General features: G+C 64.8%; 56 protein-coding genes (1 of these 56 only partly in view). 33 read left to right on the forward strand and 23 right to left on the reverse strand.

Features of this window, described 5'->3' with window-relative positions:
- Window positions 1–232: 232 nt before the first annotated feature.
- On the reverse strand, window positions 233–2,062 hold the full coding sequence (gene glmS / locus U5798_RS12590) for a glutamine--fructose-6-phosphate transaminase (isomerizing) (RefSeq protein WP_322082198.1): 1,830 nt from the start codon (window positions 2,060–2,062) through the stop codon (window positions 233–235).
- 156 nt (window positions 2,063–2,218) lie between these two features.
- Between glmS and U5798_RS12595 the strand changes: the two genes are divergently transcribed.
- A complete protein-coding gene (locus U5798_RS12595; RefSeq protein WP_124451575.1) occupies window positions 2,219–2,710 on the forward strand; it encodes an Lrp/AsnC family transcriptional regulator in 492 nt (163 codons plus the stop codon).
- 24 nt (window positions 2,711–2,734) lie between these two features.
- On the opposite strand, the gene panB is transcribed toward U5798_RS12595, so the two are convergent.
- The gene (panB, locus tag U5798_RS12600) at window positions 2,735–3,589 is read right to left on the reverse strand and encodes a 3-methyl-2-oxobutanoate hydroxymethyltransferase (RefSeq protein WP_322082199.1); all 855 of its coding nucleotides are present in this window, start codon (window positions 3,587–3,589) and stop codon (window positions 2,735–2,737) included.
- A 77-nt stretch (window positions 3,590–3,666) separates the two neighbouring features.
- Here panB and U5798_RS12605 point away from each other — a divergent pair, with 77 nt between their 5' ends.
- Window positions 3,667–4,485 (forward strand): helix-turn-helix transcriptional regulator, encoded by an 819-nt coding sequence (locus tag U5798_RS12605; RefSeq protein WP_322082200.1) that lies wholly within the window; start codon window positions 3,667–3,669, stop codon window positions 4,483–4,485.
- A 13-nt stretch (window positions 4,486–4,498) separates the two neighbouring features.
- Here U5798_RS12605 and U5798_RS12610 read toward each other — a convergent pair whose 3' ends face one another.
- Complete coding sequence (locus tag U5798_RS12610) at window positions 4,499–5,032, reverse strand: methylated-DNA--[protein]-cysteine S-methyltransferase (RefSeq protein ID WP_322082201.1); 534 nt, start codon at window positions 5,030–5,032, stop codon at window positions 4,499–4,501.
- Window positions 5,029–6,498: a bifunctional transcriptional activator/DNA repair enzyme AdaA gene (locus tag U5798_RS12615; protein ID WP_322082202.1), complete on the reverse strand. Its 1,470-nt coding sequence runs from the start codon at window positions 6,496–6,498 to the stop codon at window positions 5,029–5,031. The genes U5798_RS12610 and U5798_RS12615 overlap by 4 nt, the downstream gene beginning before the upstream one ends.
- A 318-nt stretch (window positions 6,499–6,816) precedes the next feature.
- Here U5798_RS12615 and U5798_RS12620 point away from each other — a divergent pair, with 318 nt between their 5' ends.
- Entirely contained in the window at window positions 6,817–8,109 is a 1,293-nt protein-coding gene (locus U5798_RS12620; protein WP_124451565.1) for an MFS transporter, read from the forward strand.
- Between the two features lie 72 nt (window positions 8,110–8,181).
- Here U5798_RS12620 and U5798_RS12625 read toward each other — a convergent pair whose 3' ends face one another.
- A complete protein-coding gene (locus U5798_RS12625) occupies window positions 8,182–9,285 on the reverse strand; it encodes a LacI family DNA-binding transcriptional regulator (RefSeq protein ID WP_322082203.1) in 1,104 nt (367 codons plus the stop codon).
- Between the two features lie 71 nt (window positions 9,286–9,356).
- On the opposite strand from U5798_RS12625, the gene U5798_RS12630 reads away from it, so the two are divergent.
- Window positions 9,357–10,193, forward strand: coding sequence for an NAD-dependent epimerase/dehydratase family protein (locus tag U5798_RS12630; RefSeq protein WP_124451563.1), 837 nt, complete (start codon window positions 9,357–9,359; stop codon window positions 10,191–10,193).
- 29 nt (window positions 10,194–10,222) lie between these two features.
- On the opposite strand, the gene U5798_RS12635 is transcribed toward U5798_RS12630, so the two are convergent.
- From U5798_RS12635 to U5798_RS12645, 3 genes are all read right to left on the reverse strand, one after another.
- Window positions 10,223–10,543 carry a DUF1330 domain-containing protein gene (locus U5798_RS12635; RefSeq protein WP_322082204.1) on the reverse strand — a complete coding sequence of 107 codons (321 nt, stop codon included), beginning with the start codon at window positions 10,541–10,543 and terminating at the stop codon, window positions 10,223–10,225.
- A gap of 118 nt (window positions 10,544–10,661) precedes the next feature.
- Complete coding sequence (locus U5798_RS12640) at window positions 10,662–11,357, reverse strand: hypothetical protein (protein ID WP_322082205.1); 696 nt, start codon at window positions 11,355–11,357, stop codon at window positions 10,662–10,664.
- A gap of 100 nt (window positions 11,358–11,457) precedes the next feature.
- A complete protein-coding gene (locus U5798_RS12645; RefSeq protein ID WP_124451557.1) occupies window positions 11,458–11,916 on the reverse strand; it encodes a MerR family transcriptional regulator in 459 nt (152 codons plus the stop codon).
- A gap of 78 nt (window positions 11,917–11,994) precedes the next feature.
- Between U5798_RS12645 and U5798_RS12650 the strand changes: the two genes are divergently transcribed.
- Window positions 11,995–13,239, forward strand: coding sequence for an NADH:flavin oxidoreductase/NADH oxidase family protein (locus U5798_RS12650; RefSeq protein ID WP_322082206.1), 1,245 nt, complete (start codon window positions 11,995–11,997; stop codon window positions 13,237–13,239).
- Window positions 13,240–13,305: 66 nt separating this feature from the next.
- On the opposite strand, the gene U5798_RS12655 is transcribed toward U5798_RS12650, so the two are convergent.
- The 4 genes from U5798_RS12655 to U5798_RS12670 all read right to left on the reverse strand — a co-directional run bounded on the left by U5798_RS12655 (window position 13,306) and on the right by U5798_RS12670 (window position 18,063).
- Window positions 13,306–15,423, reverse strand: coding sequence for a TonB-dependent receptor (locus tag U5798_RS12655; RefSeq protein ID WP_322082207.1), 2,118 nt, complete (start codon window positions 15,421–15,423; stop codon window positions 13,306–13,308).
- A gap of 40 nt (window positions 15,424–15,463) precedes the next feature.
- Window positions 15,464–16,933 (reverse strand): PepSY domain-containing protein, encoded by a 1,470-nt coding sequence (locus U5798_RS12660; protein ID WP_322082208.1) that lies wholly within the window; start codon window positions 16,931–16,933, stop codon window positions 15,464–15,466.
- 241 nt (window positions 16,934–17,174) lie between these two features.
- Window positions 17,175–17,660: a hypothetical protein gene (locus U5798_RS12665; RefSeq protein ID WP_322082209.1), complete on the reverse strand. Its 486-nt coding sequence runs from the start codon at window positions 17,658–17,660 to the stop codon at window positions 17,175–17,177.
- A 79-nt stretch (window positions 17,661–17,739) separates the two neighbouring features.
- Complete coding sequence (locus U5798_RS12670) at window positions 17,740–18,063, reverse strand: DNA-binding protein (protein ID WP_124451547.1); 324 nt, start codon at window positions 18,061–18,063, stop codon at window positions 17,740–17,742.
- A gap of 591 nt (window positions 18,064–18,654) precedes the next feature.
- Between U5798_RS12670 and U5798_RS12675 the strand changes: the two genes are divergently transcribed.
- Window positions 18,655–19,287, forward strand: coding sequence for a LysE family translocator (locus U5798_RS12675; protein WP_322082210.1), 633 nt, complete (start codon window positions 18,655–18,657; stop codon window positions 19,285–19,287).
- 67 nt (window positions 19,288–19,354) lie between these two features.
- On the opposite strand, the gene U5798_RS12680 is transcribed toward U5798_RS12675, so the two are convergent.
- Both U5798_RS12680 and U5798_RS12685 read right to left on the reverse strand, forming a co-directional pair.
- The gene (locus U5798_RS12680) at window positions 19,355–20,983 is read right to left on the reverse strand and encodes an NADP-dependent glyceraldehyde-3-phosphate dehydrogenase (RefSeq protein ID WP_322082211.1); all 1,629 of its coding nucleotides are present in this window, start codon (window positions 20,981–20,983) and stop codon (window positions 19,355–19,357) included.
- Between the two features lie 267 nt (window positions 20,984–21,250).
- Window positions 21,251–21,478 carry a hypothetical protein gene (locus U5798_RS12685; protein WP_124451541.1) on the reverse strand — a complete coding sequence of 76 codons (228 nt, stop codon included), beginning with the start codon at window positions 21,476–21,478 and terminating at the stop codon, window positions 21,251–21,253.
- Window positions 21,479–21,916: 438 nt separating this feature from the next.
- Between U5798_RS12685 and U5798_RS12690 the strand changes: the two genes are divergently transcribed.
- On the forward strand, window positions 21,917–24,046 hold the full coding sequence (locus tag U5798_RS12690) for a TonB-dependent siderophore receptor (RefSeq protein ID WP_322082212.1): 2,130 nt from the start codon (window positions 21,917–21,919) through the stop codon (window positions 24,044–24,046).
- A 27-nt stretch (window positions 24,047–24,073) separates the two neighbouring features.
- Window positions 24,074–24,607, forward strand: a complete 534-nt coding sequence (locus U5798_RS12695) for a hypothetical protein (protein ID WP_322082213.1) — start codon at window positions 24,074–24,076, stop codon at window positions 24,605–24,607.
- Between the two features lie 17 nt (window positions 24,608–24,624).
- On the opposite strand, the gene U5798_RS12700 is transcribed toward U5798_RS12695, so the two are convergent.
- Complete coding sequence (locus tag U5798_RS12700) at window positions 24,625–25,572, reverse strand: LysR family transcriptional regulator (RefSeq protein WP_322082214.1); 948 nt, start codon at window positions 25,570–25,572, stop codon at window positions 24,625–24,627.
- A gap of 226 nt (window positions 25,573–25,798) precedes the next feature.
- On the opposite strand from U5798_RS12700, the gene U5798_RS12705 reads away from it, so the two are divergent.
- Window positions 25,799–26,827 carry a DUF1338 domain-containing protein gene (locus tag U5798_RS12705; protein WP_124451535.1) on the forward strand — a complete coding sequence of 343 codons (1,029 nt, stop codon included), beginning with the start codon at window positions 25,799–25,801 and terminating at the stop codon, window positions 26,825–26,827.
- 361 nt (window positions 26,828–27,188) lie between these two features.
- Here the strand turns inward: U5798_RS12705 and U5798_RS12710 are convergent, their stop codons facing one another.
- From U5798_RS12710 to U5798_RS12720, 3 genes are all read right to left on the reverse strand, one after another.
- Window positions 27,189–27,386: a CsbD family protein gene (locus tag U5798_RS12710; protein ID WP_096475163.1), complete on the reverse strand. Its 198-nt coding sequence runs from the start codon at window positions 27,384–27,386 to the stop codon at window positions 27,189–27,191.
- 53 nt (window positions 27,387–27,439) lie between these two features.
- On the reverse strand, window positions 27,440–27,790 hold the full coding sequence (locus U5798_RS12715; RefSeq protein WP_322082215.1) for a BON domain-containing protein: 351 nt from the start codon (window positions 27,788–27,790) through the stop codon (window positions 27,440–27,442).
- A 61-nt stretch (window positions 27,791–27,851) separates the two neighbouring features.
- Entirely contained in the window at window positions 27,852–28,016 is a 165-nt protein-coding gene (locus tag U5798_RS12720) for a hypothetical protein (protein WP_185658161.1), read from the reverse strand.
- Between the two features lie 383 nt (window positions 28,017–28,399).
- On the opposite strand from U5798_RS12720, the gene U5798_RS12725 reads away from it, so the two are divergent.
- From U5798_RS12725 to U5798_RS12740, 4 genes are all read left to right on the forward strand, one after another.
- A complete protein-coding gene (locus U5798_RS12725; protein ID WP_124451531.1) occupies window positions 28,400–29,956 on the forward strand; it encodes a PAS domain S-box protein in 1,557 nt (518 codons plus the stop codon).
- Between the two features lie 140 nt (window positions 29,957–30,096).
- Window positions 30,097–30,288, forward strand: a complete 192-nt coding sequence (locus tag U5798_RS12730; protein ID WP_124451529.1) for a CsbD family protein — start codon at window positions 30,097–30,099, stop codon at window positions 30,286–30,288.
- A gap of 425 nt (window positions 30,289–30,713) precedes the next feature.
- The gene (locus U5798_RS12735; protein ID WP_322082216.1) at window positions 30,714–31,865 is read left to right on the forward strand and encodes a branched-chain amino acid ABC transporter substrate-binding protein; all 1,152 of its coding nucleotides are present in this window, start codon (window positions 30,714–30,716) and stop codon (window positions 31,863–31,865) included.
- A 164-nt stretch (window positions 31,866–32,029) separates the two neighbouring features.
- Window positions 32,030–33,202 (forward strand): FAD-binding oxidoreductase, encoded by a 1,173-nt coding sequence (locus U5798_RS12740; protein ID WP_322082217.1) that lies wholly within the window; start codon window positions 32,030–32,032, stop codon window positions 33,200–33,202.
- A 96-nt stretch (window positions 33,203–33,298) separates the two neighbouring features.
- Here the strand turns inward: U5798_RS12740 and U5798_RS12745 are convergent, their stop codons facing one another.
- Window positions 33,299–34,480, reverse strand: coding sequence for a serine hydrolase domain-containing protein (locus U5798_RS12745; protein ID WP_322082218.1), 1,182 nt, complete (start codon window positions 34,478–34,480; stop codon window positions 33,299–33,301).
- A gap of 276 nt (window positions 34,481–34,756) precedes the next feature.
- Here U5798_RS12745 and U5798_RS12750 point away from each other — a divergent pair, with 276 nt between their 5' ends.
- Window positions 34,757–35,884, forward strand: a complete 1,128-nt coding sequence (locus tag U5798_RS12750; RefSeq protein ID WP_322082219.1) for an aminotransferase class V-fold PLP-dependent enzyme — start codon at window positions 34,757–34,759, stop codon at window positions 35,882–35,884.
- A 271-nt stretch (window positions 35,885–36,155) separates the two neighbouring features.
- On the opposite strand, the gene U5798_RS12755 is transcribed toward U5798_RS12750, so the two are convergent.
- Window positions 36,156–36,614, reverse strand: coding sequence for a GNAT family N-acetyltransferase (locus U5798_RS12755; RefSeq protein ID WP_322082220.1), 459 nt, complete (start codon window positions 36,612–36,614; stop codon window positions 36,156–36,158).
- Between the two features lie 252 nt (window positions 36,615–36,866).
- On the opposite strand from U5798_RS12755, the gene U5798_RS12760 reads away from it, so the two are divergent.
- Together U5798_RS12760 and U5798_RS12765 are read left to right on the forward strand one after the other, a co-directional pair.
- Window positions 36,867–37,733: a helix-turn-helix transcriptional regulator gene (locus tag U5798_RS12760; protein ID WP_322082221.1), complete on the forward strand. Its 867-nt coding sequence runs from the start codon at window positions 36,867–36,869 to the stop codon at window positions 37,731–37,733.
- Between the two features lie 87 nt (window positions 37,734–37,820).
- Window positions 37,821–38,735 (forward strand): alpha/beta hydrolase, encoded by a 915-nt coding sequence (locus U5798_RS12765; RefSeq protein ID WP_322082222.1) that lies wholly within the window; start codon window positions 37,821–37,823, stop codon window positions 38,733–38,735.
- Window positions 38,736–38,774: 39 nt separating this feature from the next.
- Here the strand turns inward: U5798_RS12765 and U5798_RS12770 are convergent, their stop codons facing one another.
- Window positions 38,775–39,203 carry a VOC family protein gene (locus tag U5798_RS12770; protein WP_175901115.1) on the reverse strand — a complete coding sequence of 143 codons (429 nt, stop codon included), beginning with the start codon at window positions 39,201–39,203 and terminating at the stop codon, window positions 38,775–38,777.
- 539 nt (window positions 39,204–39,742) lie between these two features.
- Here U5798_RS12770 and U5798_RS12775 point away from each other — a divergent pair.
- From U5798_RS12775 to U5798_RS12800, 6 genes are all read left to right on the forward strand, one after another.
- The gene (locus U5798_RS12775) at window positions 39,743–40,117 is read left to right on the forward strand and encodes a VOC family protein (RefSeq protein WP_322082223.1); all 375 of its coding nucleotides are present in this window, start codon (window positions 39,743–39,745) and stop codon (window positions 40,115–40,117) included.
- A 30-nt stretch (window positions 40,118–40,147) separates the two neighbouring features.
- The gene (locus U5798_RS12780) at window positions 40,148–40,354 is read left to right on the forward strand and encodes a hypothetical protein (protein WP_124451510.1); all 207 of its coding nucleotides are present in this window, start codon (window positions 40,148–40,150) and stop codon (window positions 40,352–40,354) included.
- Between the two features lie 83 nt (window positions 40,355–40,437).
- Window positions 40,438–40,947 carry a hypothetical protein gene (locus U5798_RS12785; RefSeq protein WP_124451508.1) on the forward strand — a complete coding sequence of 170 codons (510 nt, stop codon included), beginning with the start codon at window positions 40,438–40,440 and terminating at the stop codon, window positions 40,945–40,947.
- A gap of 166 nt (window positions 40,948–41,113) precedes the next feature.
- Complete coding sequence (locus U5798_RS12790; protein ID WP_124451506.1) at window positions 41,114–41,563, forward strand: hypothetical protein; 450 nt, start codon at window positions 41,114–41,116, stop codon at window positions 41,561–41,563.
- Between the two features lie 87 nt (window positions 41,564–41,650).
- Window positions 41,651–42,199 carry a GNAT family N-acetyltransferase gene (locus U5798_RS12795; protein ID WP_124451504.1) on the forward strand — a complete coding sequence of 183 codons (549 nt, stop codon included), beginning with the start codon at window positions 41,651–41,653 and terminating at the stop codon, window positions 42,197–42,199.
- An 80-nt stretch (window positions 42,200–42,279) separates the two neighbouring features.
- A complete protein-coding gene (locus U5798_RS12800; RefSeq protein WP_124451502.1) occupies window positions 42,280–42,957 on the forward strand; it encodes a hypothetical protein in 678 nt (225 codons plus the stop codon).
- A gap of 4 nt (window positions 42,958–42,961) precedes the next feature.
- Here U5798_RS12800 and U5798_RS12805 read toward each other — a convergent pair whose 3' ends face one another.
- Window positions 42,962–43,933, reverse strand: coding sequence for a LysR substrate-binding domain-containing protein (locus U5798_RS12805; RefSeq protein ID WP_124451500.1), 972 nt, complete (start codon window positions 43,931–43,933; stop codon window positions 42,962–42,964).
- A 135-nt stretch (window positions 43,934–44,068) separates the two neighbouring features.
- Between U5798_RS12805 and U5798_RS12810 the strand changes: the two genes are divergently transcribed.
- The 3 genes from U5798_RS12810 to U5798_RS12820 all read left to right on the forward strand — a co-directional run bounded on the left by U5798_RS12810 (window position 44,069) and on the right by U5798_RS12820 (window position 47,662).
- The gene (locus tag U5798_RS12810; protein WP_124451498.1) at window positions 44,069–46,369 is read left to right on the forward strand and encodes an NADP-dependent malic enzyme; all 2,301 of its coding nucleotides are present in this window, start codon (window positions 44,069–44,071) and stop codon (window positions 46,367–46,369) included.
- Between the two features lie 129 nt (window positions 46,370–46,498).
- Entirely contained in the window at window positions 46,499–47,068 is a 570-nt protein-coding gene (locus U5798_RS12815; protein ID WP_124451496.1) for a GNAT family N-acetyltransferase, read from the forward strand.
- A gap of 102 nt (window positions 47,069–47,170) precedes the next feature.
- Window positions 47,171–47,662, forward strand: coding sequence for an SRPBCC family protein (locus U5798_RS12820; protein WP_322082224.1), 492 nt, complete (start codon window positions 47,171–47,173; stop codon window positions 47,660–47,662).
- A 17-nt stretch (window positions 47,663–47,679) separates the two neighbouring features.
- Here U5798_RS12820 and U5798_RS12825 read toward each other — a convergent pair whose 3' ends face one another.
- Window positions 47,680–48,090, reverse strand: a complete 411-nt coding sequence (locus U5798_RS12825; RefSeq protein ID WP_124451492.1) for a GNAT family N-acetyltransferase — start codon at window positions 48,088–48,090, stop codon at window positions 47,680–47,682.
- Between the two features lie 326 nt (window positions 48,091–48,416).
- Here U5798_RS12825 and U5798_RS12830 point away from each other — a divergent pair, with 326 nt between their 5' ends.
- From U5798_RS12830 to U5798_RS12865, 8 genes are all read left to right on the forward strand, one after another.
- Entirely contained in the window at window positions 48,417–49,679 is a 1,263-nt protein-coding gene (locus U5798_RS12830) for a DUF6402 family protein (RefSeq protein WP_322082225.1), read from the forward strand.
- An 8-nt stretch (window positions 49,680–49,687) separates the two neighbouring features.
- Window positions 49,688–50,332: a hypothetical protein gene (locus tag U5798_RS12835; RefSeq protein WP_322082226.1), complete on the forward strand. Its 645-nt coding sequence runs from the start codon at window positions 49,688–49,690 to the stop codon at window positions 50,330–50,332.
- 340 nt (window positions 50,333–50,672) lie between these two features.
- A complete protein-coding gene (locus U5798_RS12840) occupies window positions 50,673–51,032 on the forward strand; it encodes a hypothetical protein (RefSeq protein ID WP_322082227.1) in 360 nt (119 codons plus the stop codon).
- Window positions 51,033–51,062: 30 nt separating this feature from the next.
- A complete protein-coding gene (locus U5798_RS12845) occupies window positions 51,063–51,590 on the forward strand; it encodes a pyridoxamine 5'-phosphate oxidase family protein (protein ID WP_124451486.1) in 528 nt (175 codons plus the stop codon).
- Window positions 51,577–53,052 carry an NAD(P)/FAD-dependent oxidoreductase gene (locus U5798_RS12850; RefSeq protein ID WP_322082228.1) on the forward strand — a complete coding sequence of 492 codons (1,476 nt, stop codon included), beginning with the start codon at window positions 51,577–51,579 and terminating at the stop codon, window positions 53,050–53,052. The genes U5798_RS12845 and U5798_RS12850 overlap by 14 nt, the downstream gene beginning before the upstream one ends.
- A 226-nt stretch (window positions 53,053–53,278) precedes the next feature.
- Window positions 53,279–54,478, forward strand: a complete 1,200-nt coding sequence (locus tag U5798_RS12855; protein ID WP_322082365.1) for a PLP-dependent aminotransferase family protein — start codon at window positions 53,279–53,281, stop codon at window positions 54,476–54,478.
- Between the two features lie 12 nt (window positions 54,479–54,490).
- Window positions 54,491–54,685: a hypothetical protein gene (locus U5798_RS12860; protein ID WP_322082368.1), complete on the forward strand. Its 195-nt coding sequence runs from the start codon at window positions 54,491–54,493 to the stop codon at window positions 54,683–54,685.
- 100 nt (window positions 54,686–54,785) lie between these two features.
- Window positions 54,786–55,341: the 5' portion of a pyridoxamine 5'-phosphate oxidase family protein gene (locus U5798_RS12865; RefSeq protein ID WP_322082229.1), read on the forward strand. The gene runs 38 nt beyond the window's last position; the window shows 556 of its 594 coding nt (coding positions 1–556); the start codon lies at window positions 54,786–54,788; its stop codon lies off the right edge, out of view.

Here is a 55,341-nt window from a genome sequence, read left to right on the forward strand (position 1 = left end):
CGAAATTCCCAACAGGCCAATTGCCGATGCAAATTAGACCTTCACAGCACGACAGCGGATGCCCTGTTCGGGGCGGTAGTGGTCATCGACACCAGCTTCTTTTCGAGTCAGCATCGGGTCGACCTCGGCGCTTGATGAAGTGACGGCCAAGCAAGCACAGACCTGATCTGACGCTGACTGAAAGATCAGATCTTGACTGGCGCAGGTGATAAGGGAGGGGGGAAATGCCCCCTCACTCCACCGTCACCGACTTAGCCAAATTCCTCGGCTTATCAATATCCGTCCCCCGCGCGAGCGCAGCGTGATACGCGAGCAACTGCATCGGCACCGTATGCAGAATCGGCGAAAGCGGCCCGTAATACTCATTGAGCCGAATCACCTCGATCCCCTCACTCGGCACCAACCCACAGTCCACATCCGCGAACACGAACAGCCGTCCATTCCGCGCACTGACCTCATGCATGTTCGACCGGAGCTTTTCAAGCAGCATGTCATTCGGCGCGACCGCGATCACCGGCATCTCGTTGCTGACGAGCGCCAGCGGCCCATGCTTCAGCTCCCCCGCCGGATAAGCCTCCGCGTGAATATAAGAAATCTCCTTCATCTTCAGCGCACCTTCCAGCGCGATCGGATAATGCATCCCGCGCCCGAGAAACAGCATGTTGTCGCGTCGTGCGAGCAACTCCGACCACGCCATGATCTGCGGCTCCAGCGCGAGCACTTTCGACATTGCATCGGGCAGGTGCCGCAACGCGCGCAAATGCTCCTTCTCCGCGTCGTCGCTCAACCGTCCGCGCACCTGCGCGAGTGACAGCGTCAGCAGGAACAACGCAACGAGCTGCGTCGTGAATGCCTTCGTCGAAGCGACGCCGATCTCGATCCCCGCACGCGTGACGAACTGCAGCGCGCATTCACGCATCAACGCACTCGTTGCGACGTTGCAGATCGCGAGCGTGTGCATCATGCCGCTGAGTTTCGCGACATGCACGGCACCGAGCACATCGGCCGTTTCACCGCTCTGCGACACCGCGACGACCAGCGTGCGCGGATTCGGCACGCCGTCGCGGTAACGAAACTCACTGGCAATTTCAACACTCGCCGGCAGCTTCGCGATGCTCTCGATCCAGTACTTCGCGGTCAGCGCCGCGTGATAGCTGCCGCCGCACGCGAGCAGCAGCACCGAATCGACGTCGTTGAACACACGCCATGCACCGTCGCCGAACAGCTCCGGCATGATCGACGAGACGTCGAGCAGCGTATCGGCCACGGCCTGCGGCTGTTCGAAGATCTCCTTCTGCATGTAGTAGCGATACGACCCGAGATCGGCCGCGCCGCTGTGCGCGGCGACGCGTTGCACCGCGCGCTCGACGCGCTGGCCGGCCGCGTCGACGATCCAGTAGCGATGCAGTTGAATGTCGGCGACGTCGCCGTTCTCCAGATACGCGATGCGGTCGGTGATACCCGACAGCGCAATCGCATCGGACGCCAGAAAATTCTCGCCTTCGCCGACCCCGACGACGAGCGGCATCCCGTCGCGCGCGCCGACGATCCGATGCGGCTCGTCGCGACACATCACCGCGATCGCATAGCTGCCGCGCAGTCGCGCGACCGCACGCCGGACCGCGTCGAACAGATCGCCGTCGTACAGGTGGTCGATCAGATGCGCAATGGCTTCGCTATCGGTCTGACTCGCGAACACATAGCCGTGCGCCTGCAGTTCCGCACGCAGTTGATCGCAGTTCTCGATGATCCCGTTGTGCGACAGCGCGATGCGCGCGTTCGCGTCGCTCGGCGAGAAGTGCGGATGCGCATTCAGCGTGACGGGCGCGCCATGCGTGGCCCAGCGCGTATGCGCGATGCCCGTGTACCCGGACAATCCCTGCGCGGCGATCTCGCGCTGCAGGTTCGCGACGCGATCGACGCTGCGGGCGCGCGCCAGCGCGCGGTCGCGGTAGACCACGACGCCGCACGAATCGTAGCCGCGGTATTCGAGCCGCTTCAGGCCGTCGACCAGGTTCGGCAGGATGTCCCGCTGGGCGACCGCCCCGACAATTCCACACATATCGCGCTCCGTAAATGTCCTGTCTGGATCAGTGAGAGCGATGGTAGAACCAGTCAAGTGGAATTTAATTTCAAAATTCACAAATTTATGAAACGTAAAGATTATCGTTTATCATATTGAAATTAAATTTCACGCCCTGACCGGAAGGAGCCGCCGATGGCCGGCATCACCCTCGACGATCTCGACCTGCGCATCCTCTCGATCCTGCAGGACGACGCGTCGGTGTCGAACCTGCAACTGGCCGAGCGTGCGCTGTCGTCGCCGCCCACCTGCATGCGCCGCGTGCGGCGGCTGACGGAGGCCGGTGTGATCCGCCGGCAGGTCGCGGTGCTCGACCCGGTCGCGATCGGCACGGCCGTCACCGCGCTGATCGAGATCAGCCTCGACCGGCAGACGGCCGAGGACTACGACGCGTTCGAAACCTACGTCTGCGCGGAGCCGGCCGTCACGCAGTGCTACCGCGTGTCGCCGGGGCCCGATTTCGTCGTGGTGGCCGATCTGGCCGACGTCGCCGAATACGACGAATTCGCACGGCGGCTGTTCACCGGCGCGTCGAACGTCCGCAACGTGCGGACGTTCTTCTCGACGCATCGCGCGAAATTCGAAGCGAACGCGCGCGTCGCGCATGCGATGCGCAAGCGCACGTGACGCAACCGCATCGTTCGTCGCGCGTCACGCAGTAGCGGCTGCATCCGCGAGTTGCAGCGGCTTGCCGTACCCGAAGCAATGCGCAGGCTCCGGAAACACACGCTCCCGCACGTCGTGTGCATATTGCCGGATCGCGTCGCGCATCATCGCATTCGCGTCGGCGTAGCGCTTCACGAAGCGCGGCGTGTACGCATCGAATGCGCCGATCATGTCCTCGGTCACGAGCACTTGTCCGTCACAGGCGGGCGATGCGCCGATGCCGATCGTCGGGATCGTCAGCGTTTCCGTCAGATGGCGCGCGAGCGCTTCGGCGGTGCCTTCGATGACGACGCCGAACGCGCCGGCCCGTTCGGCCGCGCACGCGGCGTCGAACACTTGCGCGGCCGACCGCGCGTCCATGCCCTGCGCGCGGAAGCCACCTGTCGCGTTGGCCTGCTGCGGCATGAGGCCGACATGCGCCATGACCGGAATGCCGCGGTCGGTCAGGAAGCGGATCGTGTCGGTCATCTCGCAGCCGCCTTCGAGCTTCACGGCCTGCGCACCGGTTTCGGCGAGCAGGCGCGCAGCCGAACGATAGGCCTGTGCAGGCGATTCCTGGAACGTCGAGAACGGCAGGTCGACGACGACGCACGCGTGCGTGGCGCCGCGCACGACGGCCGCGCCGTGTGCAATCATCATGTCGAGCGTGACGCGCAGCGTATCGGGCATCCCGTACAGCACCATGCCGACGGAGTCGCCGACGATGATCACGTCGACCACTTCATCGACGAGCTTCGCCATTGGCGCGGAATACGCGGTCAGCGACACGAGGGTGCCGATGCCTTTGGTCGAACGGATCGCGGTGACGGTCTTGCGGGTGGTGCGGGTGTGTGCGCTCATGAACGGAAGCCGTGTGAAAGAAGAGCCGCCACGGTAGCATCGCGTTCGTTCGTGCAATGACCCTCGGAGGACGTCTTATGTTGCTGGCGGGACAATCGGGTGACCCTTACGCGGTGCCGCCGATGGCGCGCCTGCCGAGGCCGCTGTACGTGCGCGCGTTCGGGATCCCCGGCAACGTGAGCGTCGACGCGCACAGTCATCCGTGGGCCCAGCTGATGTATGCGACGAGCGGCGTGCTCGAGGTATCGACGCCGTCGGGCCGGCAGCTGCTGCCGCCGCACTACGCGATGTGGATTCCGCCGCACGTGCCGCATGCGGTGTCGACGCGCGATTGCGTCGCGTTCCACAGCCTGTATCTCGATGCAGCGATCGCACGTGACGACGTGAACGACGACTGCACGATCCTCTGCATGACGCCGCTGTTGCGTGAGCTGGTGATCGCGACGGGCGAGTTGCCGGTGAATTACGACGAGACGGGGCCGGACGGCGCGCTCGTGTGCCTGATCGCCGACCGGATCGCGCGCATGCAGCCGGCGCCGCTGACGGTGCCGCTGCCGCGCGATCCGCGCCTGCTGAAAATCGCGCGTGCGTTGCATGCCGCGCCGGGCGACGCGCGCAGTCTCGACGAATGGGGCCATCAGGTCGGTGCGACGCGGCGCACGCTGTCGCGATTGTTCCGGCAGGATACGGGGCTGTCGTTTACCGAATGGCGGCAGGCCGTGCGGCTGCTCGCGTCGTTGCCGCTGCTCGATGCGGGCGAGCCGATCGGTACGGTGGCCGCGCAACTGGGCTACGACTCGACGTCGTCGTTTATCGCGCTGTTCCAGGCGAAGTTCCGCGTGACGCCCGGTGCGTATGCGAAGCGCGAGGCGCGGCGCCCCGTGTCGAGCGCGTGACGCGCGCCATCGATCAGAACGCGAGCGCCTGCTGCACCGGATGATGAGCGCCGCGTGAGAACTCGGCGCCTTCGAGCGACAGCAGCGCGCGCTTGCGGTCGATGCCGCCTGCATAACCGGTCAGGCTGCCCGAGGCGCCGACCACGCGATGGCACGGCACGATGATCGAAACCGGATTGCGTCCTACCGCACCGCCCACGGCGCGCGCGCCGCTCATCGGCAGTCCGATGCGTTCGGTGATGTCGCCGTACGACACGAGTTCGCCGAACGGAATCGCGAGCAGTTCCTTCCACACGCGTCGCTGAAACGCGGTGCCGCGCAGGTGGATCGGCACCGAGAACGTTTCGCGCGTGCCGGTGAAGTATTCGGCGATTTCTTCGGCAACCCTGCGCGCGGTCGGCGACATCGCATGCGCGTCCGCTTCGGTCATGATCGAAACCGACGGAAAGTATTTCTGGCCGACGAAATACAGGCCCGTCAGCGCATCGTCCTCGATGCGCACGGCAATGTCGCCCAGCGGGCTCGGAATCAGGTGGGCCGGTGTCATCGCACTACATCTCCATGAAGGCGCCACACATGCAGTGCGGCGTACGCGCGCCACGGCGCCCAGCGCGCCGCATGCGGCGCAGATGATGGCATGGTCGCGCGTTCGCTGCGTGCGGGAAGCCACGTCTCGTCAGCGGGGAATGCATTCGGCCAGGCCATCGCGCGCATCGCGACGTACTGCACCGCGCGTTCGTCGAAGCCCGGCATGACACGTAGCGCGGCGAGCGTCGCATCGAGCGGTGCCATCGGTTCGAGCGCGAGCGAGCCGTCGTCGACTGCGCGTGCGAGCGACACGATCGCGTGTGCCGCATCGCGCTCGATGCCGATTGTTTCGAGGGCCGAAGGCGGCAGGGCGGCCAGCGTTGCGGCGGACGGCAACGCGTGCGCGAGGCCCGGCGGCGCGCCTTCCACCGAGGTGCCGAAGCGCTCTGCAATGCGTGCCAGCGCAGGCGGGCCGGCATCCGCTGCCTCGAGCCGCTCGCCCGCGATCGCGCGAATCGCGATCTCGAGGCCGTCGAACGCGCCGGGCACGCGCAGGCCCGGCGAGCCGCTCGCGAGTTCGCCGAGATGCGCGTCGATCACGTCGGGGCGGCTGTCGAGATCGAACAGCCGCCGTACGCGCGCAAGCACGGCCGGGACGACCGGCGTCAGCGCGCGCGACACGGTGACGGCCAGCGCGAAGCGCTGCGGCACGTGCGCGACGGACAGCCAGCCCGTCACGCGGCTGCCGCCGTTCCGGTTCGGCAATTCGACGACACGCACATAACCCTGCGAATCGATGCGCTCGACGCCGTCGATCTGCCGTTGCGCGAGAAAGCGCATCAGGTCATCCCACGCGAACGGCGGCCGGTACGACAGCGGGAACGTCATGTCGCCGTCGGCAGAGGCCCCGGCGCCTTTGCGCAGCCGCAGCGGGTTGAGGCCGTAGCGCTGGCGGAACAGGTCGTTGAAGCGCCGCACGCTGCCGAATCCGGCCGTCGACGCGACGACGGCCACCGGCAGCGCGGTATCGGTCAGCAGCCGCTTGGCCATCAGCAGCCGGTGCGTCTGCGCGAATTCGACCGGCGACACGCCGAACTGCGCACCGAAGATCCGCCGCAGATGGCGCTCGGTCACGCCGACGCGCCGCGCGAGCGCGTCGACGGAATGCGCGTTCAGGAAACCGTCCTCGATCAGCGTCGCGGCCGCGTCGGCGAGATTGCCGGAGAGGTCGAGCAGCCCGTGGCCGGGCGCGAGCTCGGGGCGGCAGCGCATGCAGGGCCGGAACCCGGCTTTCTCGGCGGCCGCGGCGGTCGGGTAGTAGCTGCAGTTCTGCGCTTTCGGCGGCTTCACCGGGCAGACGGGGCGGCAATACACACCGGTCGTCGCCACGCCGACGAAGAACCAGCCGTCGAAGCGGCGGTTCCGCGAAAGCAGGGCGTCGTAGCAGGTGTCGGGATCGAGTCGCATGTGACGACTGTAAACCATCCCCACGATCGATTCTGGCTGAAATCGGACATGTGTATCGGCGGCCGCCCTCCCGCGCGCGTGTCGGGAAAATCAGGGGAAAAACGGTTAATGCCAATCTGCGGAACAGTCGTCTCTTTTGCCGCGATCAATTTGAGATGACTCATCGAAATCCCCGACTGACAGGGTGCCGGCAGACGTCCTATTCTTTGAAAAACGTTTTCCAGATGAGTTGGTGAAGGGGCCGATGCGTGAGCGCGGGCCGTCCACCCCGGCGCCGGTCGCCGGTCAACGAACACCGTGCGGCGCGACGGGCGCGACCGTGCATCGGAGACATTCATGCAATCTGCCGTCGCCGGCGCCGTGCGCGCAGCCGCCAGCCGCTACCGCTGGACCGTCTGTGCGCTGCTGTTTTTCGCGACCGTCATCAACTACATGGATCGGCAGATCCTCGGCCTGCTCGCGCCGATGCTCCAGCACGACATCGGCTGGAGCCAGGTGCAGTACGGCCGCATCGTGATGGCGTTTTCCGCGTTCTATGCGCTGGGCCTGCTCGGCTTCGGGCGCATCGTCGACTGGCTCGGCACGCGCGTGTCGTACGCGGTGGCGATGCTGGTGTGGAGCATTGCCGCGATGCTGCATGCAGCGGTCGGCTCGGTGACGGGCTTCGCGTTCGTGCGTGCGCTGCTCGGGATCGGCGAGGGCGGCAACTTCCCGGCCGCGATCAAGACGACGGCCGAATGGTTCCCGCGCCGCGAACGCGCGCTCGCCACCGGCATCTTCAACTCGGGCGCGAACATCGGCGCGGTGTTCGCCCCGGCGATCATCCCGGCGATCGCGGTGGCCTACGGCTGGCGCGCGGCGTTCGTGATCATCGGCGCGATCGGCCTCGTGTGGCTCGCGGTATGGCTCGTGCTCTATCGCCAGGCCGACACGCGCGCGCTCGCCGCGGAGTACGACGAGCCGCGCGACGAAGCCGAAGCGCTCGACGCGGCGAATGCGAATGCCGGCGCGCCGCGCTGGGGCGAACTGATTCGCAAGCGCGAGACGTGGGCGTTCCTGATCGGCAAGTTCCTGACCGATCCGGTGTGGTGGTTCTACCTGTTCTGGCTGCCGAAGTGGCTCAACGAATCGCGCGGGATGGACATGCAGCACATCGGCCTGCCGCTCGTCTGCATCTACGCGCTGACGACGGTCGGCAGCATCGGCGGCGGCTGGCTGTCGTCGATGCTGCTGCGCGCGGGCTGGAGCGTGAACGGCGCGCGCAAGACGGCGATGCTGATCTGCGCATGCTGCGTGCTGCCGATCGCGTTCGTGTCGCAGGTGCAGAGCCTGTGGGTCGCGGTACTGATCGTCGGCCTTGCCGCCGCCGCGCACCAGGGCTGGTCGGCGAACCTGTTCACGACGGCGTCCGACCTGTTCCCGCGCCGTGCGGTCGCGTCGGTGGTCGGCATCGGCGGGATGGCCGGCTCGATCGGCGGCGTGCTGTTCTCGGAAGTGATCGGCCAGGTGCTGCAGCGCACCGGCCACTACTGGGTGCTGTTCGCGATCGGCGCATCGGCCTACCTGATCGCGCTGGCCGTGATGCACGTGCTCACGCCGAAGATGAAGCCCGCGAAACTCGACGCGTGATCGCGTCCCGGCAAACGAACGCGCCGCCCTCGGGCGGCGCGTTTTTCTTTGGCGTGCGCGGCGTGCGCGTGGTCAGCCGGCCGACGCCGTCGACGCACGCATGATCAGCCGCGGCTCGAACGTCGAATAGCTCGCATCGGTGCGGCCCGCGAGCGCGTCGATCAGCTTCTGCATCGCGAGCTCGCCCATGTTCTCGCTCTGGATGTCGACGGTCGTCAGCGCGGGCGCCGCGTATTCGCCGTACGGCACGTTGTCGATGCCCGCGACCGATACGTCCTGCGGCAACCGGAAGCCGAGCGACGCGGCTTCCTTCATGAAGCCGAGCGCGATCAGGTCGTTGTAGCAGATCACCGCTTGCGGGCGCTGCGGCCCGAGCATCACGCGCGAACACGCACGCTCGCCGGCTTCGGCGGTCGGCGCGTGCGCGTCGTGCACGTCGAGCGTGAGCCCCGCTTCGGCGAGGCAGTCGCGCGCGCCCTGGATCCGCTCGTCGTTCACGCGCGCGGTGCCGAAGCCGAGATAGGCGATGCGCGTGTGGCCGAGATTGAGCAGGTGACGCGCGAGCATGTAGGTCGACAGCCGGTTGTCGATACCGACGCTCGGAATCGGCAGGCCGGGGCTGCGACGCAGCAGCACGAGCGGCTTGTTGAGGTCGAGCATCCAGCCGGCTTCGTCGTCGGGCATCCGCGTGCTGACGATCAGCCCGTCGACGCGCTGCGCGAGCGCTTCGATCAGCGAGCGTTCGCGCGCCTGGCTCTCTTCGGTATCGACGAGCAGCAGCGTGTAGTCATGCTCCAGTGCGACGCGGTTCGCGCCTTTCACCACGTTCGTGAAGTGCGGGTTGCTGATGTCGAGGATCACGAGGCCGATCGTGCGCGTGCGGCCGGTGATCATCGAGCGCGCGAGCGGGTTCGACCGGTAGCCGAGACGCTCGATCGATTCCTTGAGCCGCGCCTCGACGGTCGGCGAGAAGCGCTGCGTGCCGTTCACGTACTTCGATACCGTCGCGACCGACACGCCGGCTTCCGCGGCCACGTCGCGGATCGTCGGGGAAACTTTTTTCATTCGCAGGGTAACGTTTTCGTTCGAATACGCCGGATTGTGGCAGAAAAAGCCGGCCTGCGGCCGCCCGTCGATATCGGGAAAGTGCGGATGATTGCGAGCAGGTTCGACCATTGACGTTCAGCCGCGCCACCGCGTATAGTTGGAAAACGTTTTCCGATTTTGATCAGATTCAAGGAGATTCGATGAACGCCACCTCCACCGCCGCGCGCAAACCGTTCGGGCGCCTGCTGCTGACGGGCGCGGCCGGCAACCTTGGCCGCCAGTTGCGCGGCGCGCTCGCCGACTGGGCCGACATCGTGCGGGTCAGCGACATCGCCGCGCTGGACGACGCGGCCGCGCATGAGGAAATCCGCGTGGTCGACCTGGCCGATCGCCCGGCCGTGATGCAACTCGTCGAAGGCGTGGACGCGATCGTCCACCTCGGCGGCATTTCGGTCGACGCGCCGTTCGACGATCTGGTCGGCGCGAACATCACCGGCACGTACAACCTGTACGAAGCCGCGCGCAAGCACGGCGTGAAGCGTGTCGTGTTCGCGAGCTCGAACCATGCGATCGGTTTCCATCCGGTCACGGAAGTGCTCGACGCCGATTCGCCGCTGCGCCCCGACAGCCTGTACGGCGTGACGAAGTGCTTCGGCGAATCGCTGTCGCGCTATTACTTCGACCGCTTCGGGATCGAGACGGTGTGCCTGCGGATCGGCTCGTCGTTCGAAGTGCCGAAGAATCCGCGCATGCTCGTCACGTTCCTCAGCTATCGCGACTTCATCGAGCTCGTGCGCTGCTCGCTGCTGACGAACCGCGTGGGGCACGCGATCGTCTACGGCGCGTCGGACAACCCGGTGAAGTGGTGGGACAACACGAAGGCCGGCTTCCTCGGCTTCCGTCCGCGCGACAGCTCCGAGCAGTTCGCCGGGCTGTTCCCGGTGACGGCGCCGACCGCCGAGTACGACGATCCCGCGCAGCGGTTCCAGGGCGGCGGCTTCGTCGTCGGCGAGCCGATGGAGCGGAAGGCGTCGTAAGGCGTTGCCGGCATCGCCGGCGTCATGATTCAGCGCAGGATGTCGGTCGCCTTGTGCCGTTCGTCGACGCCGTCGATCAGGATCAGCGGGCCGCTCGCGTGTCGTGCGCGCAGCGGCTGGATCTGCCGGTACGCATCCGAGTCGTACCACGCGCGCGCCGTGTCGAGATCGGGAAACGCGATCGCGATCAGGTCGCCGCGCCACACGCCTTCGCGTACCTCAGGCCGTGCGCCGTGAATCACGAAATGGCCGTCATACGGCGCGAGCGTGCCGTCGATGCGTTCGAGGTATTCGACGATGTCGTCGCACAGGTCGACGTCGTGCAGGTGGGCGATGGCGTAGGCGGTCATGGCGGGCTCCCTGGCGTGATGCGGTTCGTGAGTCGTTGGAGCCATGATCGCGGCACGGGCGGCGTGCGTCGATTACCTTCGACGTAAGTAAATCCTCGCAGCTGCAGGAGCATCCCCGTCAATGCTTGCGGCAAGCCGGATCGTGTTCACGCCGCTCGGCGGAATCGCACCAATAACCCGGCCGCCACGCTTCGAACGAAACGGCCTTTGCCGCATTCGCATGCGTGACGCGCACCGGGTCGGCCTTCAGCGCATCGCCGTCCTGCTCGTAGTTGAATCGCCAGTTCCGGAACACTTCGCGATGGAACACCCACGTGTGGTGCGCATCGTCGTAGCGAAACGTCACGCGATCGCGCCAGTGGTTGTGCCCCGCGAATACGCCCTGTTCGACGGTGAACGTGCGAGGCTCGACCGTGAGCGCGTTCTCGGCGACGCCATCGAGATACGGGTCGCCCATGCCGCCTTCGTCGGCTTTCATGATCACGGTGTCGTTGCGGGCCGCGAGCCGGTAGCGTCCGTTCGCACCCTGCAGGAAGATCAGCAGCGGGCGCAGCGACGGCGTACGCATCGAATCGCCGGGCTGATGCGCGACAACGACGTAACCGTTGCGCGTGCCGTCGGTCAGGCGCCCCGATGCGGCATCCAGTGCTTCGTAACCGGCAGGCAGTTGCGCGACGATGTCGGCCGGCAGGTCGGAGGTGTCCGGGCAACGGATCGACGAATGCGTGTCGTCACATGTCGACGCGAAGGCACTGCCGATGCCGAGCGTCAGCAGTGCGGCGATGAAAAATCCTTTGATACCGGGGATCGTCATGCGGATACGGTCGTGAGGGTGCTCGGCGGAAGCCGGCGCGCATGCGCCGACGCGTTTCGCCGCAGCGCGGGTTGATCGATGGGTGACGCAGTGTAGTCGGTCACGCACGCTTGCGCGCCGGCCGCACCACGGGTGCGGACTCCAGCGGCTGGCTGGCCTGTTCGCAGAGCCGGTCGAGCATCCGCTGCGCGGCGCCCGCGCAATCCTCGCCCTCGGGCTTGTTCTCGATTTCGTCGATCAGCGTCTCGAGGTGTTGCCGGTTCTGCGCGAGCCGCTGTTCGAGCAGCGCGATCTCGTCGACCTTGTGCCGCAGCGCGACCAGCAGTTCGTCGCGCGGCCACGCGCCGAGGTCGGGCGGCAGCACCGCGCGGATTTCGTCGAGCGCGAAGCCCGCGCGCTGCGCGCGGTCGATGATCGCGAGCCGCGTCAACGCTTCCGACCCGTATTCCCGATAGCCATTCGCCTGGCGGCGGGCCGGCTCGAGCAGGCCGCTTGCTTCGTAGAAACGGATGCGCGACGCCGCGAGGCCGCTCGCCTTCGCCAGTTCGCCGATTTTCATTTTCGTGCTCCAAAAGGGCTTGACCTTAAAGTTGACTTTAAAGTTATCGTTGGGCATCGTCAATCGAGGGTGCCCTCCATGAACCTGTTTACACCGCTGTCACTGCCCAACGGGGCGGTGATTCCGAACCGTCTGGCCAAGGCTGCGATGGAAGAGAACATGGCCGATGCGGACCACGCGCCGTCCGACGCGTTGCTGCGCCTGTACCAGGCGTGGGCCGACGGCCAGGTCGGCCTGATCCTGACCGGCAACGTGATGGTGGACGGCCGCGCGATGACGGGGCCGAACGGCGTCGTGCTCGAAAGCGACGCGCATCTCGACCGCTTCCGCCGCTGGGCGCAGATCGCGCGCTCGGGCGGCGCGCACGTGTGGATGCAGATCAATCATCCGGGGCGCCAGATGCAGGCGGCGCTCGGCCAGACGACGCTCGCGCCGTCGGCCGTGCCGCTCGCGCTCGGCGCGTTGTCGAAGCAGTTCCCGGTGCCGAAGGAAATGACGGAAGCCGATATCCACGATGTGCAGCAGCGCTTCGTGCGCGCCGCGCAGCTCGCGGAGCAAAGCGGCTTCACCGGCGTGCAGGTGCACGCGGCGCACGGCTATCTGCTGAGCCAGTTCCTGTCGCCGCTGACGAATCGCCGGCAGGACCAGTGGGGCGGCAGCATCGAGAATCGTGCGCGCCTGCTGCTCGACATCGTGAAGGCCGTGCGCGCGACGGTGTCGCCGGATTTCGTCGTCGCCGTGAAGCTGAATTCGGCCGATTTCCAGCGCGGCGGTTTCAGCGCGGACGACGCGAAGCGCGTGGTCGAGCTGCTGAATCCGTTCGACGTCGATCTCGTCGAGCTGTCGGGCGGCAGCTATGAAGTGCCGGCGATGCAGGGCGAGGCACGCGACGGGCGCACGCTGGCGCGCGAAGCGTATTTCCTCGAATTCGCGCGTGACATCACGGCCGTCGCGCGGATGCCGCTGATGGTCACGGGCGGCATTCGCCGTCGTGCGGTGGCCGAGCAGGTGGTGAGCAGCGGCGTGGCGATGGTCGGCATCGCGACCGCGCTGTCGATCGACCCGAACCTGCCGCGCGACTGGCGCGCGGGCAAGGACAGCGCGCCGGTGCTGCAGCCGATCCGCTGGAAGAACAAGGCGCTGGGCGCGCTGGCCAACATGGCCGTCGTCAAGTTCCAGCTCACGCGGCTCAGCGAAGGGCGGCGCACGCACCCGCAGGTGTCGCCGCTGCGCGCGCTGGTGCGGCAGCAGCTGGCCGCGCAGTGCCAGACGCGGCGCTACCGGAAGTGGATGGCGGGGCGTGCGGCGGGCACGCGTGCGTGATCTGCGCGTGCGTGCCTGCGGCGGCGCGGCCGGCGACCGGCCGGCCGCACCGCCAGGCATGCGCCGTCAGAACCGGTAGTTCGCCAGCACCTCGAACCGCCGGTCGTTGCCGAGCAGGTACTGCGTCTCGTTGTAGTACGCGGACTGCACGTAGCGGCGGTTGAAGACGTTGTACGCACGTGCGGTGATCGTCGTGTCCTTGCGCGGCTTCCACGCGAGGCCGAGGTCGACGGTCGTGTACGACGGCATCACGAGCTGGTTCGCGGTATCGGCGAAGCGCTTGCCGACGTACTTGACGCCCGCGATGCCTGTCCAGTCCGGCGCGAAGCGCCAGCTCACCCACAGGTTCGCGAGCCGCTGCGGCACCGATACCGGCACGTTGCCCGCGCGCGATACCGTCGTGCCGCCGGACGACTGCTGGAAATCGTCGTATTTCGCGCGCAGGATCGACACGTTCGCGTCGACGCGCCAGTCCTTCGCGATCTCCGCGCCGACCGTCGCCTCGAGCCCGCGCGACGACTGCTGGCCGACCTGGATCGACTGGTTCGGGTTCACCGGATCGGCCGTCAGCAGGTTGCTCTTCACGATCCGGTACGCGGCGAGCGTCCATTCCGCCTTGCCATCGAGGAACGACTGCTTCACGCCGATCTCGATCTGCCTGCCGGTCGCGAGCGTGAAGTTCGCCTTCGACGCATTCAGCGACAGCAGCGAGCTGACCGGATCGGCCGCGACCGAATACTGGCCGTACACGGCGAGACCAGGCCGCACGTCGTACACGGTGCCGATGCGCCAGCCCGTGTTCGCGAACACCTTCGTGAATGCGCCGCCGTTCACGAGGTCGTCGCGGTTCACGCTCGCATGGTCGTAGCGCAACCCGCCGATCACCGACCAGCGCGGCGTGATCTCGAGCCGGTTCTCCGCGAACAGCGCGTACTGGTTCGACTGGCTGCGATACTTCGGAACGGTGCCGGCCGCGTTGATGAAACTGCCCGGGGCGAAGTCGAACGGATCGACCGTCGACGTGCCCGAATACGGCGAGTTGTTGTCGTGCTGGAACGTCGTATGGTTGAACTCGAAGCCGGTCGAGAACGTGTTGCGCATGCCGAGCAGCGCGCCGCTCACGGTGGCCGTCGTCACGTTGCCGTACTGCTGCTGGTCGTGGAAGATTTCCGTGTAGCTGCTGCGCCGGACCTGCGCGGTCGACGGCAGGTACGTGTAGTACTCCGCGTCCTTCCAGTGACGGTTGCTCTTCATCCGGTACAGCGTGGTCGTCACGTTCAGGCTGTCGCTCGGCTGCCAGTTCGCCGAGACGGTGGCCCAGCTGTCTCGGAACGCGATGTCGGCATCGCCGACGTTGTAGTTCTTCTTGTCGAGCGCGCGATCGCGCGCGCCGTTCACGAGCGGCACACCGAAATACTGCATCGGATGCATGAAGCCCTGCGCGTACGACGCCGTCACGTAAAGGTCGGGCGTCACGTCGTAGCGTAGCGCGCCGGAGACGGACAGGTTGCGCGAATCGCCGCGGTCGACCCAGTTCGACGAGCGGTTGCCGCTGATGTCGAAGCGGTACGACAGCTTGTCGTTGATCGCGCCGCCGCTGCCGAACGCGGCGCGCACCGTGCCCTCGGTGCCACCGCCGACCTGCAGCTCGTTGCGGATCGGCGTGCGCGTCGGCTTCTTCGGCACGATGTTGACGATGCCGCCGATCGCGCCTTCGCCGTAGATCACCGAAGCGGGGCCGCGCAGCACGTCGATATGGTCGACCGACCAGGTGTCGAACGGGAACGTGACGCCGATCGCACCGTACGGGCGCACGCCGTCATAGAGTTGCGTGACCGACGATGTGCCGACGAAGCCGCGTGCGGCGAGCTCCGAGTTGCCGTTGCCGGGGTGCGGCGACGCGCTGATGCCGGCGGCGCGGCTCACGGCGTCGATGATCGAACTGTCGCCGCGCGTGTCGAGCGTCGCGCGGTTGATCTGTTCGACGCTCGCGGGTGTTTCGAGCGACGACAGCCCGAGATGGCTGCCGGTGTCGAGCGGTTGCGAGAGCGCGGGCGCTTTCTGCGCATCGACGCGGATCGGGGCGAGCGTGGCGCCGGTGCGGTCGACACCGCTTTCCTGTGCCTGCCCGGCTGGTGAGAAGGCCGCGATAACTGCGGCGGGCAGAATCAATCTGAACTTCATTGTTCGGTTTCCTTCGAATCGGGGGAAGCGCTTGCGTCGATCAAGCCGCGGCGCGCGCCGCGCGGCCGAACAGCAGCCGGTCGAGCAACCAGACCGCGACGATCGTCGCGCCCATCAGCGGGAAGACGATGCCGAGCAGCACGAGCCCGGCGATCCAGCCGCGCATCGGCGGCGTGCCGCGTTCGCGCGACGGGGCGCCCAGCGTCCCGGCCGGGCGGCGCTTCCACCACATCACGGTGCCCGTGATGGCCATCGCGGCCAGCCCGAGCGACAACACCGCGCAAATGATCTGGTTTGCGAGTCCGAAGTAACGGCCCATGTGCAGCGACGTGCCGTACGACACGGCCTGCGATACCGCGCCGTAGTCGTCATAGCGGATGTCCTTCAATACGGCGCCGCTGTACTGGTTGAGGTAGATCGTGCGCTCCGCCTTCGGGTCGGCCGGGAAGTACGACGCAGTGAACACGCCGTCCGCGCCCGACGGCAGCGCGAGCGTGTAGCCGCTCGTCACGCCGAGCCCGGCGACGATCGCGATCGCGCGGGCCAGCGGCAGCGGTGCGGGCGTCGGCGCCGACGGCGAATGCGGCACGCGCACGTTGCCGACCGCCCACGGCGTTTGCGGCAACCGCAGGTCGTCCATCACCATCCCCGGCATCGAGTCGTCCGAATCGTGGTGATGGCCGGACGGTGCGGCGGCCTGCGCCGGTGCCGGCTCGGGCGTCGTTGCCGCGCCCGTTCGCGTCGAGCGCACCGGCGAGCCGCCCCACGCGCCTTCCGGTGCGCCGAGGTTCACGGTCGCCGCGAGCGCCTTGAAGTTCTTGCCCCACGAGCCCGACCACGGCAGCCCCGTCAGGATGAACGCGACCGTGCCGGCCGCGAGCCAGATGCCGGCCGTCGCATGGAGGCTTTTCCACAGCGGCCGGCCGCGCAGCGACAGGTCGGGACGCAGTGCGCGCCCGACGCGCGCTGCGCCGCGCGGCCACCACAGCGCGATGCCGGTGCCGATCATCACGAAGGTCCAGCAGGCGGCGAGTTCCATCAGCAATTCGCCGGTCTTGCCGAGCAGCAGCTTGCGATGCAGCATCCGGTCGACCTGCATGAAGCGGTTCTCGACGCTCAGCGTGCCGAGCACGCGGCCGTCGTACGGGTTCACGTACACGCTCTCGCGGCTGCCGTCACGCAGCCGGAAAACATACTCGGCGCTGCGGTCCGGCGCGGTGGAGACCTGCACGGAAGCCGGCGTCGCGCCGGCCGGCATCGCGGTGCGGGCGCGGGCGAGCAGCGTGTCGGCATCGAGCCGCGGCGTCGCGCGCGGTTCGACGATCAATCGGTGCGGATACAGCAACGGCTCGATCTGCGGCTGGAAGCAATAAAGCGTGCCCGTGATCGCGAGGATCACGAGGAACGGCATCACGAACAGGCCGGCATAGAAGTGCCAGCGCCAGAGCGTCCGGTAACCGGCGCTGGCGGAACGGGCGGGCGAGACGGCGCGATCGACGGTAGTCGACATGGTATGAACTCCTCGGTTCGTCGAGCGGCGGGACCGGCGTGGGCCGGCGGCCGTCAACGTGCGTCGCACCCGCGTGCGTGCATCGGCGAAACAGGCGGCGCGGCACGCTGCGCAAACGGTGCGCAGGGCGGCGTCGCCCGCGCGAAGCGGGCAGGCGGATGAACGCGTGAATCAGGTCGGGTGAAACGAACGGCGTGAACGCGCGTGCACGACGACGTGCATGCGCCACAGGGCGGAACGTTCAGCAGAACCGGGGAGGCGCGCGGGAGGGCGGGCGATCGTCGAATATCGATCGCACGAAGGGAGGACTGTCGAAATGAACGCGGAACCGTCGTGGCGCCGCTGCGGGAAACAGCAGTACCAGCAGCACGAACGACGCGAGCGCGGTAAACAGCGCGGCGCCGAATGCGCACAGGCTGTCGCCGTTGCCGGAGGACGCCGCCTTGTCGGTGTGCGCGTCATGCTTGAGCGCATCGACGAGCGCCAGCGCATCGTTGGCCGGCGTGATCGGCGCGCGCGCGTCGAAGCGGGCGGCCAGTGCGGCGCCCGTGACGATCAGCGGGCCGCGGCCCGAACACAGCACCACCGAGCCCGCATCCGGACCGTCCGGATCGAGCATCACGGCGCCCGACATCAGCGCGCGAGACAGCAGCGTCACGAGGAGGAATCCCCACAGCAACTGTCGCGCGACGCCTGGCCGAAGCAGGAAGCGGCGAAGTGCGTTCATGGCGCGCGATTGTACCTCCGTTTGCGCGGAGGAGCAGGCGGGCTGTGCGTGTGCGGGGCCTCCGGTCCGTTGCGCCGGCTCACACCGGATACGCATCGTCGACCTTCAGGTTCGCGAGCCGGAACAGCGTGCGCAGCGTCTGCGGATGAATGTCGCGGTGCGCGGCGAGCGACGTCAGCATGAAGTCGAGCACCTTCGCGTAGCGGAGCAGCACGAGGCAGCGCGCGAGATCGGGCGTGCGGCCGCGCATGTCTTCGGCGAGCGTGACCATTTGCGTCGACAGCGTGCGCGCCATCTCGAGTTCCATCTGCTGTTTTTCGGTCCAGTCGGGCAGCGGCTGTTCGAGCACCTTCGCGAGGAAGAGCTGGAACGACGAATCGGACGAGTTGGGCTGCGCATTCATGGAGAGCCTCGCTGCGTGTGCATGTCTTACGAGCGTATCCGTGGAGGCGCCCGAGGGTGAATTCATGTCCGCGCGGTACCGGCGCGGCTTCTGCCCGAACGGAATGCAGATTCCGTACCAGCGCCGCCGGACGATTGTTGAGGAATGTTGAGCCGCGATCCGGCTTCGGTCGGCGAGTCCCGTCGGGACTGGATTGCGCAGGCGATCGAGGAGGGTGTCTATGGGCGGGAGGCAGACGGTCTCGGATGCCGGGAGCGGCGCGACGACGCAAAATGCTTCACGGATGTAACGTAACGCGGGCATCAGGCGCGTCGCGCGTTTGTGCCGGCGAACGGCCGGCACGGCGCGTGCCGGGCGGGTCGGCCACGCCCGCCGTGCATTCGCCGACGGGAAACGGCTGCATGGAGCGCGCGCCGCCGCATCGCGCGAACCGGCGGCGAATGCGCCGGTTGTTTCAAAACAGAGACGGTCCGACGCGCGACGATCGGTTGCATGGCCACACAACTGGCCCAGCGAATTGCCGCGCAATTGTCCATGGGCAGACGGCGCGGGTTTGCCAACAATCTCCCGATCATCCCCGCGAGGTTCGCCATGAGCGTCCATGCCTTCTTCTCCGCCAACCTGCTGCTTGCCTATACCGCCTATTTCATCGGCACGGCCAGCCCCGGACCGAGCAATCTCGCGATCATGTCGGTCGCCGCGAACCAGGGCCGCAAGGCAGCGTTCGCGTTCGCGCTCGGCGTGATTTCAGGGTCGATGTTCTGGGCGACGATCGCGGCGCTCGGCATCTCGGCCGCGCTGCTCGCGTGGTCGAAGCTGCTGGTCGCGATCAAGGTCTTCGGCGGGCTGTACCTGCTGTGGCTCGCGTTCAAGTCGGGGCGCACGGCGCTGTCGGGCCCGCCGCCGGCAGCGGCGAACGCGGCGCGCGAGCAGCGGCTGTCGCGCTTCTACGTGCGCGGCGCGATGCTGCACCTGACCAATCCGAAGGCGATTCTCGTGTGGGTGTCGATCGTCGCGCTGTCGTCGAATGGCGCGGGCGGCGCGCACGGCGCCGTCGTGCCGGGCTGCCTCGCGATCGGCTGCCTGGTGTTCGGCGGCTATGCGCTGGTGTTCTCGATGGATGGGGCGCGCCGGCTGTACGTGCGCGGGCGGCGTGCGATGGAAGCGTGTCTGGCCGTGGTGTTCGGCGTGGCGGGCGTTCGGCTGCTGGTGACGAACGTCTAGCCGCGCGGTCGTTGCCGGGGCCTCCGCCGCATCCACGCACGGCGGAGGCCCTCGCATCAACCCGGCGTCAGAAAATGAAGCCCGTGTTGATGAACTTCGAGTGGTGATCCGACACGATCGAATCGAGCAACTGCTTGCTGCTGTCGGTCTGCTTCGCGGCGACCATCGAACGGATCGAGAACGCGCGCAGCGCGTCACTTACCGACAGCGTGCCTTCCGCCGAATCCTTGCGGCCCGCGAACGGGAACACGTCGGGCCCGCGCTGGCACTGGCAGTTGATGTTCACGCGGCACACCTGGTTCACGAGCGGATCGACGAGCGCGCCGATCTGCGCCGGATCGGAACCGAAGATGCTGACCTGCTGGCCGTGATCCGACGTCGTCACGTAGTCGAGCGCGGTGTCGACGTCGTCGAACGGCGCGACCGGAATGATCGGCCCGAACTGTTCCTCGCGGTACAGCTTCATCCCTTCCGACACCGGATACACGACGGCCGGGTAGAACAGCGTCTTGCTGAACTCGCCGCCCTGATGGTTGACGACCTGCGCGCCCTTGGCCTCGGCATCGTCGATCGCATCCGTCATGTAGGCCGTGCGATGCATGCCCGGCAGCGGCGTGATGCTGACGCCTTTCTCCCACGGCATGCCGATCTTCAGCTGTTCGAGCGCGGCGGTGAAGCGCTTCAGGAATTCGTCGACGATCGAGCGATGCACGAGCAGCATCTTCAGCGCGGTGCAGCGCTGGCCGTTGAACGACAGCGCGCCGAGCAGGCACTCCTTCACGGTGAGATCGAGATCGGCGTCGGGCAGCACGATCGCCGCGTTCTTCGCGTCGAGGCCGAGGATCGCGCGCAGCCGGTGCGACTTCGGGTGCTGCTTCTTCAGGTGATCGGCAACCTTGCTCGACCCGATCAGCGCGAGCACGTTGATCTTGCCCGACGCGAGCATGTGCGGCACGACCACCGCGCCCGGCGCGTAGATCGTGTTGATCACGCCCTTCGGGAACGCGTCGCGGAACGCTTCGAGCAGCGGCTCGAACAGCAGCGTGCCGTACTGCGGCGGCTTGAACACCACGGTGTTGCCCATCAGCAGCGCGGGGATCAGCGTCGCGAACGTTTCGTTCAGCGGATAGTTGTACGGGCCCATGCACAGCACGACGCCGAGCGGCGTGCGGCGGATCTGGCCGATCGTGCCTTCCGCGATCACGAAGCGCGAGTTCGCGTTGTCGAGCTCCTTCAGTGCGTCGATCGTCTGCGTCATGTACGTGACGGTGCGATCGAACTCCTTCTGCGAATCGGCGAGGCTCTTGCCGATCTCCCACATGATCAGGTTCACGACGAGTTCGCGCTGCGCGACCATTCGCTTGATGAAGTCCTGCATGCACGCGATGCGCTGCTCGACCTTCATCGTCGGCCACTCGCCGCGGCCGGCATCGTATGCGCGCACCGCGGCATCGAGCGCCGCGTCGCTTTCCGTTTCGCCCATCACCGGATAGCTGCCGATCTCGACCTGCTCGACGCTGCCGTCCGCCTGCCGCACGCACACGGGCGACAGCACGGTCTTGGTCGCACCGTCCCACGGTCGCAATTCGCCGTCGACGAGCGACACGCGCTGGTGGATCGGTGCAGTGAGCCGGAACTCGGCGGGGATGTCCTGAAAGGTGGGAAACAGCTGCTGCAGGGAGGCGGAATCGGGCATGACGGTCTCGTTTGACGGGGTGTCCTGGAAGGCGGGCGATGCGAATCCTGAGCTGAATGATCCTCGATCCTGAATCGGCATGATGACGCGCACACGGCGATGCGTCACGCGGGAACCTGGCCGAATCAATAAATGGAACCAGTTCCATTAAAAAGGAACGCCGTCACGAATGCAAGAATTGCCGAATCGCATCGCGCGACCAGTAAGCATTCAGAAAGATTGTTGCTGAATGACCGGTATAACGTGCCTGGTGCGCTCGCAAACGTTTCACTCTGACCGGATTGAGCGGATAATGGCGCAGCGCGGTGAAGAAAAAAATGAAGTGAGCCTGAGAGCAAACGTAGTGAAGAACGAAAGTAGGTCCGCCGCGATGCCGATGCGAGGTCGGCTGCCCGGAGCGCCGGGTCGGGGTTGCCCGGTCCGGCGCGCGCCGGACTTTTGAATGCCTTCCGCCTGCTTCACCGGATCCTTCGTGATCCTCTCCAGTTTCTCCATCGCTGTTTCCCGAATTCCGCCTTCCGCCCGATCGTTTCCGCATGACACGGTCAATCCGATTCTTTCGTTTTTATTACGTCTCGACCGATAAAATCTGAGAAACAGAAAGGTATTCGTCAGGAATGCAGAGCGCCAATCGATGTGCTCGTTGCGGGCAGGCGACAGGTTGAAAATTAACTAAAAACACGAATCATTCTCGTTTAATATTTCGCTCCGTTACGGGCCATGACCAATCGTCACGGCTCTCTCGTGCCGGTCGTGCCGGCCGGCATCCACCCGCGCCGGCCGTTCGCTGACCGGCATGCGCGTCGGGGCGATCCTCCGCGCGCCACCGCCTTCTTCACGGAAAGAGCGTCGTCAGTCGACTCGCCGCGTGACTCGCGTGTTGGCCGGACACGTTTCCGTTCGCCGTTTTTCTTCACCACCCCTACGTTCACGATGAAACTCAACAAGAGCGCCTGCCATGCGCTTCTGATCGCCACGTCGCTGGCCGGCGCCCGTACTGCGTTCGCCCAGGCGAGCGATGCCGCGGCAACCTTGCCCGCGATTTCCGTCAACGCGGCCGCCGAGCATGCGTCGTATGACGGCGGCCACTCGCGCGCGGCGACCAAGACCGACATGTCGCTGATGGACGTGCCGCAGACGGTGAACGTCGTTCCGCACGCAGTGATCGAGGACCAGAACGCGACGTCGATGCAGGACGCGCTGCGCAACGTGCCGGGCGTCGGCTTCTCGGTCGGCGACGGCCAGCGCGACCAGATCACGATCCGCGGCTTCAACAGCATCACGGACCAGTATGTCGACGGCATTCGCGACGACGCGCTGTACTACCGCGACCTGTCGAACGTCGATCGCGTCGAGGTGCTGAAGGGGCCGGCGGCCGTGCTGTACGGGCGCGGCTCGGCGGGCGGCATCGTGAATCGCGTACTGAAGCGGCCGCAGGCGAGCCCGGTGAACGACGTGGGCGTGACGCTCGGCACGCGCGGCGAGCGGCGCGGCGAATTCGACCTCGGCTGGAACGCGAACGACGCGGCGCGCTTCCGCATCACCGGCGCGGCCGAGAACTCGAACAGCTTCCGCGACCAGTTCCAGCTGAACCGCCAGGCGATCGCGCCGTCCGCGCAGTTCAAGCTCGACAGCAACACGGTGCTGAACGTCGAATTCGACTACCTGCACGACCGCCGCACGTCCGACCAGGGGATACCCGCGTATCTCGGCCGTCCGGTCGACGTGCCGATCAACACGTACTACGGGTCGGCCGACGGGGTGAACAGTTCGTACAACGACGTCTCCGCGAAAAGCGCGACGGTGTCGCTCGATCACCGCTTCAACGATTCGCTGTCGTTCCACGGTGCGATCCGCGCGTACGACTTCTCGCTCGAGCGGAAGAACTACGTGAACTACGAGCCGATCAAGACGGCCGCGCACCCGGTCGTCACGCTCGACCAGTCGACGCGGCAGCGCACCGATCACGGCATCGACGGGTTGTTCGAACTCACGCAGAAGACGTCGCTGTTCGGCATGCGGCACGAGCTGCTGTACGGGCTCGAACTGTCGCAGCAGCAGAAGTTCGACACGGTCTACAGCGTGACGAAGGTCGCGACCTACGATCTCTTCAATCCGCAGCCGGTCGTCCTGCCAGGCGTGCCGACCGGCTCGCGTGCGAAGACGAACGCGTCGACCGTGGTCGGGCTCGCGGGCGTCTACGCGCAGGACCTGATCTCGCTGACCGAACACTGGAAGGTGCTCGCCGGCCTGCGCTTCGACTACCTGAACCAGATCCGCCACGACTACACGTCGTCGAACGTCAATCTCGACCGCACCGACCATGCGTGGAGTCCGCGCGTCGGCCTGATCTACGAACCGCTCGACTGGCTGACGCTGTACGGATCGTTCAGCCAGTCGTTCTCGCCGCTGGCCGACACGCTGATCAGTTCCGGCGCATTCTCGAACGGCGCCGCGCTCGCGCCGCAGAAGACCACCGCGTATGAAGTCGGATCGCGCTTCGACCTCGGCGGCAAGGCGACGGCCAGCGTCGCGTTGTTCGACATGCGCCAGACCAACCAGCAGATCGGCGATCCGGCGAACCCCGGCTATGCGCTGCCGATCGGCACGCAGCACGTGCGCGGGATGGAGCTTGGCTTTACCGGCGAGATCGCGCCGAAGTGGTCGGTGTATGCGGGTTACGCGTACCTGAACGGCACGGTGGACGGTTCCGCGCAATCGACGGCGGCCGGTGTCGCGGTGTCGAGCAACACGCCGGGGCTGATGCCGCGTCACAGCGCGAACCTGTGGCTCAAGCGCGAGTTGCCGTATGGTTTCTACGCCGCGGCCGGCATGCAGTTCCAGTCGGCGCGCTACGCGTCGGCGAGCGATCTCGTCACGCTGCCGTCGTTCACGGTGTTCAACCTGGGCGCCGGGTATCGCAGCAAGAAGGTCGACGTGACGCTCACGCTCGACAACCTGTTCAATCGCCGCTACTTCATCGCCGCGCACGGCAATGCGGACCTCTACAACATGCCCGGCGATCCGCGCACGCTGACCGCCACGGTGAAGTGGCACATGTAACGCGCATCAAGCGTGTACTGCGCGACAATGGGGGTCATCGTCACGATGGCCCGCCTCTCAGTGCTCATGATTCGCCAAGCGCTTGATATATCGAACCTGACCTGCCGCGCCCGCATGCTGTGCGCCGCGTTGTTGCTGGCGTGCGGCCCGGTCGCGGCAGGTGCGCAGACGATCCCTGCCGATGCCGAGCCGGAATGCCATGCGGTGCATGTCGACCGGACGATCACGCTGTCGGGCCGCTACATGCTCGATTACGGCAGCGAATCGAGCGGACAGGACGTGTGGTTCGTCGAGGACGACACATCGGCGCGGCGCTTGCCCGACCCTTCGCAGCGCGCCGGTGTGATCCGGTTCATGAACCAGCGCGATGCACTGCGCTGGCTGCGGTTGCCCGCCGCGCAGCCCGACGGCATGTGCCGGTTCGAGGGGCGCGCGACGCTGGTGATTCGCGACCTGGACACGGTGTGCCCGGGGCTGGAGGAGCCCGATCACGCACAACTGGTGAAGGTCGTGAAGGCCAGCGTGCCGGTGCGGCACGCGTGCGGCGCGACCACGCCCTGACGCGCGCGACGGCGCCGTTACTCGACGTCTTCGTCGTCTTCCTCATCGGTGTCGTCCTCCGCGCGCTCCGGCGCCGCATACGCGCTCGCCTGTTCGAGCAGCCAGCCGCGGAACAGCTCCAGCGGCTTGCTGTGGCTGAGTTCCGTCGGATACACGAGGTAGTACGCGGAATCGCCGACCGTCGCCGCGTCGCACGGCACGATCAGGCCGAGCTGCTGCAGCTGTTCCTCGACGAAGAACTTCGGCACGAGCGCGATCCCGAGCCCCGCCGCGGCCGCGCTGATCAGCATCGTGTGCAGTTCGTAGCGCACACCCTGCATCGTGCGGATGTCCTCGACGCCGTGCGTCTCGAACCACTGCGCCCACGCGCCGGGGCGCGTCGTCGAGTGCAGCAGCGGATACGCGAGCAGATCCTCGACGCGCTCGACGGGCCCGTCGAGCAGCGCGGGCGAGCAGATCGGCACGACTTCCTCGCCGAACAGGTAGTCGGACGACGTACCGGGCCAGGTCGGCTTGCCGTAGTGGATCGCGGCCTCGAAGTGCGTGTCCTCGAACGAGAACAGGTCGGTGCGGCTGCCCATGTTCACGCGCACGTCGGGCGTGCGGTCGTAGAAGCTCTTGATGCGCGGGATCAGCCAGTGCGACGCGAAGGTCGGCAGCACCGCGAGCTCCAGATAGCCGCCGCCGCTGCCGTGCGCGATGATCGACAGCGTGTCGCGGTCGAGCGTTTCCAGCGCACGCCGCACCTGCGTGCCGTACAGCTTGCCGGCGCGCGTCAGCACGACGCGCTGCTTCACGCGGGCGAACAGCCGCACGCCGAGGCTTGATTCGAGCGTCGCGATCTGCCGCGATACCGCGCTTTCGGTCAGGAACAGCTCCTTGGCCGCGTGCGTGAAGCTCTCGTGGCGTGCGGCGGCTTCGAAGGCCACGAGCGCACCCATGTTGGGGATCTTGAATTTACGCATGATGTTCGATTCGTCTGACGATCAGGCCCGCACGGCACAAGGCGGAAGGCGGAGCAGGGGAGCGGCTAATAATTCCAAAAACTCATCACATGTCAATTTAATCTCGCTTTACGCCCGGCTGCAACCCTTTGAATAATGCTCCCCACGCAAGGTCAGGCGCCCGTGGGGCGGCCGGCCGACGAGTTGCCGGCACGTTTGCCGGCGGTCCCCCGAGACGAGAATCCTGATGCGCAATCCGAATATCGAGAGCTTGCTGACGAAGCTGCTGGGACAGGCGAAGACCGACGCCCTGTTCTCGACCCTGAACATGCCGGCCATCCTCGAAGAATGGGAAGACGGCGTCGTGACGCGTGCGGAAATCGCGCAGGCGATGAACATGGCGCTGTTCGAAGGGCTGCTCGAGCGCTCGGCGAACGGCCGCGCGTACACGGCCGAAGCGATCGAAAACGGCGGCTCGGTCTATTTCGACCACGGCGCGCTGCGCACGGTGCGCTGGCCGCACACGGGCGCGCTGCCGCCGGGCGAGGCCGCGTTCACGCGCATCCTGCGTCCGCTCGGCTTCCGGCTGAACGGCCGTTACCCGCTCGACAAGCTCGGCATGACGGGCCGCGCGTATGCGCATGAAGACGCACCGGACGAAATCGCGCAGTTCTTCGTCAGCGAACTGCATCCGGAACGTTTCTCGAAGGAATTCCAGCAGGCCGTGACGAACGTCGTCAGCTCGTCGCGCGATCCGCTGTCGCCGGCGGCCGTCGCGCTGCTGTGGGAAGTCGAGCGCGAAGGCTGGCTGCCGCTGGACGCCGCGCACGCGCTGCTGCCGGAAATCGTCGGCGCGTTCGCGCGCCAGCATGACCTGCCGAACGAACTCGACTACGAAACGCTGCTGATGGAATCGGCGGAAATGGCGTGGATCTCGACCGAAGGCAACGCGTTCAACCACGCGACCGACCGCGTCGCCGACGTGTTCAAGCTGTCCGACGACGAGAAGGCGAAGGGCCGCCCGATGAAGCCGGAAGTCGAGCGTTCGCGCTCGGGCCGCGTGTTCCAGACCGCGTATCGTGCCGACACCGTCGAGCGCGAGTTCCGCACGCGCGACGGCGGCACGGTGAAGCGCAACGTGCCGGGCTCGTTCTACGAGTTCATCACGCGCAAGCGCACGTTCGACCAGGCGGCGCGCCGCTGGGTGACCGACCTGCGTTTCGATGCGGGCAACGCGCAAGGCATCTTCAAGATGACGGCAAACGCGGCGAAGTAACGAGCCAAGGGCGGTGCGACGTGCACCGCTGAAGCAGGGCCGAACGGATCGGGCAGGGCGTGCATGCGTCCTGCCCGATTTGCGTTGGGTGGCCGCGATGCGGCGCAATGCGCGTGCGTTCGCGCGCAGCGGCGGTCCGCCGTGTCGCGGTCGATTGCGGAGTCGGGAAGATGAGGGTGAAGCGAAGGCGGCGGGCGCGTGCCGTGCGCGTCGCCGTCAGAAGACGTGCGTGATCAGATAGAACAGCACCAGCAGCCCGAACGGCACGCCGAGCAGCCAGGCGATCAGGTATTTGCCCATGTCGTGGTCCTGATGGCCGCGACGCCAGGAGCGCCGCGGCGGGTTGAGACGGCCGGTTGCGTTACAGCTCGCGATCGAATTCCTTCAACTGCTTCTCGGCTGCGTCGCGGGCGATCCCGTAACGCTCCTGGATCTTCCCGGCCAGATAGTCGCGATTGCCTTCGGCGACCGCGAGATCGTCGTCGGTCAGCTTGCCCCACTTGGCCTTCAGCTTGCCGGTGATCTGCTTCCACTGGCCCTTGATCTTGTCCTCGTTCATGGTTTGCTCCTTTCGTAAGGGGAGAAAAGCGCGGCGGTCGGCCGCGGGGTAGCTCAGGCCTTTGCCTTCAGGCCGGATGCGTCGACGTGCTTCACGCCCTTCACGGCGCGCGTCACGGCGATCGCCTTCTTTACAGCGATCTTCGTCGGCAGCACGCCCGTGAGCGTGACGACGCCGTCGACCGTCTTCACGCTGATGTCGACGCTCTTCACGCCTTCGGTGGTCGCGAGTTCACCCTTCACCTTGGTCGTGATCCAGGTGTCGGTGACGGGCTGGTTCGATTCGGCCGTCATGCCGCTGTCGGTCGACGAGGCCTGTGCGTGCGCGTTCGTGAGCGGTGCGGCGGAAAGCAGGAAGGCCGCGCTGACGGCGAGCAGCGTCGAAAGGTGCGAGGTCTTGTTCATTGGTGTTCTCCTTCGATTGGCGTGATGAATGGATCAATCGTCGAGCACGGATCGTGCCGCGCTACCGGGCGATCGGCGTGTCGTAGCCGGGTTCGCGCGGCGGCATGTCCGGGCGCGGCACGTCGGGTGGCAGCGGCACCGGCGGATCGGTGCCGGGCGGCGGCTCGGGCGGGTTGTCCGGGGCCGGCTCGGGCCGCGTCGGATCGGGTGTCTGATGCTGCTTCATCCGGTTGTCCTCCTCTGCGGTATGAAAGGGCAGCGCATGAGCGCCGATGCAGTACCAGCGTACCGACGCGAACGCGAGCGGACATCGCGCAAATTCACCGGATTGCCTAGTGCGTTTGCACGGGGACGGAACGGACGGGCGGGAACGGGAAATGCATCATGACCCGGGCAACGCGGGGCGACCGGCGCGCAGGCCGCGCTGCGCCGCTCGGCGGGGCACCGCACGATGCCGGCGCGGCATGCGAATGTACTATCGGGGGTAGTGCATCCGCGTCTGTCGCGCCCTTGCGTGGTACGCAATCATCGCGGCACGCACCGGCGGGGTCTTGCCGGTGCAACGGGCGATCGGCCGGCGGTCATGTTGACGACAGGGACAACGATTCGATGAACGAACAAGTAAACGAACAGGCGCTGAAGACGCATACCGACCGGCGCCAGCTGCATCAGATCATCGCGGGGCTCACCGAGGGCGTGATCCTGGTCGAGCCCGACCAGCGGATCGTCTGGGCGAACGAGGCCGCGCTCGCGATGCACGGCGTGACCGAGCTGGAGGCGCTCGGCGCGGACGTCACCGAATACCGCGAGCGCTTCCGGCTGCGCTACCGGAACAACCATCCGGTGCGCGACGGCCACTATCCGATGGATCGCGTGATCGCCGGCGAGGAGTTCAGCGACGTGACGGTCGAAGTCGAATCGGCCGCCGACGAAACCGTGAGCTGGGTTCACCGCATCCGCAGCCTCGTGCTGACGAACGCGGCCGGCGAACCCGATTGCCTCGCGCTCGTGCTGCACGACGCGACCGAATGGGCGAGCGCCGAGGAGCGCTTCGAGCGCACCTTCAACGCGAACCCGGCGCCGGCCGTGATCTGCCGGCTCGACGACTTGCGCTACGTGAAGGTCAACCAGGGCTTTCTCGACCTGACGGGCCATGCGCGCGACGACGTGCTCGGCCGCTCGGTGTACGAAATCGACGTGCTCGAACAGGCCGAGCGGCGCGACCTCGCGATCGAGCGGCTCGGCGAAGGCGCGACGATCCCGCAGATGGAAGCCGTGCTGAAAGTCGCGGACGGCAGCACGAAGGCCGTGGTCGTCGCCGGGCAGCCGATCGACATGAACGACGAGGCCTGCATGCTGTTCACGTTCATGGATCTCGAGCCGCGCAAGCAGGTCGAGCGCGCGCTGAAGCAAAGCGAGGAACGCTTCGCGACGGCCTTCCGGATGGCGCCGGTCGCGACCGCGATCGTCACGGCCGACCGCTTCGAACTGCTCGACGTGAACGGTGCGTTCGCCGCGATGACGGGCCATGCGCAGGACGACCTGCTCGGCAAGTCGGCGGACGAGATCGGGCTGTGGGCCGAGCACGGCGCGTGGCCGCGCATCGAAGGCCGGCTCGCACGCGACGGCAGCGTGCGCAACGCGGACGTGCAGATCCGCACGCGCGATGGCGACGTACGCGATTGCGTCGTGTCGGCCGACCCCGTCGCGATTCACGGCCGCGACTGCCTGCTCGTCGCGCTGCTCGACATCAGCGATCGCAAGCGTACCGAGATGGAACTCGTCTATGCGATCGAGACGGCGATGCAGGATGCGTCGTGGTTCAGCCGCACGCTGATCGAGAAGCTCGCGAACGTGCGGCGCGCGAATGCGCCGGACGCGGGCGCGCAGCTGTCGGACCTGACCGCGCGCGAGCGCGACGTGTTCGACCTGCTGTGCCACGGCCTCGCCGACAAGGAGATCGCGGGCCGCCTCGGCCTCGCGCCGAACACCGTGCGCAACCACGTCGCGACGATCTACGCGAAGCTCGACGTGCACAGCCGCGGCGAGGCGATCGTGTGGGCGCGCGAGCGCGGGATCGTCGGTGCGGCCGAGGTGAACGGTGCGCGCGGCGAGAAGGGCGCCGACAAGGGTGCCGACAAGGGCGGCGCGAAGGGCAAGGACTGACGCCGACGGTACGAATGCACCACGCACATTGGTGCATCCGCATCTACCGCCTGCGGCATTCGCTTGCGATCCTGTCCACTCGGCGGTGCGGCGCAGGCCGTCACATCGCCGGCTCTCCCCAACCATCGCAGGAGACGACCATGGACAGGAATCGCATCGAAGGCAAGCTCAAGCAGGTCAAGGGTTCGGTCAAGGAAGCGCTCGGCAAGGTGACGGGCGACCGCAAGGCGGAAGCGGAAGGCATCGCCGAACAGCAGGCCGGCAAGATCCAGGAAAAGGCCGGCGAGGCGGCCGATGCGGTGCGCAAGCACACGGGCACCGATCGGCATTGACCGACGACGCGGCGCCTGCGCGGGCGCATCGCGAAGGCCGGTCGGGCCGTCGGCGCAGCGATGATGCGCGATCGGCATGACCACGGCCGGCCTTTACCCACGGGCGCCGCCGCCGTTTCCCGTTCAAGCTTTCGACCCACGGCCCGCCGCTGGGCAGCCGTGGGTCGCCCGCGAACACGGAACTTGATGATAAATCCTCACAACATAGTTCCGATATTTCGTTTGCTGCACGGGTATTGGCTACTCACAATCCATTCACCTCTTTCGCGATGAAAGGTTCTTCGGAGACGGAATCGCGGTGATCGGCCGGCCGGTCGGGCGCATCGAATGGCGCCCCCGGCCGCGCAAGACGTCACCGGCGCGCAAGAGGTCGCCGACGCGCGGCAGGCGCGCGTCGCACCCCGACCCACATAAGAAGGATTGCCATGACGTTCCGCATTCGTTCGCTTTCCGGCGTCGCATTGACTGCCGCGCTCCTCGCAATCCACACGGGCCCGGCCCATGCGCAGGAAACGGTCGTGAAGGTCGGCGTGGCCGGCCCGCTGACGGGCGGCGGCGCCGCATACGGCAAGGACATCGAGAACGGCGTACGCATGGCGGTCGACGAAGCGAATGCCGCGCACACGATGGTCGGCGGCAAGCCGGTGAAGTTCGTGATCGCGTCGCAGGACGACCAGAGCGATCCGCGCACCGGCGTGCAGGCCGCGCAGCAGCTCGCCGATGCGCAGGTCGCCGTCGTGATCGGCCATTTCAATTCGGGCACGACGCTGCCCGCGTCGAAGATCTACGCGAAGGCCGGCATTCCGATGATCACGCCGTCGGCGACGAATCCCGACATCACGCGCGCCGGGCTCGGCACCGTGTACCGCGTGATCGCGACCGACACGCAGAACGCGGGCAACGCCGGTACGTACGCCGCGAGCGTGACGAAGGCGAAGCGCATCGCGATCATCGACGACCGCACCGCGTTCGGCCAGGGCGAAGCCGACGAATTCGAGCAGGCCGTGAAGGCGAACGGCGGCACGATCGTCGCGCGCGAATTCACGAACGACAAGGCCGTCGATTTCAGCGCGCAGCTCACGAAGATCAAGAGCACCAACGCCGATCTCGTGTTCTTCGGCGGCCTCGACGCGCAGGCCGCGATGCTCGTGAAGCGCATGCGCCAGCTCGGCATCCGCGCGCAGTTCCTGGCAGGCGGCGGCGTGATGAACGCGAACTTCATCAAGCTCGCCGGCAATGCGGCGGAAGGCGCGTCGGTATGGGAATACGGGCAGCCGCTGTCGCGTCTCGCGAAAGGCAAGCAGTTCGAAACGAAATTCAAGCAGAAGTACGGCGTCGACATGCTCGCGTACGCGCCGTTCGCGTACGACGCGACATGGATCGCGATCAACGCGATGCAGAAGGCGAATTCGACGAAGCCGGCCGATTTCAACGGCGCGCTGAAGGGCACGCGCTACGACGGCATCACGGGCACGATCGCGTTCACGAACACGGGCGACCTGAAGAACCCGAGCTCGACGCTGTATGAAGTGAAGAACGCTGCATGGCAGCCCGTCACGACGAAGTCGGCGGACTGAACGCAACACGCGCGAGCGGACTTTCGCGGCGATGCCGGACGTGCTGAAATAGCCGAAGCGGTCGCCGGGGAAGCCTGCCCGCGCAATGCCGCGCACGACGCGGCGCGAACAACCCACGGGCGCGGTCGGCAGGCCGCGCCTTTCATGTGCAACCGGAGTCAGTCGTGAGTTCTCAAGTCGTCATCGTCGGCGGTGGTGTGATCGGCAGCTCGATCGCTTATTTCCTGCGCGCCACCGATCCCACGGTCGCCGTGACCGTCATCGAACGCGACCCCACCTATGCGCGCTCGTCGTCGGCGCTGTCGGCCGCGTCGATTCGCCAGCAGTTCTCGACGCCGCTGTCGATCGAGATGTCGCTGTTCGGCATCGACTTCCTGCGCACGATCGGCGAGCGGCTCGAAGTGGACGGCAACCGGCCGTCGATCGACCTGCACGAAGGCGGTTACCTGTTCCTCGCGACGCCGGCCGGCGATGCGACGCTGCGCGAGAATCATGCATTGCAGACGAGCCTCGGCGCCGATATCCGGCTGATGGACGCCGATGCGCTGCGCGCGAAGTTTCCGTGGCTGAACGTCGACGATCTCGTGTCGGGCGCGTACGGCGTGAGCGGTGAAGGCTGGTTCGACGGCTATGGGCTCGTGCAGGCGCTGCGCAAGAAGGCGCAGGCGCTCGGCGCGCGCTACGTGCCGGCCGACGTGAAGGACGTGGTGCGCGACGGCCGCAAGATCACGCATGTCGTGACGGGCGACGGCGAGCGTCATGCATGCGACACGCTCGTCAACGCGGCCGGCGCGTGGACGCGCACGCTGTCGTCGATGATGGGCATCGACATCCCCGTGTTTGCGCGGCGCCGCAGCATCTTCAACGTGTCGTCGCCGGCGAAGCTCACCGACTGCCCGCTGCTGATCGATCCGACCGGCGTGTATTTCCGGCCGGAAGGGCGCACGTATATCTGCGGCACGTCGCCGAGCCCCGATCGAGACCCGGACGACCTGCCGCTCGACGAAGTCGACCACGACCTGTTCGACGAGGTGATCTGGCCGACACTCGCGAATCGCGTGCCGGAATTCGAGGCGCTGCGTGTCGAGAATTGCTGGTCCGGGTACTACGAGTACAACGTGTTCGATCACAACGCGATCATCGGCTATCACCCGGAACTCGACAACGTCGTGTTCGCGAACGGCTACAGCGGCCACGGGCTGCAGCAAGGGCCGGCGACCGGGCGCGGCGTCAGCGAACTCATCCTGGGCGGGCGTTATGACACGCTCGACCTGTCGTCGCTCGGCTGGGCGCGTGTGCTGGAAAACCGGCCGATCGTCGAAAAGAACGTCGTGTAGCGCGGCGTAACCGCCCGGAAGCGAGATGGGCGGGATTCTCCTTGTGTCTCAAACCCGTTGGCCCGACGCTTGTCGGGCCTTTTTTCGTTTCGCGGGCTAACCGACGCCGTAGACGGCATCGCGCAGGTCGAGCGTGTACTGGCCGTTCATTCCTTCGTAGAGCGTATTCGACAGCGACACGACGGTCAGCCCGCGCGCGCGATCGACGAACCACGAGTGCCCGTATACGCCACCCCAGCGCCACGTGCCGACGGACTCCGGCGACGCAGCCGCCTGCGGGTCGCGCAACACCGAGAACCCGATTCCGAAGCCCGCGCCGGGCAGGTCCGCCAATTCGAAGTCGCCCGTCTGCACGCGGCCCATCTCGTCGACCAGGTCGGGCGGCAGGATGGCGCCGCCGCCTGCGCGCAGCGTGTCCAGCACCGTCAGCACGTCGCCGGCCGTGCCGACCATTCCGGCACCGCCCGATGCGAACGCCTGCGCATCGAGCGCGCGCGACGGCGAGTACGTGACGCCGACGAACCCTTCGTCGATGGGCACGGTTTCGTTCTCGGCGAGCCGGTGCGGCTGCGGCGTGTCGTTGACGTAGGGCGTAGCGAGCCGCGCGGGATCGCGTGCGACGAAAGCCGTGTCGCGCGCACCGAGCGGGCGGAGCACGAGCGCATCGATCGCGTCGGCGAGCGGCACGCCGCAGACAGCTTCGATCAGCGCGCCGATGACGTCGATCGACAGCGAGTAGTTCCAGTTGGTGCCGGGCGCGAACAGCAGCGGCACGTTCGCGATCCGGCGCAGATTTTCCGCGAGCGTGATCGATGCGCCATCCAGCCCGTCGGACACGCCCGCTCGCGCATAGGGGCCGTTCGAATCGGTCTCGTTGAAGCGATAGTCGAGGCCGGCGGTATGCACCAGCAACTGGCGCACCGTAATCACCGGCACACGGCCGTCGGGCAGCGCAGGACGGAACTCGGGCAGCCAGCGCGTGACGTCGTCGTCGAGCGACAGCTTGTGTTGCGCGACGAGCACCATCGCGGCGGCCGAGACGATCGGCTTCGTCACCGACGCGAGGCGGAACAGCGTGTCCTCGCGCATCGGCGTGCGCGATTCGCGGTCCGCGAATCCGGCCGCGCGACGGTAGACGAGCTCGCCGTGGCGTGCGACGAGGACCACCGCGCCGACGAGGCGCTGCGTGTCGAGCTGGCGGGACAGGACCGCATCGATGCGCTCGGCGAGCGCGGGATCGGTGGACGGCTGCAGTGACGAAGCTGAAGAGGCGGTCATCGAGGATTCCGTCGTGAGGAGCCTGATCGACATGTTATGGGCTGTCCGCCGCACGCGTCGTTAACCCTTACTCGGAACAGGGCTACGTGCGCTGCACGGGGCGGCGTTGGTGCGCATCGAACCGGACGGCGGACAAAATATGTCCCAATCGGCCGGCGGCGTTCGTTAGAATCTGCTTTCGTCGAAGAGTGACGCATTTGCATTGGTGCAGAGCAGTATCGAGTCGCAGGCGCTGCGCGCCCTGATTCCATCGTTCATTTTTCACCGGAGGCGAGCATGCCAGGTTTACTTCCCGATGTTGACCGCGAGGGCCTCCTCGAATATTCGGTGGTGTACACCGATCGCTCGGTCAACCACATGTCGCAGCGCTTCCAGGGCGTCATGCGCGACATTTCCGCCACGCTGAAAAAAGTCTACAACGCGAAGTCGGTCGCGATCGTCCCGGGCAGCGGGACGTTCGGAATGGAAGCCGTGGCGCGCCAGTTCGCGACGAACAAGAAGTGCCTCGTGATCCGCAACGGCTGGTTCAGCTTCCGCTGGTCGCAGATTTTCGACATGGGCAGCATTCCGTCCGAAACGACGGTGCTGAAGGCGCGTCCGGTCGAAGCGGGGCGGCAGGCCGCGTATGCGCCGGCGCCGATCGACGAAGTGGTCGCCGCGATCAGGGAGAACAAGCCCGACCTGGTGTTTGCGCCGCATGTCGAAACGGCTTCGGGGATGATGCTGCCCGACGGGTATCTGCGTGCAGTGGCCGATGCCGTGCATGCAGTCGGCGGGATGTTCGTGCTGGACTGCATCGCGTCGGGCACCGTCTGGGTCGACATGCAGGCCAGCGGCGTCGATATCCTGATCAGCGCGCCGCAGAAAGGGTGGAGTGCGTCGCCGTGTTGTGCGATGGTGATGTTGAGCCCGCTTGCGCGCGAACGCATCGATTCGACGACCAGCACCAGCTTCGCATGCGATCTGCGCAAGTGGTTGCAGATCATGGAAGCCTACGAGGGCGGCGGGTTCGCGTATCACGCGACGATGCCGACCGACAGCCTCACGACGCTGCGCGACGTGATGAAGGAAACCGAGGCTTATGGTTTCGACAAGGTGAAGGCCGAGCAGCTCGAGCTTGGCGGGCGCATTCGTGCACTGCTGGCCGAGAAGGGGTTCAGGAGCGTGGCGGCGGCAGGGTTCGAGGCGCCGGGTGTCGTGGTCAGCTATACGGACGATGACGGGATCCGAACCGGGAAGAAGTTCGCGGATGTCGGCTTGCAGATCGCGGCCGGCGTGCCGCTGCAATGCGACGAGCCGGAGGACTTCAAGACTTTCCGGCTCGGGTTGTTCGGCCTCGACAAGCTGCATGATGTCGATGGCGCGGTCAAGCGGTTCTCGGATGCGTTGAATCGGATTCTTTGAGGCGGTTTGGCGGAGTGGGTGCGCGCCGGATCGTTGCCGGGACGGTGCGCGTTGTGACGCATTGTTCTTGTGGCCATCGCTCATTTCAACGAGTGGTGGCCTTTGTACTTGATGGCCGAAGCGTGGGCGCGAAAAATCGCGGAATTCATCGACATGCTGATTCGTGGCGAAACGATCCATCCATGAATCTTGCGCCTCTGACGGAGCGTTTGCCAAACGGGGCATATCACCCGTAACGGCCGCTTGCCACGCGAGCCAACGAATGGAAGCCTTATCGCGTCAGGCAGTACAAAACATCAGGGCAACCTTCCTCGTTTCTGCTCCCGTCGCTGTATGCAATGGCAACGAACCCGTGTTGCTCATAAAACGCAGCGGCATCGCGGTTCATCTGGAACGTATAGAGCTGGAGCTTGCCATTGGCCTGCGACTTCACCGACTCCAGCAGGGCAGTGCCAATTCCTTGCCGCTTGAACTCAGGGCACACATACAACTGTTCGAGCCATGTCACGCCGTCAGTGACAGCGTGGGCGGCGATGCCGACTATGCGATCGTCGTTCACGGCGACGGTAACGTTGCCCGACGGGACGAGCACGTCGGTAACCCAATCCCGGACGGCCGCATCAGCGTGCACGAGTGGCGCATACGATGCCAGCGTTTTGCGCGACCGCAGATAGACGTCGGCCACCTCTGAAGCATCGGCAGTGGTCGCTCGACGCAAGATCAAGGGCATGTATCGTTCACTCCGAAATCGTCGAAAGGTGCACAACGATAGCAGCACGAAATCGAACGTCCAAGATCGCGCGGAAGGCCGGTGGAGCGGCGAGTTCGGAAAGTCTGCGCAACGTATCGAGTTTGTGGCACGAAGAATCGGCGGTGAGCTTCCACAAACGATTCGCGGCTTCGTCCCGCCATTCCCGTATCATCTGTCCGATTCGCCGGGATCGCATCACCTGACCATCCCGCACAAGTGAAAGGACGAGCGATGACAGGGGAAGGGAACGGCCACGGTGGCGCGATCGAGCGCAACGTGACAGCCAACCCGAAGCGTGCCGGCATCGTATCCGTTCAAAAGAGCACCGACCCGCGCGATTACCAGAACTCACCGGGTATCGCAGCGGTCATGCCGAAAGCATTTCCCGACGGTTGCGTCGTCGCAGAGCATCAGCATCCGCGCGCACAACTCGTCTACACGACGACGGGCATAGCCGAAGTCTTCGCCTCCCAGTCGCTCTGGTTGATCCCGCCTCATCGCGCGCTGTGGATCCCGCCGGACCTTCCGCATGCGATGCGCGCACACGGCCTCCTCGAAATGAGAACCGCGTACGTCGACCCGTACGCGTACCCGTCGGCCTATCCGAATCAACCAAGACTGATAGAGGTGTCGCCGCTGCTGCGTGAACTGATTGTGCGCGCATCGTCCCTGCCGATCGACGCGAGTCCCGCCGGACGCGACGCTCTCGTCATCCAGCTCATGCTCGCTGAAATCGAGTGGTCGCCCGAGCAGCCATTAAGGCTTCCGTCGGGCCAGGATCGGCGCCTTGCCCGCGTTTGCGATGCGATTCTGTCGGATCCGGCCGATCAACGCACGCTGACGGAATGGGCCGGTGAAGTCGGTGCGTCCAGTCGAACGTTGGCCCGGCTGTTCACCGCCGAAACCGGCTTGTCGTTCAGCCAGTGGCGACAGCAGGCGCGGATTTCAGCCGCACGCCCGTTGCTGGCATCGGGATGTTCCGTGATCGCCGTCGCGGCCGAACTGGGTTACGAAACGACGAGCGCATTCTCGACCGTGTTTCGCCGCTTCACCGGCATGACGCCGAGCGCTTACGCGAAACTGTCCGATTTCGCGTAGCAAACGTCTTACCGCAACACGCGGGATTTGGCGTGCGGGCCTATCGTGTCGGTCATCGAACCCACCGACCGAATGAGGCAAGCCGACATGACGCGCCACGACATCGAATTTTCGTCCGAATCCACGACGCTGCAGGGCTGGTTCTACGAACCGGCGCAGCGCACCGCCAACGGGAAGGCCCATCCCGCCATCGTGATGGCGCACGGCTTCTCGGCCGTGAAGGAGCAGTATCTGGACCGCTACGCCGAGGTGTTCGCCGCCAGCGGCTTTGCCGTGCTGCTCTACGATCACAAGAACTTCGGTGCGAGCGACGGGCTGCCCCGTCAGGAAATCGATCCCGTGCAACAGAAGCGCGGCTATCGCGACGCGATCAGCTATCTGCTGACGCGCGCAGAGGTCGACGCCGAACGCATCGGTATCTGGGGCACCAGCTACAGCGGCGGCCACGTGCTCGAAGTCGCCGCGATCGACCGGCGCGTCAAATGCGTGGTGTCGCAGGTGCCGACGATCAGCGGGTATCAGTCGGGCTTGCGCCGCACGCGTTCCGATCTCGTACCGGCAATGCTGGCGCGCTTCGATGAAGATCGCAGGCAGCGCTTCGCGGGCGGCGCGCCTGCCATGATGCCGGCCGTCAGTGCCGACCCGTCGGCTGCTTGTGCGATGGCCGGCGCGGATGCGTACCGGTTCTTCACCGAATCGGCCGCGCAGTTCGCGCCGCGCTGGCGAAATGAAGTGACGTTACGCAGTGCAGAGATGTCCCGCGAGAACGAACCGGGCCAGTACGTCGACCGCATCTCGCCGACGCCACTGCTGATGATCGTCGCCGACCAGGACGTGCTGACGCCGACCGACCTTTGCCTCAAGGCGTGGGAAAACGCGCTGGAACCGAAGCGGTTGCTGCAGATCAAGGGCGGTCATTTCACGCCGTATATCGAGCACTTCGACGCAACCAGTCGGGCGGCCGTGGAATGGTTCACGCAGCATCTGGGTGGCGCGTGCTGACTTGAGCCCGCGCGCGTCCGACTTGCGCCACCGCTGGTGCTATGCGTGTCGCTTCGGGTTCCATGCCTTGTGGACGAACTCGAGGCGATTGCCGTCGAAGTCGGCGACGTTCGCTGCGTAGTAGCCGCGAGCGAAGTAGGTGCGATCCGCTGGTTTCCCCTCGTCGATGCCGCCGGCCTGGATCGCTGCTGCGTAGGCGGCATCGACCAGTTCGTTGGAATCGCAGACGATCCCGAGGTACAGCCCCGTCTCGCCGGGTTTGCGTTGGCGCAGCCAGATACTTGATCCGACCGCGTTGCCCTTGCCGTACACGTCGTCGCCGATGCCATAGAGATCGGGGACACCCTCGGGGCCCGACGCGGAGTCGTAGTTGCCGAAGATGCGCCAGCCGAGCGGTTTCAACGCTTCGGCGTAGAAGGCCAGCGACTTGTCGATGTCGGTGACGGAGAGGTAGACGTGGTCGATCATTGGGCCGCCTTCTTCGATGTGGGTGAGGAGGGTTGGAGCATCATGCCATCGGACGATAGCAAACCCGGCAATGCGGTGCACGGCGTCGACGATGCCAGCCGTTGCTTCGTCATATGAAGTAATAGCTGTAATCCCGTATGAAATTTACTCTCCGATGGATCGGGCTAGACTGGTGTCGCCTTGTCCCCCCCAAGGTGTTTGGTGACTTCCGCTCGGCCCGCGCTTTCCGGCGCGGGCCAATTTTTTCGAGCGGGTGCTGGCGGCGATCGAATGATCGCGAGCCGGATGCGCGTCGCAGGAAGCCCGGCGTGGCAGTGCTCACTGGCATTTCGAATCCTTTCAGATAAGCAAGCTGACAGACATGCGATCGTCAGGTATCCAACGGATCTCGACAATGTCACGTAGCGCGACGTGACGGCCCGGTATGGGGTGAGCGGGTGAGAGAAGAGGTGTACTGCCGCCGGCAGGGTATGGCACCATCGCGGTGGTCTCGACATTACACCCGGGTGCAGGCCAGCCCATCTATCCGAGGGGATATCATGTTTGACCACGTCAAATTCGGTGTCAGCGACTTTGCCGCCAGCAAGGCGTTTTTCCTCAAGGCGCTTGCGCCGATCGGTGCCGTGACGGTGGGCGAGGGCGAGCCTTCCTACGGCATCGAGATCAGTACGCCCGCCAAGGCTTCGCTGTGCCTGTTCCAGTCGGACGAGAAACCGGCGCATCTCCACATCGCGTTCGTGGCCGACAATCGGCAGCAAGTCGATGCGTTCTACCGCGCGGCGCTGGAGGCGGGCGGGAAGGACAACGGCGCGCCCGGGGTGCGGCCGCATTATCACGCGAACTACTACGCGGCGTTCGTCATCGGGCCGGATGGGCACAATATCGAGGTGGTGTGTCATCAGGTGGTGGGGTGACGCACCAAACACACAAGAGAGCGTGTCGCGATGAGCGAAATGACCATCGAATGGCCTTTCTACATGGTGGTGCTTGCCGCGGGTGTTGAATACTGGCCAGTGACGCTTTGTGTCGGCGTGGCTGGATTGTATTTCGGGTCGGCTCGCCTGCGCAGTGTCCGGCGAGTTGTTTGCCTGGTCATTGCGCTTTTGTTCATCCTCGTTGCTGGCGCCGGGATTTACTTATCCCTCGGTTAGGGGGCCGCGAGTCACGCTTGCACTCGGAATCGAGTCTGCGCCTGACTGACTCGACAGCGCATTTCGAATCGGAACACTTGGTCTTGCGAAAATACCTGCTGCTTTGGATTCTGGTGATGCACACGGTTGATGCGTCTGCGCAGTTTCCCTTTGCTCAACGCCCCTTCTTCGGCGAGCCACCATTTCGTTTTGGTCTTGGGATGATTTTCAGTTTTCCGGCTCCATCCCCCGACGAATCGCCCGAGGCCGCCTACGAATATTGCACGCAGGCGGCGGTATCCGCGTTGATTCGCTTTGACGATTTCCTCGTTGCGAGTACGTCGTCGGTCCTGCCCAGTTCGCCGATCGCACCGCAGCAATTACCGAGGGCCTTTCCGGTGTTTCCTGTTCTGAAACACTCGCCGTCGACATACGAGCTGGATCGCAACCAGTGTATTCGGGGATATGACAGATTGCGAGCGGTGAGGATCGGCATGCCGACGATCGAACATCTCTATGCGGGCTTGTCGACATGCGAGCAAATCTACGGTCGCGATCAGATCGCTGATCATGCGCTGTGCGTTGTCACGATCGCGGAGCATCAAGGGCGGTGAGTCTTGTTGTTGCGAATGATCGGACGCTTCAGCTTCGGACGATCTTTCGAATCGGACAGCGGGTACGCTACACTCAGCCGAAACACACAGAAGAGTGATGTCGGCATGCGGTGCAGACAATAGAAGCACATCCCGGGGCGGGGGCCGTCGGCCTCCCGAAAACACAATGCCAATCAGCAAACTGAAGGCCATGCCGGCGTTTCACGCGGACGCGCCGCCGCAGATCCGTCATGCCGTCGCGCTTTTCGCGATTGTCTGGCTCATCGAGGTCGCGTTTACAGTCTGGCTTCAGATTCAGATAGTGGGTTACAGCCAAATTGGCGAAGTGTCCGCGGAAAAGGCGACGCTTATGCGTCACGGGAGTGCGTTTCTCGCCGTGGTCCAGGCCTTCTGGCTTTTCCTGAACGCCATCCTGATCATCGGCCTTTGCCAACGACAAAAGCTGGCGCGAACGCTGGAGCTGATGCTCACGATTGTCACGACGCTGGCCTTCATCGTGGTGAAGTTCCCGTTCAGGGTGAACCTGATCGAAGTGTCATTTTTCGCTAATGCGATTGCGACCGTGCTGATTTATACGGGCCCGTGTTCGCGATGGTTCCAGGGTACGACTTCTTAAGATCGTCACGTTTGCTATTGCGAATGCTGGGCTGGCGAGATGAAGGCTGTGGTGCCACACCGCGACGACTCAACGGAAAGACAAGCGATGAATTCGAAAAGCATCCGCAGAGCGACAGCAGACGACGTACCGGCGCTTACGCAGATCCGGAACGATGCACATGCAAAGAAAGTCGCGCATGGCGATTATGTGTGGGGCAAGGAGGGCGACGGTTTCTCCGAGCGGTGGGTACGAAACAACGTCGCCGAGAAAGCAGTGTATGTCGTCGAACAGGATGGCACGTTGGTCGGGACGTTCTCGCTCAGTTTCGGCGATGACCAGCACTGGGGGCCTCAAGAACCGGTCGCCGGTTACGTGCACGGGCTATGTGTACGGCAAGGTTTCAACGGGAACGGCATTGGCCGCTTCGTGCTTGACTGGTGCGCTCACGAGGTGAGCGCCTTGAACCGGCGTTTCGTTCGTCTCGACTGTGCAGCGGAAAACACAAAGCTTTGCGCCTATTACGAATCGCTTGGCTTTGTCCGCGTCGGGTTGAAGTCGGACGGCCGTGACTGGTCGTTGTACGAGAAGCCGGCGGATCAACTGTCGACTGGATCACTGACGGGTTTCTCGCAGGCGTCTCGTCAAACGAAGTGAAACCGGCAATGATTTTCGGCACAAGCTTGCCGAATCGTCGACAATCCGCGTCATTCAAAAAATCAAAGAGAGGGTGGTGTATGCGCAGGACCGGTAAGACGCTCGTGGTGATCTTGAGCTTTGCAGTCGTCGGCATCGCCGACGTCCAGGCAGCCCCCAGCGAATCCGCATTCCCGCGCTTCACGCAGACGGAAGGCAAGCTCGACAGCGATGGTCTCCCGCTGTCCGGCGTCAAGCTCTGCATCCTCCCCGACCACGCCCCGTGCTTCGAGATGCCGCCGGCGCCGCTTCCCCATTCTTCGAAGGAACTGTACCAGTTCGGCCTGGATCCGAAGTCCGAGCGGTTGCCGATCGCATCGGGCGGCTCGTGGGTCTTCTTCTCGGGAATGTTCTCGGGCGGCGGCAGCGGAATGCTGGAGCGCGTGGCGATCTTGCGGATCGGCGCGAACGGCAAGATCGAAAACCTGATGCCGAAAGTCACCCAGACGGAGATGGCCGACCGCGCGATGTGGAAGCTGCCGGATGTGTCGCCGTATCCGCTGTTTGTCCGGGCGGACGCCGAGTGGCAAGAGGGCGAAGTGCATTTCGACAAGCACTTCTTCCAAGTCGACGCATGGGTGTTCGATCCTGTCGCCAATCAATACGCGAAGCGCTTTTCTTACCGCACGAGCAAGCGCTACGACAACGGCGAGGGCGGGGACCACGTGCTGGCCTCTGAGCGTCCGGAAATCCTGCGTCGCCTCACCGCCGGCAAGTAGCGCCTTATCGCTGCATGTCCCCGTACGTCTCCTTGCACACTGCGCGAAGCGCCTCGACGAGCAGATCGCGCGCGGGCGAACGCGAATCGGCGGAGCGCGTAAACAGCGCAATCGGCGGAAGCGTCCACACGAGCGAATAAGGCACGATCGCCACGCCGGCGATCCGCACCAGTTCTTCCGCGATATCGGCCGGCACGATCGACACGGCCTCGTCGCTCGACGCGATCATTTCGCCGATCAGCTTCGACGAGTAGCTTTCGACGATCGGCACGGGCGGCGCGATGCCGGCCGACAGGAACAGGTCGGTCACCTGTTCGCGCATCGGCGTATGCGGCGCGCCGAGAATCCAGTCGAGCGCGTGCAGCTTGTGCCAATCCAGCGGCGTGCGCGCGAGCTTGGCCGCAAGACGCCGGCTCGCGATCATGCGCGGCTGCTGCTGATACAGCACTTCGAACGACACCTGGCCCAGGTCGATCGCCGACGACGCGCGCCCGATCACGATGTCGACGCTGTGGTCCCTGAGCTGCAGCAGCAGCTGATCGCTGGTGCCTTCGTGGATCGTCACGGTCAGCCGCCGCTCCATCCGCGCCTGCAGCCGCTTCAGTGCGGCCGACAGCATCTGCCCGGAGATGAACGGAATCACCCCGATATGCAGATGGGCCGCATGCCCGGCGGCGACGGCCTCCATCTCGCGGGCGAGGTGGTCGAGATCCTTGATCATCGCCTTCGCCCGCTCGAGCACGACCGCGCCGAGCGCGGTGGGCCGCATGCCGCGAGACGAGCGCTCGAACAGCGGCGTGCCGAACATGCTCTCGAGCTCGGACAGCGCGTTCGTCACGGCCGGCTGGCTGCTGGCCATGTGCTCGGCGACGCGCGTCAGCGACCCGTGCTGCTGGATCTGCAGCAACAGCACCAGATGCCGAATCTTCAGACGAGCGCCGAGCCGCCTGACCACGTCGTTTGCGTCAAAATTCATTGACTGGTCATGTATTCATCAGGAAAAAGTGATGGACCGATATTAAAACAGAATCATCACGTTATGGCGGATCCCTAGAATCACCCTCATGGATCGCGCCGGGACTGGCCTGGCGCCCACGCCGGGACCCAAAACATGAAACAGACAGAGACACAGCAGCAGGCCGCGTTCGACTATCACGAGTTTCCGACCCCCGGGAAAATCTCGGTCGTGGCGAGCAAGCCGCTGGTGACCCAGCGCGATCTCGCGCTGGCCTACACGCCCGGCGTGGCGAGCGTGTGCGAGTCGATCGCCGCCGATCCGCTGCAGGCGCACCGCTTCACGAGCCGCGGCAACCTGGTCGGCGTGATCACGAACGGCACCGCCGTGCTCGGCCTCGGCAACATCGGCCCGCTCGCGTCGAAGCCGGTGATGGAAGGCAAGGCCGTGCTGTTCAAGAAGTTCGCCGGCATCGACGTGTTCGACATCGAGATCAACGAGACCGATCCGGACAAGCTGGTCGACATCATCGCGGGCCTCGAGCCGACGTTCGGCGGCATCAACCTCGAGGACATCAAGGCGCCGGAATGCTTCACGGTCGAGCAGAAGCTGCGCGATCGCATGAAGATTCCCGTCTTCCACGACGATCAGCACGGCACGGCCATCACCGTTTCCGCCGCGTTCATCAACGGGCTGAAGGTCGTCGGGAAGTCCATCAAGGAAGTGAAGGTCGTGACGTCGGGCGCCGGTGCGGCCGCGCTGGCGTGCCTGGACCTGCTGGTCGACCTCGGGCTGCCGGTGGAAAACGTGTGGGTGACCGACATCGAGGGCGTCGTCTATCGCGGCCGTACCACGCTGATGGATCCGGCCAAGTCGCGTTTCGCGCAGGAAACCGATGCGCGCAAGCTCGCCGAAGTGATCGGCGGCGCGGATGTGTTCCTGGGGCTGTCGGTCGGCGGCATCCTCACGGCGGAGATGCTGAAGGCGATGGCGGCGCGTCCGCTGATTCTCGCGCTGGCCAACCCGACGCCGGAAATCTTCCCGGAACTGGCGCACGAGACGCGCGACGATGTCGTCATCGCGACGGGCCGCTCGGACTACCCGAACCAGGTCAACAACGTGCTGTGCTTCCCGTACATTTTCCGGGGCGCGCTGGATGTGGGCGCGACGACGATCACGCGCGAGATGGAAATCGCCGCGGTTCACGCGATCGCGGGGCTGGCCGAGGAAGAGCAGAATGAAGTCGTCGCGGCGGCCTACGGTGCGTACGACGTGTCGTTCGGCGCGCAATACCTGATTCCGAAGCCGTTCGACCCGCGCCTGATCGTGCGGATCGCGCCGGCCGTGGCCAAGGCGGCGATGGAAGGCGGCGTGGCGACGCGTCCGCTCGCGAACCTCGACGCGTATGTCGAGCAGCTGCAGCAGTTCGTCTATCACTCGGGCGCGTTTATGAAGCCGCTGTTCGCGACGGCACGCCAGCTGGTGCGTGACGGCGGCAAGGCGCGGATCGTGTTCACCGAAGGCGAAGACGAGCGTGTGCTGCGCGCGGTGCAGGTGATCGTCGACGAGAAGCTCGCGCGGCCGATTCTGGTCGGGCGTCCGGAGGTGCTGCTGGCGCGTATCGAGCGGTTCGGCCTGCGCCTGCGACTCGGTCAGGATGTCGAAGTGACCAATCCGGAGTATGACGAGCGCTTCCCGCAGTACTGGACGAAGTATTGGGAACTGCGCTGCCGCGACGGTATCTCGAAGGAAATGGCGCGCGTGGAGATGCGCCGCCGCCTGACGCTGATCGGCGCGATGATGGTGCAGCTCGGCGACGCGGACGGGATGATCTGCGGGACGGTGGGCGAGTATCACAATCACCTGCGGTTCGTGGACGAAGTGATCGGCAAGAAGCCCGGTGCGTCGACCTACGCGGCGATGAACATCCTGCTGCTCGATCAGCGGACGGTCGCGCTGGTGGATACGCACGTCAACGACAACCCCGATGCGGAGCAGATCGCGGAATTCACGATCGCGGCGGCGCGGCAGATGGAATGGCTGAACCTGACGCCGAAGGTCGCGCTGCTGTCGCGGTCGAATTTCGGGTCGGGGAGTGCGGCTTCGGGCGTGAAGATGCGCCGGGCACTGGAGATCGTGCGCGAGCAGGCGCCGGATATCGAGGCGGACGGCGAGATGCATGGCGACTGTGCGCTCGACGAAGGGCTGCGGGCGAAGCTGCTGCCGATGTCGCCGTTGAAGGGGGCGGCGAACTTGCTGGTCTGTCCGAACGTGGATGCGGGGAATATCGCGTACAACCTGCTGAAGACCGAGGCGGGGAGCAATGTGGCGGTGGGGCCTTTCCTGCTGGGCGTCAATGCGCCGGTGAATATTCTTACTTCCAGCGCCACCGTGCGGCGGATCGTGAATATGGCTGCGCTGACGGTGATCGAGGCTAATCGGGGTGTGGCGGGCTGATTGATTGGTTGTTATGGGGCGGCTAAGGCCGCCCCCTTGTTTATCGGCATTCGGCCATTTTGAAACGCTCGACGCTGCCGATTGAACGGTCGACAATCATCTTTCCCAGACACGCTTCGATCAATCGGCATGAGCGCAATCAAACTGTTGAGGCCTACGACCGCTTTGTTGCCGAGCTACGTTTCAGCGCTTGAGGCCGGATGGTCACCTGACAATGTCCGTAAGGAGATCGCTGCGCGCGAACAATTGGATGCGATTGACGTAGATGCCGAGCGATTCGTGGACGGACTGGACGATCCAACTGCATCTGGCGGTCCGATTCCTTTACCCGATGGCTCGACTATCGCGCGACTCCCGAGCATTGTCCGCTGGATATGGGACGGTGATTTCAGCGGCGCAATCGGATTGCGTTGGCAGGTCGGAACCGCCGAATTGCCATCTTACGTACTCGGACATATCGGCTTCTCGGTTGTGCCGTGGAAGAGGGGCAATGGCTACGCCACGCAGGCGCTCAACTTGATGTTGGGCGAAGCAAAGGTACAAGGTCTGCCCTATGTCGAACTGACCGTCGATCCGGAGAATATCGCCTCGCAGAAGGTAGTCGTTGCGTGCAAAGGTGTATTGATCGAGCGCTTCAGAAAACCGGCAGCCTACGGATTCGCTGAGACGCTTCGCTATCGCATTCAGTTGAACGACTGAGCAAGTTGGCGGACCCTGTTCGGCCGCGGATTCAACCGGTCGAGCGGCGCAGGGCGGCGGCTGGCGACCTCCGGCCAGAGACTGCCCTCGGTGGCCATGCCCATGCCGAACACGAAATATCTCCGAGGCCATATGAGCGCGACATCCGATCATCTGTGTGATGAGCCCGTTGAACGTGCGATCTTCGTCGCCGCGCCCATCGAGGTCTTGGCGAACAGCCTTGCCGAGCCGTCGCGGATGGCAGAGTGGATGGGCGACGACGCCATGCCTGTGTCTGTCGAGCACGAGGGACGCGCAGGTGGCTCGATCGTCGTACGCGGCCGGCAGCACGTGCCGTTCGAGAACCGTGGCCGCATTTTGCGCTGGGACCCGCCGCGGCGTTTTAGCTGGACGCATCTGAGCACACTGTCAAACCTGCCGGACGAGCCGGCCAGCTACACGACGCTGGATTTCGCGCTGGAGCCCGTTTGCGGCGGCACGACGCTCTCGTTCACGATGCACGGTTTCCCGACGCTCACCATCCGCAAGCATCTGGTGCTCTATTGGGGCGTGACGCTGGACGTCATCCGGCGCCATGCAGAGGCCTACGTTTGATCTGACACGAACCCGCGTCATTCAATGCGAAGAAACATACCCGCTTTCTCGGGAAGTACCGACGGCTGGAAGCCATAGCGTTCATAGAACTTCGGCGTCCCGTGATCCGCCATCAGACTGACATAGGCAGTCGGCGGCGCATTCTCGTGAATGTAGTTCATGAGTGCCCGCATGATCAGATCGCCTACGCCCTTCTTCTGGTGAGTCGGCAATACTGCGATATCCACGACCTCGAAGAAACAACCACCGTCACCGATCACCCTGCCGATTCCGACCGGAACGCTACCCCAGTACGCCACGACGCTGAAAAGGCCATTCTTCAATCCGATCGTTGCAGCTTGCTCGGACTTTCGGCTCAACCCCGCAGCAAGACGAATCTCGATATATGTCGATACTGAGGGTACTTCTCGATGGATGTTGTATTCCATGTGAACCCTTCAAGGTGGATGTGCAGGGGATGTGCGGTGCTCGATGAGCATCGCCAGGTCAGACCAACGTGATTGAAGAGCGGCATGCGTGTCCGCATCCAGTCAACGATCGTTGGAGGGAAGGATATCTTGTGCTCCTTGCCATCGCTAGTGTTGCAGCACCAAGGCGGAATAGGCCAATACGGCAACATGCCTTTTGAGAATTGTCCCAATTTTCACGACTTTCGCGTACTTGGACCGATTTAACAGTTGTTTTCATTACTATTGTGAACTTGCTTGGGTATCGATTATTTTTGCGCCGATTCATTCAGAGGTGCTATCTACCCATGCCAGTTTTCAAGAAAGTCCCGTATTACCAGATGGAACCGCGACTTTTATATTCCGGCAAGCATTGGAAATGCTACTCCGGCGCCGTCGGGTGCGTTCCCATCGACACGCAGCAAAAGATCTCGTTCGCCAGGCTTGCGCCAAATGAGCAGCCACTGCCGCCTCCGCCCAAGGTAGCCGATCCAGTTGCAGCGAAGAAGCCGCCAGCCCGTGCTCCAGCACCGGCCAAACCGCCGGATAAGCTAAAGCCGAGCGACAAGCCTCAAGACGCCGAGCAAGTCGACAAGCTGCCCGAGTTCGATCTGCAGGACATCCCCAACGCGATGGACAAGAAGGGCTGGCCAATTTCGGCCAAGTTGGCGCGAAAGTGGTTGGCGAGCCCCAAGCATGTCTACAACAACAAGCTCAACTCACCGCAGCCGATCGACGACACGACAGTCACTCTGGAATGGGCGTTGAGATTTCGCGGTGCATCCTGGCGATTCAAGCAACTCGTGCGGCAAGCGATTTACACGCCGCTCGCTGCGCTAGAAGCCACGAAAACCTTGGTACCCGTGATCGAGACGAGTTTCGCGGCCGGGCAGTTGAACGCGGCAGGTATCGCCGTCGACACTTCACCCTTTCTCAAGGATCTACTCCAGTTTCACATCGCGTGGGGATTCCAATTCCAACCGGTATCCTCCTTCGATACGCTCGATGGTATCGCGGTGACCGATCTGACCGGCGCTCTGGCGAACTTCAGCTTCTACGCCGCCATCGGGAAGGCGACCGTTACTGGCGAGCGCTATTACAAGTACGAAGGCGAGAGCAAGATATTCTGTCTCGATCCGGTGGCGCAGATTACCCACGTCTATGTCTACATCAAGGACAGCTACTCGTTCAACGATGACTCGCCTTCCAAGAGCCAGTACCTCGGTCATTGGAACAAGAACGGAATGGTTTTGTCCTACGTCGCGGTCGCCAACGACCTTTTCGAGAGCAGCAACTTGAACGTTGGAAACTCGAACATTGAGCGGTCGCGTTATCTCCCTGAGGGAGAAGAGGTCGATAAGCCGATCGACAAACGAACCAGTCGCTTTCGGAAATTTCGAGCGAAGGATGTCTACTGGCCGGTGCATAACAAGACGTACCGGGACTGGAGGTCGGTGCATAATCGTGGCGGCGACTTCATGGTCTACAGCAAGCCTAAACTCATCAAGCTGGACAAGCCGGTCATTCTGAAAATTGACACCGTATGCAGAACCATTCCGGCCGAGCAATGAAAGCGGCCATGACCATCCTCAAAGTAGTCTTGTCCGTGATCGCCATATACCTTGTGGTCGATATTGGGTGGACGTTCGTGCCGGTTGATGTGCATAACGCGATCACGATTTTCGCGCTCCTGCATACGAAGCTGGCGATCTTCGCCATCCCGTCGATCATCTTCGGGTTCTACCTGTACCGGCTCGTCAGAAATTTCAACCGTTTCAGCCGAGCGAAGCGCGCAGGCGTCGCGATCGTCACGCTCGTTTTTTTGGTGTTCGTCTACTTGGTCGGCTTTCGCGGAATCATGATTGACGGTACCGATTGTCAGCGCTTTGATTACAACGCCGAGCTGAACGGCGGTATCAAACAGGTCGACGGCAGGACCTACATCGTGAACATCTGCGGAAGCGGTAGCCAGCATGGTGGCTTTTTCGCGGATCAAAACGAGCAGATCAAAATCGTCGTAGCCGATGCTCACGGATCGACATTGGCCACTAGGTTGTCGTTCGTTTTCTGGGGCGGGCGACCGGGCGACGAGCCGATCGAAGTCCGCAATGGCAAGTTGACCTACTTCGACGCGTCGGATCAGTATGACGGCATGCGGTCGATCTCGCTGCCGCCCACCACGCTCGATTGGATCGCGGCGAGAATTCCGATTTGGCTTCGCTGAGAACGGTCCCGCTGCAGGGTGGTCGTCGCGTTGATGCGGTGCTGCCCACGTCCTGGTTTCGCGTATGGCGCATTGCCCTGCGCGCTGCAACTCATCCCCCCTCCGCCATCTTCTATAACTGCCACGGCCGCAAGATCCGCGAGGCCGAACCGCGTCCCGCGAAACGGCGTGCATGGAAATGCAAGAGAACATCACCGACACGTGTTGCCAAATTAATGCACGACGTATACAGTTGCTCGAAGTGCATTAAATGATTGCCTGCAGAGCCGGCCGACATCCATGACGGGCCGCCGCCGCTCGGAACCTTCGACGTTCAACACCCGCCATAGGAGTGACGCTGATGCATCACACGCTATCGCTCTCGCTCAGCGCGGTGTACGACCTCGGCTTCGCGTTGTTCCATTTGACCTTCTGGCGCCGGTTCAGGTGGCCGCAGTCCCTCGAGAAAAGCGGGAGACTCAATCAGGGCATTACGCAGACGCTGAACGTGATGTTGAGCTACGTGTTCGTCGTCTACGCGGTGTCGCTCGTCTCGGCCGCAGTACAAATCCAGAGGCCGCTTGCACTGGCAGGAAGCGGGTTTTGGTTGCTGCGAGCAGTTGTACAACCCGTGCTCTTCGCCAGAACGCGCCTGAGCTGGATCATGGTGGCGGTGTTCGCACTTGGCGCGGGCCTGCACGCCGCGCTTTACTGGTTTTAGAGCCTTTCCCGAAGCGCTATCCAACCCACCATGAACGCCGACCAGCTCTTTCAACAAGCCCATGAAATCGTCAGTAACTGCGCGCTCTGTTTCGTGTCGTCGAACGACGCATCCGGTCAGATCAACTCGCGAGTCGTCGAGATCCTCGAAATCGGGCAGGACCTCACGATTCGTTTCATGACCGATTCGAGAACGCGCAAGGCACTTGAGATTTGCCGGGGAAGTGCGATCAGCCTGTCCTTCCTCAGCATGGCTGATCGTGGATACGTGACGATCGGAACCGTTCCGGTGGTTTCCGCCGACACGGCGTTGAAACAACGTATCTGGAAAGAGTCGCTGTTCACGTGGTTTCCCGACGGGCCGGACGATCCTTACGTGATCGCCGTCACCTGCAAGCCAGTCTGGGTGGAAATGTGGTCGCGCATGCGGGGAATTGCGCCCGATCCGCTGGGCCTCAATTCGGTTCGGCTGATCCAGAAGGACGGCAACTGGCACGTCAATCATACGTTTCCAGCCATTCGCGAATCATCGCGCGAGGGATCGTATGGCGCGCAATGACAAGCAGCCCGTCGTCGTCATCGGCGCCGGCCTGGCCGGCCTGTCTGCTGCGCTGCTGCTGGCGCGCAATGACAGACCGGTCGTCGTCGTGGAAGCATCGGACGAAGCCGGCGGCTGCTGTTCCACCACGACGAACGACGGCTTCACGTTCAACAACGGCGCGGTGTATGTCGCGGTGCCGTCGCTGATTCGCGCGTCTTTCCGGCGCCTCGGTCTCGACTTCGATCGCGAGGTTCCGATGGTGGCCGTCGCCCACCCTCACGTTACGCATCTGGAGAATGGAACGGCCGTTCATCTGTCCAGCGTCGACATGTCCTATGTGGAAGGCGACCGGGCGGATTCGCGGACACGGCGACTGCGCGACGGCCTTGGCAGGCTTCATCAGCAATGGGGGCCTGTCTATCGCACGCTGGTTGATGAAGTGCTGCCGCAGGAGCCTTCGCTTCTGCGGACGTTGAGCAAACTGTGGCGCTATCTGCCACGCATGAGCGGGCATGCGAGCCGTCTGATCGAAGCGCACTTTGCCGATGCAGACCTGCAAGCGGCGGTGGCATCGACGTTGCTCTACACCGGGCAAGCCCCCGATCGTCTTCCGGCAACGCAGATCATTGGCCTGATTGCCATGCTGGAGGAGGGATTCCATTTGCCGCGTACAGGGATGGGCGCCATCAGTTCCGCGATGACGCGCGAGCTGTCGAGGCGATCGGTGCCGATCCGGTTCGGTGCCCATGTCCGCGAAATCGTCGTGGAGAACGGGGCCGCACGCGGCATCGTGCTTGCAGACGGCGAGCGTATCGCGACGGATTGCGTCGTCGCGACGTGTTCGGGTTTCGAAGTGGTGCGCCGCTTGTTGCCCGACCACGCGGTGCCACGGCGGCTGGCGCACAAGGCGCGCACGGCACCGCTGTCGCATCGCGCGATTTCGATTCAGGTTGGCGGCTCGGGCGCCACGTTGCCACGCGCCTTCATCACCAATCGCGTTCCGTCGATGCGGCAGCAGGGGGCCTTGCATGCATCGACGCCTGGCGTGCCTCAATGGCTTGCCTATACCTGTCCGTCGCTGGTGTTGCCGGAGCTTGCGCCGAACGGCAAGGCCGTACTGGAGTTGTATGCGCCGGCGACGGGCATCCTCTCCGCATCGGAATGGACGAGCGCGATGACAGAGGCTGCGGTCAGCGACCATCTCGGCGCAATACGGGCACATCTTCCCGGCCTTTGCATCGAAAGTGTCCGCGTATCGGATCCGCAGGATTTCGCGAACGGGCGGCATTTGTACGAAGGGGCGCTTTACGGGATTGCGCCGGGCACGACACCTGACAAGTTCTTTCCGCATCGCGCAGGGTTGCGCGGCCTCTATCTCGGCGGACAAACGACGTTCCCGGGGTATGGCGTACCGACGGCGATGCTCTCCGGCATCCAGGCTGCGGAAGCGGCGGTGCAGGACATGCGCGGGAATGCGTGACCTCGGGTAGCGCACCCGAAGTCCGCATCCAATCGGCATACCATGCCGCCCCCCAACCCCCATTTAATGACCAAACCGCAAGACCTAGTGCATAGATATCGTTTGCCGAGCCCTTAATGACTATCGACAATCGTGGCTCGAATTCACCGCCGTGGCGCCAGAAGCGCCGCAGCGGCCGGCACTCGACGGCTATCCCGGTCGTCCGCGCCCTCCAGCTCACGACGACATGTACGCGTTCACGCCCTCATTCCAAAACCCTGCCGGCTCGCCGATCCGCGAGTTGTTCAAGTACCTGTCCGAACCAGGCATGATTTCCTTCGCGGGCGGCTATCCGGCCAGCGACCTGTTCGACGTCGACGGCCTGAACGCGGCCGCCGAGCGCGCGTATGCACAGCCCGTCCGCTGCCTGCAATACGGCCCGACCGACGGCCTCGCCGAACTGAAGCAGCAATTGATCGCGCTGATGGCGCGTCGCGGCGTCGCGTGCACGCCGGCCGAACTGCTCGTCACGACCGGCTCGCAGCAGGGCCTCGACCTGCTGCTGCGCGTGATGGTGTCGCCCGGCGACGTCGTGTTGACCGAACAGCCGGCTTATCCGGCCACGCTGCAGGCGATGCGCCTGCAGCAGGCGCGCATCGTGACTATCCCCGTCGATGGCGCAGGCCTCGACGTCGATCGCCTCGCGGCGCAGCTCGCGTCCGGCGCGATCGCGCAGCCGAAACTGCTCTACACGGTCCCCACCTTCGCGAACCCGACGGGCGCGACGCTCACGCGCGAGCGCCGGCTGAAACTGCTGCGTCTCGCGGTGCAATACCGCTTCCTGATCATTGAAGACGACCCATACGGCGACCTGCGTTTCGCGGGCGAAGCCGTGCCGTCGATGCTCGCGCTGGCCGGCGAAGTGGACGGCGCGCGCGACTGGATCGTGCATTTCGCGAGCCTGTCGAAGATCGTCGCGCCGGGGCTGCGCGTGGGCTGGACGATCGCACCGGCCGAGATCGCGCGGCGCTGCGTGATCGCGAAGCAGACGGTCGATCTGTGCAGCGCGCCGTGGACGCAGGCCACCGCGGCCGAATACTTGGCCGACGGCGCGCTCGAACGCCATCTGCCGCGCATCACGGCCGCGTACCAGCGCAAGTGCGACGCGATGTGCGACGCGCTGCGCGACGGGTTCGGCGATGCGATCGAATTCCATCGTCCGGAAGGCGGGATGTTCGTGTGGGCGCGGATCGGCGCGGTGTCGTCGGACGTGCTGCTGCAACAGGCGATCGCCAACAAGATCGTGTTCGTCCCCGGCAAGGCGTTCTTCGCGGACAACGTCGACGCAGCGTCGCTGCGCCTGTCGTTCGCCGCGCCGGACGTCGATGCGATCCGGGAAGGCGTCGCGCGCCTCGTGCGTGCGTATGGTGCGGCGCTCGCCGCGTGAGGAGACATCAACGTGAATTTCACCACCGTCAACGAAACGGTATCGATGGGTGCAGCGTCAGGCGCGGGCGACCAGCGGCCGGCGAAGCATCGCTCGTCGCAGATCAGCGCGGGGCCGCAGTATGTGGCCGACGTGCTCGGCCGCTTCGGCACGGAGCCGGCGAGCGATGCCGGCGACGCCGCGCCGGTCGTGCTCGGCTACAACTGAGCCGGGTAGCGCACACGCGGCGGCCGCATTGCATGCGAGTCGCCGTCGCGGCAAACGGTTAAGCTTGCGTGATCGAAACACTGACGATCGCTGCCGCCTCATGTCCGACTCGACTTCCGAATCGCTCACGCAAACGTACGACCGCGTCTGGTCCAGCCTCGAATCCGGCGTGAGCGAAAAGCGCTCGCCGTTCACGATGCTGCAGGCGGCCACGCTCGGCCTCGATGGCGCGCCGAAGGTTCGGACGATCGTATTGCGTCAGGTGAGTCGAGCCGATCGCGTGCTGTCGTTTCATACGGATGCGCGCTCGGAGAAAGTCGCGGAGCTGCGTCGCGATCCGCGCATCTCGATCGTCGCGAACGATCTCGATGCGCTCGTGCAGATTCGCGCGGAAGGCGTTGCGTCGATCTGCGAAGACGAAGCGCAACGGCGTGCGATCTGGGCGTCCAGCCGTCCGCATACGCTGCTGCTGTACCGCGCGCCGTTGCCGCCGGGCACGTCGATCAACTCACCGGAAGAAGCCCAAATCGACAGCACCGCGCCGTCCGGCGACGGCTACGGCTACGAAAATTTCTGCCTGATCCACATGACGGTCACGCGCATCGACTGGCTCGAACTCGCGCGTGCGGGCCATCGTCGAGCGGTATTCGACCTGA

The organism is Burkholderia sp. BCC1972 (assembly GCF_905339605.1).
In the GTDB taxonomy this organism is placed as follows: domain Bacteria; phylum Pseudomonadota; class Gammaproteobacteria; order Burkholderiales; family Burkholderiaceae; genus Burkholderia.

Excerpts from the sequence above, each read along its gene's own strand:
- U5798_RS12630 (WP_124451563.1), top strand. The coding sequence starts at position 9,357 with ATGAACGCCACCTCCACCGCCGCGCGCAAACCGTTCGGGCGCCTGCTG.
- U5798_RS12680 (WP_322082211.1), bottom strand. The coding sequence starts at position 20,983 with ATGCCCGATTCCGCCTCCCTGCAGCAGCTGTTTCCCACCTTTCAGGAC.
- U5798_RS12615 (WP_322082202.1), bottom strand. The coding sequence starts at position 6,498 with ATGGTTTACAGTCGTCACATGCGACTCGATCCCGACACCTGCTACGAC.
- U5798_RS12775 (WP_322082223.1), top strand. The coding sequence starts at position 39,743 with ATGTTTGACCACGTCAAATTCGGTGTCAGCGACTTTGCCGCCAGCAAG.
- glmS (WP_322082198.1), bottom strand. The coding sequence starts at position 2,062 with ATGTGTGGAATTGTCGGGGCGGTCGCCCAGCGGGACATCCTGCCGAAC.
- U5798_RS12715 (WP_322082215.1), bottom strand. The coding sequence starts at position 27,790 with ATGAACAAGACCTCGCACCTTTCGACGCTGCTCGCCGTCAGCGCGGCC.
- U5798_RS12640 (WP_322082205.1), bottom strand. The coding sequence starts at position 11,357 with ATGACGATCCCCGGTATCAAAGGATTTTTCATCGCCGCACTGCTGACG.
- U5798_RS12675 (WP_322082210.1), top strand. The coding sequence starts at position 18,655 with ATGAGCGTCCATGCCTTCTTCTCCGCCAACCTGCTGCTTGCCTATACC.
- U5798_RS12645 (WP_124451557.1), bottom strand. The coding sequence starts at position 11,916 with ATGAAAATCGGCGAACTGGCGAAGGCGAGCGGCCTCGCGGCGTCGCGC.
- U5798_RS12790 (WP_124451506.1), top strand. The coding sequence starts at position 41,114 with ATGCCAATCAGCAAACTGAAGGCCATGCCGGCGTTTCACGCGGACGCG.
- U5798_RS12760 (WP_322082221.1), top strand. The coding sequence starts at position 36,867 with ATGACAGGGGAAGGGAACGGCCACGGTGGCGCGATCGAGCGCAACGTG.
- U5798_RS12810 (WP_124451498.1), top strand. The coding sequence starts at position 44,069 with ATGAAACAGACAGAGACACAGCAGCAGGCCGCGTTCGACTATCACGAG.
- U5798_RS12650 (WP_322082206.1), top strand. The coding sequence starts at position 11,995 with ATGAACCTGTTTACACCGCTGTCACTGCCCAACGGGGCGGTGATTCCG.
- U5798_RS12690 (WP_322082212.1), top strand. The coding sequence starts at position 21,917 with ATGAAACTCAACAAGAGCGCCTGCCATGCGCTTCTGATCGCCACGTCG.
- U5798_RS12780 (WP_124451510.1), top strand. The coding sequence starts at position 40,148 with ATGAGCGAAATGACCATCGAATGGCCTTTCTACATGGTGGTGCTTGCC.
- U5798_RS12830 (WP_322082225.1), top strand. The coding sequence starts at position 48,417 with ATGCCAGTTTTCAAGAAAGTCCCGTATTACCAGATGGAACCGCGACTT.
- U5798_RS12845 (WP_124451486.1), top strand. The coding sequence starts at position 51,063 with ATGAACGCCGACCAGCTCTTTCAACAAGCCCATGAAATCGTCAGTAAC.
- U5798_RS12625 (WP_322082203.1), bottom strand. The coding sequence starts at position 9,285 with ATGGTCGAACCTGCTCGCAATCATCCGCACTTTCCCGATATCGACGGG.
- U5798_RS12695 (WP_322082213.1), top strand. The coding sequence starts at position 24,074 with ATGGGGGTCATCGTCACGATGGCCCGCCTCTCAGTGCTCATGATTCGC.
- panB (WP_322082199.1), bottom strand. The coding sequence starts at position 3,589 with ATGAGCGCACACACCCGCACCACCCGCAAGACCGTCACCGCGATCCGT.
- U5798_RS12610 (WP_322082201.1), bottom strand. The coding sequence starts at position 5,032 with ATGACACCGGCCCACCTGATTCCGAGCCCGCTGGGCGACATTGCCGTG.
- U5798_RS12665 (WP_322082209.1), bottom strand. The coding sequence starts at position 17,660 with ATGAACGCACTTCGCCGCTTCCTGCTTCGGCCAGGCGTCGCGCGACAG.
- U5798_RS12840 (WP_322082227.1), top strand. The coding sequence starts at position 50,673 with ATGCATCACACGCTATCGCTCTCGCTCAGCGCGGTGTACGACCTCGGC.
- U5798_RS12685 (WP_124451541.1), bottom strand. The coding sequence starts at position 21,478 with ATGGAGAAACTGGAGAGGATCACGAAGGATCCGGTGAAGCAGGCGGAA.
- U5798_RS12745 (WP_322082218.1), bottom strand. The coding sequence starts at position 34,480 with ATGACCGCCTCTTCAGCTTCGTCACTGCAGCCGTCCACCGATCCCGCG.
- U5798_RS12730 (WP_124451529.1), top strand. The coding sequence starts at position 30,097 with ATGGACAGGAATCGCATCGAAGGCAAGCTCAAGCAGGTCAAGGGTTCG.
- U5798_RS12835 (WP_322082226.1), top strand. The coding sequence starts at position 49,688 with ATGACCATCCTCAAAGTAGTCTTGTCCGTGATCGCCATATACCTTGTG.
- U5798_RS12705 (WP_124451535.1), top strand. The coding sequence starts at position 25,799 with ATGCGCAATCCGAATATCGAGAGCTTGCTGACGAAGCTGCTGGGACAG.
- U5798_RS12765 (WP_322082222.1), top strand. The coding sequence starts at position 37,821 with ATGACGCGCCACGACATCGAATTTTCGTCCGAATCCACGACGCTGCAG.
- U5798_RS12655 (WP_322082207.1), bottom strand. The coding sequence starts at position 15,423 with ATGAAGTTCAGATTGATTCTGCCCGCCGCAGTTATCGCGGCCTTCTCA.
- U5798_RS12595 (WP_124451575.1), top strand. The coding sequence starts at position 2,219 with ATGGCCGGCATCACCCTCGACGATCTCGACCTGCGCATCCTCTCGATC.
- U5798_RS12855 (WP_322082365.1), top strand. The coding sequence starts at position 53,279 with ATGTACGCGTTCACGCCCTCATTCCAAAACCCTGCCGGCTCGCCGATC.
- U5798_RS12735 (WP_322082216.1), top strand. The coding sequence starts at position 30,714 with ATGACGTTCCGCATTCGTTCGCTTTCCGGCGTCGCATTGACTGCCGCG.
- U5798_RS12710 (WP_096475163.1), bottom strand. The coding sequence starts at position 27,386 with ATGAACGAGGACAAGATCAAGGGCCAGTGGAAGCAGATCACCGGCAAG.
- U5798_RS12770 (WP_175901115.1), bottom strand. The coding sequence starts at position 39,203 with ATGATCGACCACGTCTACCTCTCCGTCACCGACATCGACAAGTCGCTG.
- U5798_RS12670 (WP_124451547.1), bottom strand. The coding sequence starts at position 18,063 with ATGAATGCGCAGCCCAACTCGTCCGATTCGTCGTTCCAGCTCTTCCTC.
- U5798_RS12660 (WP_322082208.1), bottom strand. The coding sequence starts at position 16,933 with ATGTCGACTACCGTCGATCGCGCCGTCTCGCCCGCCCGTTCCGCCAGC.
- U5798_RS12795 (WP_124451504.1), top strand. The coding sequence starts at position 41,651 with ATGAATTCGAAAAGCATCCGCAGAGCGACAGCAGACGACGTACCGGCG.
- U5798_RS12755 (WP_322082220.1), bottom strand. The coding sequence starts at position 36,614 with ATGCCCTTGATCTTGCGTCGAGCGACCACTGCCGATGCTTCAGAGGTG.
- U5798_RS12800 (WP_124451502.1), top strand. The coding sequence starts at position 42,280 with ATGCGCAGGACCGGTAAGACGCTCGTGGTGATCTTGAGCTTTGCAGTC.
- U5798_RS12825 (WP_124451492.1), bottom strand. The coding sequence starts at position 48,090 with ATGGAATACAACATCCATCGAGAAGTACCCTCAGTATCGACATATATC.
- U5798_RS12805 (WP_124451500.1), bottom strand. The coding sequence starts at position 43,933 with ATGAATTTTGACGCAAACGACGTGGTCAGGCGGCTCGGCGCTCGTCTG.
- U5798_RS12750 (WP_322082219.1), top strand. The coding sequence starts at position 34,757 with ATGCCAGGTTTACTTCCCGATGTTGACCGCGAGGGCCTCCTCGAATAT.
- U5798_RS12605 (WP_322082200.1), top strand. The coding sequence starts at position 3,667 with ATGTTGCTGGCGGGACAATCGGGTGACCCTTACGCGGTGCCGCCGATG.
- U5798_RS12850 (WP_322082228.1), top strand. The coding sequence starts at position 51,577 with ATGGCGCGCAATGACAAGCAGCCCGTCGTCGTCATCGGCGCCGGCCTG.
- U5798_RS12820 (WP_322082224.1), top strand. The coding sequence starts at position 47,171 with ATGCCGAACACGAAATATCTCCGAGGCCATATGAGCGCGACATCCGAT.
- U5798_RS12725 (WP_124451531.1), top strand. The coding sequence starts at position 28,400 with ATGAACGAACAAGTAAACGAACAGGCGCTGAAGACGCATACCGACCGG.
- U5798_RS12620 (WP_124451565.1), top strand. The coding sequence starts at position 6,817 with ATGCAATCTGCCGTCGCCGGCGCCGTGCGCGCAGCCGCCAGCCGCTAC.
- U5798_RS12720 (WP_185658161.1), bottom strand. The coding sequence starts at position 28,016 with ATGAAGCAGCATCAGACACCCGATCCGACGCGGCCCGAGCCGGCCCCG.
- U5798_RS12700 (WP_322082214.1), bottom strand. The coding sequence starts at position 25,572 with ATGCGTAAATTCAAGATCCCCAACATGGGTGCGCTCGTGGCCTTCGAA.
- U5798_RS12635 (WP_322082204.1), bottom strand. The coding sequence starts at position 10,543 with ATGACCGCCTACGCCATCGCCCACCTGCACGACGTCGACCTGTGCGAC.
- U5798_RS12815 (WP_124451496.1), top strand. The coding sequence starts at position 46,499 with ATGAGCGCAATCAAACTGTTGAGGCCTACGACCGCTTTGTTGCCGAGC.